Annotated in this window: 52 protein-coding genes (2 of these 52 cut by a window edge); 42 read left to right on the top strand and 10 right to left on the bottom strand. The window is 60.9% G+C overall.

The genetic code is table 11. The features are described from left to right. From RAH42_RS11390 to RAH42_RS11370, 5 genes are all read left to right on the top strand, one after another. Positions 1-591 carry the 3' portion of a DpnI domain-containing protein gene (locus RAH42_RS11390; protein WP_317539549.1) on the top strand. The gene continues 180 nt to the left of window position 1, outside the view, so 591 of the gene's 771 nt are visible here — the last part of the coding sequence; the start codon falls outside the window, past its left edge; it ends in the stop codon at positions 589-591. 155 nt (positions 592-746) lie between these two features. After that, on the top strand, positions 747-2276 hold the full coding sequence (guaA, locus tag RAH42_RS11385; RefSeq protein ID WP_317539548.1) for a glutamine-hydrolyzing GMP synthase: 1530 nt from the start codon (positions 747-749) through the stop codon (positions 2274-2276). A gap of 172 nt (positions 2277-2448) precedes the next feature. Next, a complete protein-coding gene (locus RAH42_RS11380) occupies positions 2449-3204 on the top strand; it encodes an IS5 family transposase (protein WP_317539547.1) in 756 nt (251 codons plus the stop codon). A gap of 229 nt (positions 3205-3433) precedes the next feature. After that, positions 3434-4224 (top strand): IS5 family transposase gene (locus tag RAH42_RS11375; RefSeq protein WP_317539161.1). Its coding sequence is split into 2 segments (ribosomal slippage): positions 3434-3802 and positions 3805-4224, totalling 789 coding nucleotides; the frame shifts between segments, so codons are not numbered across the junction. 84 nt (positions 4225-4308) lie between these two features. Then, positions 4309-6228 carry an AAA family ATPase gene (locus RAH42_RS11370; RefSeq protein ID WP_317539546.1) on the top strand — a complete coding sequence of 640 codons (1920 nt, stop codon included), beginning with the start codon at positions 4309-4311 and terminating at the stop codon, positions 6226-6228. 295 nt (positions 6229-6523) lie between these two features. Here the strand turns inward: RAH42_RS11370 and RAH42_RS11365 are convergent, their stop codons facing one another. The 9 genes from RAH42_RS11365 to RAH42_RS11325 all read right to left on the bottom strand — a co-directional run bounded on the left by RAH42_RS11365 (position 6524) and on the right by RAH42_RS11325 (position 14463). Next, entirely contained in the window at positions 6524-6886 is a 363-nt protein-coding gene (locus RAH42_RS11365) for a DUF4143 domain-containing protein (protein ID WP_317539545.1), read from the bottom strand. Positions 6887-6923: 37 nt separating this feature from the next. Continuing rightward, entirely contained in the window at positions 6924-7781 is an 858-nt protein-coding gene (locus tag RAH42_RS11360; protein WP_317539544.1) for an AAA family ATPase, read from the bottom strand. A 489-nt stretch (positions 7782-8270) separates the two neighbouring features. After that, positions 8271-9017 (bottom strand): ABC transporter ATP-binding protein, encoded by a 747-nt coding sequence (locus tag RAH42_RS11355; protein WP_317539543.1) that lies wholly within the window; start codon positions 9015-9017, stop codon positions 8271-8273. Beyond that, positions 9014-9790: a CbiQ family ECF transporter T component gene (locus tag RAH42_RS11350; protein WP_317539542.1), complete on the bottom strand. Its 777-nt coding sequence runs from the start codon at positions 9788-9790 to the stop codon at positions 9014-9016. Before RAH42_RS11350 ends, RAH42_RS11355 begins: the two co-directional genes overlap by 4 nt. A 16-nt stretch (positions 9791-9806) precedes the next feature. Further along, positions 9807-10415: a cobalt transporter CbiM gene (cbiM, locus tag RAH42_RS11345; protein WP_317539541.1), complete on the bottom strand. Its 609-nt coding sequence runs from the start codon at positions 10413-10415 to the stop codon at positions 9807-9809. A 2-nt stretch (positions 10416-10417) separates the two neighbouring features. Next, positions 10418-10918: a hypothetical protein gene (locus RAH42_RS11340; RefSeq protein ID WP_317539540.1), complete on the bottom strand. Its 501-nt coding sequence runs from the start codon at positions 10916-10918 to the stop codon at positions 10418-10420. Between the two features lie 5 nt (positions 10919-10923). Next, a complete protein-coding gene (locus RAH42_RS11335; protein ID WP_317539539.1) occupies positions 10924-11715 on the bottom strand; it encodes a DUF4198 domain-containing protein in 792 nt (263 codons plus the stop codon). 506 nt (positions 11716-12221) lie between these two features. Next, the gene (locus RAH42_RS11330; RefSeq protein WP_317539538.1) at positions 12222-14105 is read right to left on the bottom strand and encodes a heavy metal translocating P-type ATPase; all 1884 of its coding nucleotides are present in this window, start codon (positions 14103-14105) and stop codon (positions 12222-12224) included. A gap of 139 nt (positions 14106-14244) precedes the next feature. Next, positions 14245-14463: a cation transporter gene (locus RAH42_RS11325; RefSeq protein ID WP_078015820.1), complete on the bottom strand. Its 219-nt coding sequence runs from the start codon at positions 14461-14463 to the stop codon at positions 14245-14247. Positions 14464-14651: 188 nt separating this feature from the next. Between RAH42_RS11325 and RAH42_RS11320 the strand changes: the two genes are divergently transcribed. From RAH42_RS11320 to RAH42_RS11310, 3 genes are all read left to right on the top strand, one after another. Then, positions 14652-15035, top strand: a complete 384-nt coding sequence (locus tag RAH42_RS11320; RefSeq protein ID WP_317539537.1) for a metalloregulator ArsR/SmtB family transcription factor — start codon at positions 14652-14654, stop codon at positions 15033-15035. A 146-nt stretch (positions 15036-15181) separates the two neighbouring features. After that, positions 15182-15907, top strand: a complete 726-nt coding sequence (locus tag RAH42_RS11315) for an HAD family phosphatase (protein ID WP_317539536.1) — start codon at positions 15182-15184, stop codon at positions 15905-15907. A 98-nt stretch (positions 15908-16005) separates the two neighbouring features. Further along, the gene (locus RAH42_RS11310) at positions 16006-16506 is read left to right on the top strand and encodes an arsenic metallochaperone ArsD family protein (protein ID WP_317539535.1); all 501 of its coding nucleotides are present in this window, start codon (positions 16006-16008) and stop codon (positions 16504-16506) included. Between the two features lie 152 nt (positions 16507-16658). Here the strand turns inward: RAH42_RS11310 and RAH42_RS11305 are convergent, their stop codons facing one another. Continuing rightward, positions 16659-17834 carry an alanyl-tRNA editing protein gene (locus tag RAH42_RS11305; protein ID WP_317539534.1) on the bottom strand — a complete coding sequence of 392 codons (1176 nt, stop codon included), beginning with the start codon at positions 17832-17834 and terminating at the stop codon, positions 16659-16661. Positions 17835-18046: 212 nt separating this feature from the next. Here RAH42_RS11305 and RAH42_RS11300 point away from each other — a divergent pair, with 212 nt between their 5' ends. From RAH42_RS11300 to RAH42_RS11135, 34 genes are all read left to right on the top strand, one after another. Further along, positions 18047-18601: a biotin transporter BioY gene (locus RAH42_RS11300; RefSeq protein ID WP_317539533.1), complete on the top strand. Its 555-nt coding sequence runs from the start codon at positions 18047-18049 to the stop codon at positions 18599-18601. A gap of 197 nt (positions 18602-18798) precedes the next feature. Then, complete coding sequence (locus RAH42_RS11295; protein ID WP_205948263.1) at positions 18799-19074, top strand: GNAT family N-acetyltransferase; 276 nt, start codon at positions 18799-18801, stop codon at positions 19072-19074. Between the two features lie 87 nt (positions 19075-19161). Next, on the top strand, positions 19162-20238 hold the full coding sequence (locus tag RAH42_RS11290; protein ID WP_078015815.1) for a Xaa-Pro peptidase family protein: 1077 nt from the start codon (positions 19162-19164) through the stop codon (positions 20236-20238). Between the two features lie 172 nt (positions 20239-20410). Further along, positions 20411-22489 carry a sodium-translocating pyrophosphatase gene (locus tag RAH42_RS11285; RefSeq protein WP_078015814.1) on the top strand — a complete coding sequence of 693 codons (2079 nt, stop codon included), beginning with the start codon at positions 20411-20413 and terminating at the stop codon, positions 22487-22489. A 110-nt stretch (positions 22490-22599) separates the two neighbouring features. Continuing rightward, entirely contained in the window at positions 22600-24339 is a 1740-nt protein-coding gene (dnaG, locus tag RAH42_RS11280) for a DNA primase (RefSeq protein WP_317539532.1), read from the top strand. A gap of 88 nt (positions 24340-24427) precedes the next feature. Beyond that, positions 24428-24724 (top strand): S4 domain-containing protein, encoded by a 297-nt coding sequence (locus RAH42_RS11275; RefSeq protein WP_317540262.1) that lies wholly within the window; start codon positions 24428-24430, stop codon positions 24722-24724. A 207-nt stretch (positions 24725-24931) separates the two neighbouring features. Next, entirely contained in the window at positions 24932-26212 is a 1281-nt protein-coding gene (gene eno, locus RAH42_RS11270) for a phosphopyruvate hydratase (protein WP_078015812.1), read from the top strand. A gap of 16 nt (positions 26213-26228) precedes the next feature. Then, positions 26229-26900, top strand: coding sequence for a redox-sensing transcriptional repressor Rex (locus RAH42_RS11265; protein WP_199674637.1), 672 nt, complete (start codon positions 26229-26231; stop codon positions 26898-26900). Positions 26901-26997: 97 nt separating this feature from the next. Next, on the top strand, positions 26998-27447 hold the full coding sequence (gene yajC, locus RAH42_RS11260; RefSeq protein WP_078015810.1) for a preprotein translocase subunit YajC: 450 nt from the start codon (positions 26998-27000) through the stop codon (positions 27445-27447). Between the two features lie 86 nt (positions 27448-27533). Then, positions 27534-28937 (top strand): protein translocase subunit SecD, encoded by a 1404-nt coding sequence (gene secD, locus RAH42_RS11255; protein WP_078015809.1) that lies wholly within the window; start codon positions 27534-27536, stop codon positions 28935-28937. Between the two features lie 15 nt (positions 28938-28952). Then, positions 28953-29831 (top strand): protein translocase subunit SecF, encoded by an 879-nt coding sequence (gene secF, locus RAH42_RS11250; protein WP_317539531.1) that lies wholly within the window; start codon positions 28953-28955, stop codon positions 29829-29831. Positions 29832-30116: 285 nt separating this feature from the next. Then, positions 30117-30458: a LapA family protein gene (locus RAH42_RS11245; RefSeq protein WP_317539530.1), complete on the top strand. Its 342-nt coding sequence runs from the start codon at positions 30117-30119 to the stop codon at positions 30456-30458. Positions 30459-30526: 68 nt separating this feature from the next. Next, positions 30527-32185, top strand: a complete 1659-nt coding sequence (locus RAH42_RS11240) for a DHH family phosphoesterase (protein WP_317539529.1) — start codon at positions 30527-30529, stop codon at positions 32183-32185. A 73-nt stretch (positions 32186-32258) separates the two neighbouring features. Continuing rightward, a complete protein-coding gene (locus RAH42_RS11235; RefSeq protein ID WP_120372718.1) occupies positions 32259-34712 on the top strand; it encodes a bifunctional (p)ppGpp synthetase/guanosine-3',5'-bis(diphosphate) 3'-pyrophosphohydrolase in 2454 nt (817 codons plus the stop codon). A gap of 3 nt (positions 34713-34715) precedes the next feature. Continuing rightward, a complete protein-coding gene (gene dtd / locus RAH42_RS11230) occupies positions 34716-35174 on the top strand; it encodes a D-aminoacyl-tRNA deacylase (RefSeq protein WP_078015805.1) in 459 nt (152 codons plus the stop codon). After that, a complete protein-coding gene (locus tag RAH42_RS11225) occupies positions 35171-35800 on the top strand; it encodes an MBL fold metallo-hydrolase (RefSeq protein WP_120372717.1) in 630 nt (209 codons plus the stop codon). The genes dtd and RAH42_RS11225 overlap by 4 nt, the downstream gene beginning before the upstream one ends. Before the next feature lie 4 nt (positions 35801-35804). Then, positions 35805-36524, top strand: coding sequence for a JAB domain-containing protein (locus RAH42_RS11220; RefSeq protein WP_078015803.1), 720 nt, complete (start codon positions 35805-35807; stop codon positions 36522-36524). Positions 36525-36571: 47 nt separating this feature from the next. Beyond that, positions 36572-37621 (top strand): rod shape-determining protein, encoded by a 1050-nt coding sequence (locus tag RAH42_RS11215; protein ID WP_078015802.1) that lies wholly within the window; start codon positions 36572-36574, stop codon positions 37619-37621. Between the two features lie 12 nt (positions 37622-37633). After that, the gene (gene mreC, locus RAH42_RS11210; RefSeq protein WP_078015801.1) at positions 37634-38410 is read left to right on the top strand and encodes a rod shape-determining protein MreC; all 777 of its coding nucleotides are present in this window, start codon (positions 37634-37636) and stop codon (positions 38408-38410) included. Continuing rightward, a complete protein-coding gene (locus RAH42_RS11205; protein WP_317539528.1) occupies positions 38407-38889 on the top strand; it encodes a hypothetical protein in 483 nt (160 codons plus the stop codon). The genes mreC and RAH42_RS11205 overlap by 4 nt, the downstream gene beginning before the upstream one ends. A gap of 34 nt (positions 38890-38923) precedes the next feature. Next, positions 38924-40648: a penicillin-binding protein 2 gene (gene mrdA, locus RAH42_RS11200; RefSeq protein ID WP_317539527.1), complete on the top strand. Its 1725-nt coding sequence runs from the start codon at positions 38924-38926 to the stop codon at positions 40646-40648. A gap of 185 nt (positions 40649-40833) precedes the next feature. After that, complete coding sequence (locus RAH42_RS11195) at positions 40834-41502, top strand: septum site-determining protein MinC (protein ID WP_078015798.1); 669 nt, start codon at positions 40834-40836, stop codon at positions 41500-41502. A gap of 349 nt (positions 41503-41851) precedes the next feature. Then, positions 41852-42652 (top strand): septum site-determining protein MinD, encoded by an 801-nt coding sequence (gene minD, locus RAH42_RS11190; protein ID WP_078015797.1) that lies wholly within the window; start codon positions 41852-41854, stop codon positions 42650-42652. Positions 42653-42661: 9 nt separating this feature from the next. Then, positions 42662-42967, top strand: coding sequence for a cell division topological specificity factor MinE (minE, locus tag RAH42_RS11185; protein WP_078015796.1), 306 nt, complete (start codon positions 42662-42664; stop codon positions 42965-42967). Beyond that, on the top strand, positions 42967-44121 hold the full coding sequence (gene rodA, locus RAH42_RS11180; protein ID WP_317539526.1) for a rod shape-determining protein RodA: 1155 nt from the start codon (positions 42967-42969) through the stop codon (positions 44119-44121). Before minE ends, rodA begins: the two co-directional genes overlap by 1 nt. A gap of 87 nt (positions 44122-44208) precedes the next feature. Continuing rightward, positions 44209-46026 carry a TIGR03960 family B12-binding radical SAM protein gene (locus RAH42_RS11175; RefSeq protein ID WP_317539525.1) on the top strand — a complete coding sequence of 606 codons (1818 nt, stop codon included), beginning with the start codon at positions 44209-44211 and terminating at the stop codon, positions 46024-46026. Then, positions 46005-46634 (top strand): TIGR03936 family radical SAM-associated protein, encoded by a 630-nt coding sequence (locus tag RAH42_RS11170; RefSeq protein ID WP_317539524.1) that lies wholly within the window; start codon positions 46005-46007, stop codon positions 46632-46634. The genes RAH42_RS11175 and RAH42_RS11170 overlap by 22 nt, the downstream gene beginning before the upstream one ends. A gap of 105 nt (positions 46635-46739) precedes the next feature. Continuing rightward, positions 46740-48242, top strand: coding sequence for an Rne/Rng family ribonuclease (locus RAH42_RS11165; RefSeq protein ID WP_078015793.1), 1503 nt, complete (start codon positions 46740-46742; stop codon positions 48240-48242). After that, entirely contained in the window at positions 48217-51618 is a 3402-nt protein-coding gene (gene smc / locus RAH42_RS11160; RefSeq protein ID WP_317539523.1) for a chromosome segregation protein SMC, read from the top strand. The genes RAH42_RS11165 and smc overlap by 26 nt, the downstream gene beginning before the upstream one ends. Continuing rightward, positions 51609-52370 (top strand): methyltransferase domain-containing protein, encoded by a 762-nt coding sequence (locus RAH42_RS11155; RefSeq protein WP_120372709.1) that lies wholly within the window; start codon positions 51609-51611, stop codon positions 52368-52370. Before smc ends, RAH42_RS11155 begins: the two co-directional genes overlap by 10 nt. Positions 52371-52470: 100 nt before the next feature. Then, on the top strand, positions 52471-53289 hold the full coding sequence (gene rsmI, locus RAH42_RS11150; RefSeq protein ID WP_120372708.1) for a 16S rRNA (cytidine(1402)-2'-O)-methyltransferase: 819 nt from the start codon (positions 52471-52473) through the stop codon (positions 53287-53289). 117 nt (positions 53290-53406) lie between these two features. After that, positions 53407-55362, top strand: coding sequence for a methionine--tRNA ligase (gene metG / locus RAH42_RS11145; RefSeq protein ID WP_343228911.1), 1956 nt, complete (start codon positions 53407-53409; stop codon positions 55360-55362). Positions 55363-55582: 220 nt separating this feature from the next. Further along, complete coding sequence (locus RAH42_RS11140) at positions 55583-56413, top strand: pyridoxamine kinase (RefSeq protein ID WP_317539522.1); 831 nt, start codon at positions 55583-55585, stop codon at positions 56411-56413. Positions 56414-56866: 453 nt separating this feature from the next. Next, positions 56867-57671, top strand: the 5' portion of a protein-coding gene (locus RAH42_RS11135; protein WP_317539521.1) for a DMT family transporter. The gene runs 107 nt beyond the window's last position; only the first 805 of its 912 coding nucleotides appear in the window; it begins with the start codon at positions 56867-56869; its stop codon lies beyond the right edge, outside the window.

Below are 57671 nucleotides of genomic sequence, written 5' to 3'. Positions count from 1 at the left end.
GAGATCTTTGAGCTGAAAAGCAAAGCGGGACGCCTTGGCAAGAAAATTGCGGCGGGCGCTTACGGCGCAATGATCGAGAGGATCCAAAGCAATAGCAATCCTCATCTGCTGATCCTGCAATATGCGCTGAATCTCGCCGTGACCGCCCTGACGCTGGTGCCGAAATTTTTTTTCGCGCCGGCGGCGATCGAGAAACGCCGGCCTCTGGCCGCTACGGCCCGCCGCGCCGGTTGGACGGGCTGCAATATCCTCTACGAGCGGATTCCGCCGCAGGGGAAAATCCCCGTTGTCCTCGACGGCCGGTTTCGGACGGCGGCCGAAGTGCGTGCCAGTTATGTGCAGGCCGCCCGCCTGACGAGCGAAAATATCGACGACCGCGGCTGGCTGTTTGACGTGCTGAACTGCGTGAACGAGATCGCGGAGGACGAATTCGCTCTCGAAGACCTGTACCGCTTCGAAGCGCGCCTGCAACGGCTGCACGCGAACAACCGCAACGTCCGCGCCAAGATCCGACAGCAGCTGCAGTCCCTCAGGGATCGCGGCGTGGTAGAGTTCCTGGAGCGAGGGCATTACAGAAAATCAGCTTTGTGATATCTCGCTTGAAAAAGGACATGGAGCGGAGAAGCTTACCCTCTTTTCGAATTAAACGAAACGGGGCTTCCGCGTTTATGCAAACGCCGGAGAACCCGTCCCTTGATATAATAAATCGAACGCCAACTTTTCCCGATTCGCGAAAGGAGTTCTTCATGGACAACATCGTCATTCTCGACTGCGGCTCGCAGTACACCCAGCTTATCGCCCGCCGCGTGCGCGAAATGAAAGTGCACAGCGAGATCCTGCCCTGGGACGCGACGATCGAACAGATCATGTCGCGCACGCCCACCGGCCTGATCGTCTCCGGCGGCCCGCGCAGCGTGCTCGAACCCGATTCGCCCCGTCTGGCCGAGGGCTTTTTCGACCTCAAGCTGCCTATCCTCGGCATCTGCTACGGCATGCAGCTGACCGCGCTCCAGTACGGCGGAACCGTGCGCCGCTCCGCCGCGCGCGAATACGGCCGCGCCACGCTCGTCGTCACAGACGGGAAATGCCCGTTCTTCGCCGGCATGCCCGAGCGCTCGCAGGTGTGGATGAGCCACGGCGACGACGTGGAAAAAGTCCCCGCCGGTTTTGTCCCCACCGCCGTATCCGAAGACGGCGTCGTCGCCGGCATACGCACGCCCGACGACCACATCACCGCCGTACAGTTCCATCCCGAAGTCTCGCACACCGAAAAAGGCGCGGAACTGCTCGGCAACTTCCTGTTCAAGATTTGCGGCTGCAAAGGCGACTGGGACCTCGGCGACTGGGCCGAGAAAATGAAAGAAGAGATCCGCGCCACAGTCGGCGAGGACAAAGTCATCTGCGGCCTCTCCGGCGGCGTCGATTCCTCCGTGGCCGCCGCGCTGACTGCCGCCGCCATCGGCGACTGCCTGCAGTGCATCTTCGTCAACAACGGCCTGCTCCGCGCCGGCGAGGCCGAAGAAGTGCTCGCCAGCTACCGGCAGATGAAACTCAACGTCGCCTACGTCGACGCCAGCGAGAAGTTCGTCAAAGGACTGGCCGGCGTCATCGACCCCGAGAAGAAGCGCAAGATCATCGGCGAGACCTTCATCCGCATCTTCGAGGAAGAAGCCCGAAAGATCAAAGGCGCCCGCTGGCTGCTGCAGGGCACGCTCTACCCCGACGTGATCGAGAGCGGCCAGCGCAAAGGCGCCGCCGTTATCAAGAGCCATCACAACGTCGGCGGCCTGCCCAAAGACATGAACCTGTCGCTGCTCGAACCCCTGCGCGAACTGTTCAAGGACGAAGGCCGCGCCGTCGGCCGCCTGCTCGGCGTGCCCGAAAACATCGTGCGTCGCCATCCCTTTCCCGGCCCCGGCCTGGCCGTGCGCTGCCTCGGCGATATTACCAGGGAAAAACTCGAGATCCTGCGCGCCGCCGACAAAATCTATCTGGAAGAGATCAACAGAGCCGGACTGTACGACGAGATCTGGCAGGCCTTCGCTGTGCTGCTGCCCGTCTACACCGTCGGCGTCATGGGCGACGAACGCACCTACGCCCGCGTCTGCGCCCTGCGCGCCATCACCAGCCGCGACGGCATGACCGCCGAATGGTACCGCATGCCCCACGAAGTGCTGGCCCGCGCCTCCACAAGAATCTGCAACGAAGTCCGCGGCGTCAACCGCGTCGTCTACGACGTCACCAGCAAACCGCCTGCGACGGTGGAGTGGGAGTAGTTTTGTAGAATGTAAAAACCTGCGATATTCATTAAGAAAGAGCTATCTGATTCCCGTTGAAGTCAGACAGCTCTTTTTTAGGATGGCAAATTATACTGATTCTTAAGGAACCACTAACTAGATCATGTTCACACTAATAGCCAATTACACAATAGAAATCTATAATGTGCATATGGAAATTACGAAAGGACAGTATGAGCGAATTGAAAAATACTTGCCCCGTCAGCGCGGGAATGTGAGTATGAGTAATCTCCAACTGATCAATGCGATACTGTATGCCACGGAAAACGGTTGCAAATGGAGGGCATTGCCGAAATCCTATGGAAACTGGCATACGATTTATGTACGCATGAACAGGTGGAGCAAAAACGGCGTTTTACAGCGCGTGTTTGAAGCGTTGCAAGTAGAGAACATTATTCGCATAAAGGTCGAGGCGATCTGCCTGGACAGCACATCGGTAAAGGTTCATCCCAACGGAACAGGCGCTTTAAAAAAAAGAGGGAAACAGGCCATTGGAAGATCAAGAGGCGGGCTCGCAACGAAGATTCATATGGTCACCGCAACTGACAGATCGGCTGTCAGCTTCGCGCTCTCCGGAGGAGAAGCCCATGACTCGCCGGAAGGGCTAGCTCTGCTTGACAAGATCATAAGAGTCCCAGAGCAAAAATACATCCTGATGGACAAAGCTTACGAGGGAGAGAATATGCGGAGAAAAGCGGTGGAGAAGGGGTATTCTCCGGTTGTTCCTCCAAAATCGAACCGCAAAGATCCATGGGAATATGATAAGGAAAGATATAAGCAACGCAATAAGATAGAGCGATATTTCTTGCGTCTTAAGCGATTTCGGGAAATATTTACCCGTTACGATAAACTTGACGTGCTGTTCTGTGGATTCATCTACTTCGCTATGATTGTAGATGCAATTTAGTGTGAACACGCTCTAGCCAGTCGAATAAGGAGTATTGGGCTCCGAAAATTGAAAAAACAAAGCAACGAGATCAAGAACATGTTCAAGCACTTAAAGCTGATGGATGGAAAGTCATAGTGCTGTGGAAATGTGAGATAAGAATAGATTTTGATGCAACAATGACCATGCTAGGGCTTGTTTAAAAAACGTCAAAGTTGCCTAAATCGATCCAATCGCTTAAACTTTTCTCATGGAAGAGAGAAGATATGAACTGACCTCCAGCGAGTGGAATCGAATCAAGAGAATGCTGCCGCCCGAACACCCGAAATCAGGTCAACGTGGACGCCCGGCAAAATACGATAACCGCAGGATCATCAATGGGATTCTGTGGCTTGCCAGAAGTGGAGCGCCATGGAGAGATCTTCCGGAGCGTTACGGCAAATGGCAGGCAGTTTACGCACGTTTCAGGCTGTGGAAACAGCGGGGAATATTCGAGGCGATCTTTGCCGCCCTAAGCGCTGATGCCGACATGGAAAATCTCTCTATCGACTCCACGTCCTGCAAAGTACATCAAAGTGCCAACGGGAGAGGGAAAACCCCGGAAGGGGGAAAAAAGGGGCTCAAGCGATTGGCATGTCCAGAGGCGGCAAGAATACGAAAATTCATGCGATAGTAGATGGTTTAGGCAATCCGCTGGCGCTCCTGCTCAGTCCCGGCAATGACCACGATTCCCGCCATGCCGTGTCCTTGCTCGGGCAAGCGGAAATCAGAGGGAGCAACGTCATCGGCGATAAGGCTTACGGTTCGCAAGCCATCAGAGAGTACATTACTTCTCGGGAGGGAAGTTACACTATCCCGCCGAAGAGCGATAATCCCGAACCGTGGTTTATAGATGAGCATGTTTACAAGGAACGACACTTGGTTGAATGTTTCTTTCAGAAAATCAAATGGTTCCGTAGAATTTTCACCCGCTATGACAAACTTGACGCTTCGTTTTTCGCTTTTGTTCTTGTTGCTGCCAGTGTTATTTTATTGAAATAATACAAGCTGAAATGTTTTTTAAACAAGCCCTAATTTCCAATATGTAAAAATCTAGATTACTGCAATATTCGGAGGGTAGGAACAATGATGATTACGTTGAAAAAAGCGACTGTTCACAAGTACAAGTGTGTTGAAAATGAGCAAACATTTGAAATAGAACCCGATGTCACTGTTCTTGTTGGCATGAACGAGTCCGGCAAGACAAGTTTGCTTGAAGCATTGGCGAAAGTCAATTATTTTGATAGCGACGATGCAGATTATCACTTTGATATGACTCATGACTACCCAAGAAAGCAAAAAAAGGCAGCAGAGAAAAGAGGACAAGCCATTGATGCAGTGACCTTGTTCTACGAAATGGATGACAGTTTACAAGCCAAAATAGAAAAGGATATTTGCATAAAATATAAGCAAAAGTCTTTTTCGTATACTAAAAAATACAATAATAAAGCCACTGTAGATACAAAGATGCTAGATACAGCGGCATTTGTAACTGCTAAGCTAAAAGAATTACATATTGTCGGAGAGAAGTATTCTGCTGCTTTTTCGGGTGTGAAAAATAAAGCCGAATTTGAGACTGCAATAGCAACGTTGACAGCAGATGGCGAAAGTGCAGCGCGTCTTGCAGAATTAAAGCAACTTGAGCCATATCTTTCAAATCCTAATAATTGGGATAGCCCTATTAGCGAATATATTTGGCGTATACACATAAAGCCCAATATTCCAAAGTTCATGTACTATGATGATTATTATATGCTGCCTTCTAGAATCTCCATCGATAAGATTAACGATAATCAAGCGCTTAATAATTCTGAAAAGACGGCACGGGCTTTACTCGAATTGGCAGATATTGATACAGCAAACTTGGTCAATGCAGATTCTTATGAGGATTTCAAAGCAGAGTTGGAAGCAACTCAAGCTATAATTTCTGAAGAACTGTTTAAGTACTGGTCAACAAATCAAAATTTGCGGATTCAATTTGATATTGATAAGATTGAACGAACTGATGCGTCAAATAATCGCCGTATTGTCGATCATGTTTTAGATATTCGTGTCGAAAATCTCAGAAGTATGGTTTCTTTGCCGTTAGCAAATAGAAGCAAGGGTTTTAATTGGTTTTTCTCATTTTTAGTTTGGTTCAAGAAAATACAAGAAAATAAGGATTTCCCTTATATTCTCTTGCTTGATGAGCCCGGATTGAATCTACATGCTATGGCACAACATGACTTGCTTCGATTTATCGAAGATCTTTCTCATGAGTATCAGATTATATATACCACGCACTCTCCATTTATGATTGAATCTGACAAACTACAACGAGTGCGAACTGTGTTGGAAAAGCAGTCTGGCACTCATGTTTCCGATTGCTTACAGGAAAAAGACCCCAATACGATATTCCCGTTGCAGGCAGCCCTTGGATATACAATAGCTCAAAACCTATTTGTATCAGAAAAGAATTTACTAGTTGAAGGTATTGCGGACTTGGTATATCTCAATATACTGTCAAATACCTTATGTGAGTCGGGTCGAGAGGGATTAAAGAGCAATATTACTATTGTTCCCGTTGGCGGGGCAGATAAGGTTGCAACATTCGTCTCTCTTCTTAGAGGAAATGACCTAAAAATGCTGTGTCTTCTCGACACTTTTACTGACCAATCGGCAAAGGCACGTTTGGATAATCTAATTGCACAAAATATCATTAAAGACAAGAGAATTATGTTTTATCATGATGTTCTCAAAGTTGCTCATGCGGATGTTGAGGATTTGTTTGCGGATGCAGATTATCTGACATTATTTAATGGAGCTTTTTCAAAAAAAGTCTTGCAAAAGGAAATCGTTTCTGGTAAACCAATCATGCAACAACTCAAGAAGGAAAACGGAGGAAAAGAGTTTAATCATTATTCTCCCGCAAATTATTTGGCTAAAAATATTACGACAATCACCCTATCCGAGGAGACGTTGAATAATTTTGAGTTGTTGTTTAAAGCAGTAAATAAGCTATTCTAATCTATTATATACTCTCGCATAGTAGTAGCTACGGGCTTTGAGGTGAATCTGCCTGTGGCTACAAAATGGCTACAAAAAAGTTGTAGACGCTCTGGATAGTCTGAAATGCGTGGACTATGTGGACGAAAAGCGAACTGAAAGTGCATTTTATCACCCTATATCAAAACCTGAGACTAGAGTAGGAATAGTTTGGTAAAACGTAAATGCCTGCGACATTCATTAAGAAAGAGCTACCTGATTTCCGTTGAAGTCAGATAGCTCTTTTTTGTTTAAAGCCCCCCGGCGCGGCGCAACGCTAGATATACCAGACGGGGAGCTGCAGGATGTTTTCGCGCAGGAGGTTGGGCTGGGGGCAGGTGCAGATGAGGGCGCCGGCGCCGCGCTTTTTGTCCGGCACTTTGTCCAGTACCGTGAAGGCGCTTGTCTGATCCGCTGCGACCGTCGCGCTTTGTTTGATCTCGACGGGATAAAGAACGCCGTTTTCTTCGATGATCAGGTCGATCTCGCTTTCGGTCTCGTATGTTTGTCCGTCGCGTCGGACTTTCTTCTTGTCTCGTCCCCGGTAATAGGAAACGCAGTAACGATAATCGATGCCTCGGTTGGAGTAGGATTTCAGGATCTCCGAGATCACGAAGGTCTCGAACATGGCTCCGCTCATGGCCCGTAAGCCAGGGCTTCCGGCGTGAGCCAGCGGGTCAGGTATGCCGCCAGCCCGGTGTCGCGGAAATAGACTTTGGGCGTTCTGATGGCTTTTTCAGCACGGATGGCGTATAGGGCTCCAGCAGGAAAATGATCCCGGAAGCTTCCAGAATGGAGAGCCATTTTTTGACGGTTGCCGCGTCTCTGCCGATCTCGTCGGCGATGTTGGCGCAGTTGAGCATCTGCCCCGTCCGGGCGGCGACCGCGACCATAAACCGCCGGAAATCGTTGAGGTCTTGCACGGCGGAGAGTTTGCGTACGTCGCGCTCCAGATAGGTTTTCACGTAGCTGGAAAAAAAGACCGACCAGTCCATGTCGGGAGCCTGAAGCGCCGGATAGCCGCCCTGGTGGATGAGTTTCCAGATATTTTCCGGCGCTTGGGCGGAACTGCTGCGCTTGCGCACGTACTCCATCGTGGGGACGAAGGGCTCGTTGAAGGCGCAGCCCTGGATCTCCCGCAAGGACAGTCCGGACATCTCGATGATGCCGACGCGGCCGGAAAGGGATTCCGACGCGCTCTCCATCAGTTCCAGCGGTTGAGAGCCGGACAGGCAGAACAGGCCTCGTCCGTCGCTCGCGTCGCACGCGATCTTGATGAAGCGGAACAGGCCGGGCGCCCGTTGCACTTCGTCGTAAAATGCCGGCGGCGGATTGAGCATCATGAACATGTTGGGATTTTCATTGGCCTGCTCTTCAATAAAGGGGTCGTCGATGGGAACGTACTTTTTATCGGGAAACAGGGCTTTGAGCATGGTGGACTTTCCCGTCTGCCGCGCCCCCGTCACGAGAACACATTTGAAGGTGTTGTCCGAGGCTCTGACCAGCTCTTCAATGCTGCGTTTAATATACTCCATAAGTGCGCCTCCATACAATATCGACAAATCATGAATTTGTTTCTTGATTTGTCGATATTGTAAAATATACCCGCGTAGAAATCAAGAGTGATGGAATCTCTCATGCTTTCCCGCCCGTTGTTTGCAGAATCACTGATGAAGCGCAACTTGTTATTGCGCGGTATAACAATAAGTGGGAAAATAAATAACACTGGATATATGGCGTAACTTATTGACGAATATGCAGTATCTCTTTCCTGCGTTTTTTGTTCTTTCACGATTACGATGGCACAGAAAATTTTATAAATAAAGAAAAAATATCGGCCATTGAACTTCCGTTATTTAATATAGAAGAGGCTATTTGCAAAGAGCAGGAAGAGGAGCTCGCAGAATAAAACAGGATGGAAAAGGAGCGATAGCAGAATCATGCCGCTATCGCTCCTTTATTTTTTTGATGCCGAGAAAATTGTGGGCGTACATTGAGATATTTGATCAAGAAATCGTATCACATTAAGTAGCGGAATACCGCAACGGCAGTTCGAGGCCGTTGCGTTCCAGCAGCCCTTTGTCGCGGAACAGGTCGGGCAGAGGCCCTTCCGCGGCGACGGCTCCGTCGTAGAGCAGCGCGGCGCGGCTGCACACGTCGAGCGCCATGTCGAGGTCGTGCGTGGTGAGGATCATCGGCTGGGACAACATGCGCAGCGTTTCGATGACGCGCCGCCGCGCGCGCGGGTCGAGCGCCGCCGTCGGTTCGTCGAGAACGATCACCTGCGGCGTCATGACGAGGATCCCAGCCAAAGCGGCCAGACGCTTTTCGCCGCCGGAAAGGCGGTGCGGCGGGCGTTCGGCCAGGTGCGCCGCGCCCAGCCGTTCGAGCATGGAGAGCGCTTTCAGCCGCGCCTCGCCGGCGGGCACGCCGCGGGCGACGAGGCCAAAGGCCACATCGTCGGCGACCTGCGGCATGAAGAGCTGGTCGTCCGGTTCCTGAAAGATCAGGCCGACGGCTTGGCGCAGCTCTCCCGTGCCGGCGGGCCGTCCGTACAGCCGGATCTCGCCCTGGCGGGCGGCGATGCCCCCGGCCAGATGAAGCAGCAGCGTCGACTTGCCGGAGCCGTTGGGGCCGACGAGCGCGAGCTTCTCGTTTTCGCGCAGGCCGAACGATACGCCGTTCAGCGCCTTGTGCCCGTCGGGGTAACTATAATGAAGCGCTCGCACTTCCAGCGGGCAGGTGGATTTTTCCGATTGAGCCGGATTCATTGAAAGCCTCCCGAAAAATCGAGCGCCTGCGCCGCTGCGAGCACGACCGCGCAGAAAACGGTCAGCGCCGTGTCGCGCGTTTTCCAGCGGAGCGGCTGCGCCGCGGCGAACCCCGCCAGACCGCCGCGGCAGTTCAGCGCCAGCATCATGCGTTCCGAACGGTCGGAACTCTGCAGCAGCGCGCTCGCCGCCATGAAAGCGAACACGCGCCAACGCAGCGTCCCCTTCAAGTACGGCGAGCGTCCTGCGCCGCGCGAGCCGCTGCGCAGGTTGACCGCCTGCAGGGCCGTGCCCATGCGTTCGGCCAGCAGATAAATGCCGCGCAGCGTGAGCAGCAGCAGAACGCGCAGCTTTTCCGGGCAGCCCAGACGGGCCAGCGCGGTTTCGCAGCGCGCCGGTCCCATGGCCGCGATCAGCCGCAGCAGCGCGATCGAGATTAGATTCAGCCTGGCCGTGATGAGAAGCCCCTGACGGATTCCTTCGCGCGAAAACGGCCCCCATAGCGTGCGCCCCGGCCAGGTCAGCGCCAGCAGGAACGTCATCGCCAGACTGATCAGATTGAGCTGGCGCAGCGAGCGCAGCAGGGGGCGAAGCGGGCCGCAGAAAAACAGCGCGCCCGGCAGCAGCGCCGCGAACGCCAGCGCTGCCGGCCGGTCCAGCGCCGATAGCGCCACCGCGTAAGCTGCGGCGCAGAGCATGCGCGCGCGCGGATCGAAAACGTCAAGCGGAGCGCGCGCGTTTTCCGCGAACAGTCTGCCCGTATCGAGACGCATAGCCGCCGTCCTTTCGTCAGCGGCCGACGCCCGACAGGAACTCCGGGGAAACTTTTTTCAGCCACGCCACCATGAAGGCCGTGATCGCGCCCTCGACGAACGCGACCGGCACGTGAGCGAGAAAGATCACCTTTGCCACGCCGAGAAAATTTTCGTCCGTGGCGCCGAGGAACAGCCCCACGCCGCCGGCGCACAGCAGCACCGCCAGCGTGCCGGCGGCGAAGGCCCAGACAGCGGCAACCGCGCCGTTCTGGCGCCGGATCGGCCGTGCGAAAATCAGATAGACCAGCAGCGCCGGCAGCGCCACGTCCACCGTGTTGGGGCCGAGCACCGCCAGCCCGCCGAAGTGGAACAGCAGCGCCTGCAGGAGCAGCGCTACCAGCACTGCGGGAAAAGCCGACCAGCCCAGCACCAGCCCCATCGGCGCGATGAGCGAAAGGTGCGTCGAGCTGGGACCGATTTTGACGTTGACCAGCGACGCGAGGAAGAACGCCGACGACAGCAACGCCACGCGCACGATGCGCTCGGGCTTGAGCTTTTTCAGGCCCACGGCCGTGCCGGCCGCGGTGATGGCCCAGCCGGCCGCCAGCGCGCCTGTGGAGAGCACGCCTTCGCTGATATGCATGCTCAGGCCGCCTTTCCGCGGCGTGCCAGCAGGACGAGCGCGGCGACGTTGAAGAGCAGGCTGACGCCGAGGGCGCAGCGGATCGCCAGATCCATGCCCTGAGGCACCGCGCTCTGTTCTTTGACGGCGAGGGCGGAGGACTTTTCGGAACCGCCGTCGAGGAATTCCTGCGTCACGCCGATTTCCGCCGTGCATTGGTGGCCTTCGTCGTCCTTGACGATCACGCGCCATGTGCCGGGCACATCGGGAACGAACGCGAAGCGCCCGGCGGCGTCGGTGCGCCCCGACTGGTTGGCGAACTTCTCGTCGGCGGGCGAGAAGACCTTCGTCTCGAGGTAACTCATGGTTTCGCCGGTGGAATAAAAGAACTCCAGCGGCACCGAGGGCAGATCTGACTGGCGGTATCCCACGCCATGGGCGGAAGCGCGCAAACAACCAATGGGACCCGTCAGCGCGAGCCCCATCAGCAAAGTCGCGGCCGCCCTTTTCAAAAGCGCCGTCATGATCGTTATTTGACTTCGAAGAGCAGGAAAGAACGCACCGTGCGGCTGTCGTAGGTCCCTTCGACGCCGGGCAGGCCGTCCTGACGGGCGCGGACGCCCCAGAGGCCGGGCGCGGTGATCTTGATGAAGGCCGTGCCGCTCTCCGCCTCGGTGTAGTAGGCATAGGTGTTCTCATGCTCGGTGACGAAGCCGTCGTAAGTTGCCCAGACGGGGCCCGTATAAGGCTGACCTTCGAGTACGACCTTCACCTCGAAGAACTCGCCCACCTTGGCGTCGGCCGGATTGGTCACGGGAATGACTTCCAGCGGATGGCCGACGGCGGTGGCGAAGTTCTTGTCGGCTTTGGAGGCGTTGAGGATCAGCTTGGCGTATTTGTCGTGCTTGACTGCCGATTTGACCTTCAGCCCCTGAGCTTCGAGATCCTTGCGCGCCCCCGATTTGCCGCCCTCGTTGGTGACGCTCCAGACGCCGCCGTCCTTTTCGGCGACGACGATCAACGACTCGCCGGCCTTGACTTCCGGCACCGTGAAGTCGATGCACAACCCCTTTTCGTTGCCGGTCAGCGGCTGGGCCATCAGCTTGCCGTCCACGAAGGGACCGGCCTTGACGCGTTCGAGACTTTCCACTTCTTCGGGGACGATGAACTTGTGTCCGGAATGCACCGACACGGCCAGAGGCGCGCCTTCCGTGACCTCGCCGTTGGCGCGCAGCACCAGTTCGTGAGCCATGGCCGCGCCGGAAAGAACCGAGATGAGAAGCGCCGCCGAGAACAGGGAGAACGTTTTGCGCTGAGACATGAAATGCTTCCTCCTTAGATTTTGAAAAGATTGTGTTGAGCCGCGGAGATTCCGCGGCCCGAAAGCGGAAAATCGCCGCTTGGAAATGGCGTTTCCGTCATCGTGCTACGACGCAATAATATCATAACGCCAATTTGTGTCAAGGTGAGTAAAGAGCGTGTCACGCCTTGCTCGGCGCTCGCGGCTTTTTGAGCGCGCGGCGGAAGGTTTTCCCGAAACGACGTCGGCGCCGGCGGACGAAGAACCTTTCGTGGGATGTGCCGGTCCTCGGCGGCGGAAATCGCTCCGCCCGACTTTTAGAGGCTAAAAGTCGGGAGAAATAGTTGTGAGGGCTTCGCGTCGAACGTTCGCCATGAAAAAAAGCGTCCGACAGCTCAGCGGCTGTCGGACGCTCCACGCCGCCCGGTTCTAGAAGAAATCGTGTTTTTTTGTTTTTCCCCGCGTCTTGTTATGGTACCTTTGCCGTGGAACAGGCCCTTTGAGGCGCGCCCGTTTTTGTTTCGCCTTCACAGTTTTTTGACGAGCAGCGCGCGGATCGCGTTGAGCACCGCCAGGACCATCACGCCGACGTCGGCGAAGACGGCCAGCCACATGTTGGCGAGTCCCAGCGCGCCGAGCGCCAGGCAGGCGAGCTTGACGCCGATGGCGAACCAGATGTTCTGGCGCACGATACCCAGACATTTGCGCGCGATCCTGATCGCTGTGACGATCTTGAGGGGATCGTCGTCCATCAGCACGACGTCGGCGGCCTCGATGGCGGCGTCGCTGCCCATCGCGCCCATGGCGATGCCGACGTCGGCGCGCGAGAGCACGGGCGCGTCGTTGAGCCCGTCGCCGACGAAGGCCAGCTTTGCGCCGATGGGCTGGCGTGACAGCAGCTCCTCCACCTTGGCGACTTTATCGGCGGGCAGCAGCCCGGCGTGGAACTCGTCGACGCCGAGTTCCCGGGCCGTCTGTTCGGCGGCGGGGCGGCGATCCCCCGTGAGCATGACGGTCTCTTTCACGCCGGCGGCGCGGAGGCGGACGATGGCCTCCCGAGCGTTGGGCTTGACCACGTCGGAGATGACGATGTGTCCCGCGTACTTGCCGTCGATGGCCATGTGCACGATCGAGCCGGCGCTGCGGCAGCGGATGCAGGGGATGCCGAGACGTTCCATGAGTTTGGCGTTGCCGGCGGCGACGGAGAATCCATCCACGACGGCGGTGACTCCTTCGCCGCTGATCTCGCGGATGTCGGCGACGCGGGTGCGGTCGATGGGGCTGCCGTAGGCGAGGCGCAGCGACGTGCTGATCGGATGCGGCGAGGCGCTTTCGGCCAGCGCGGCGAACTCGAGCAGGCGTTTGCGCTCGATGGGGCAGTGATGCACGTCGCTGACTTCGAAGACGCCCTGCGTGAGCGTGCCGGTCTTGTCGAAGACGACGCACTTCGTGTTCGCCAGCGTTTCCAGATAATTGGAGCCTTTGACGAGCACGCCTTCGCGGCTGGCGCCGCCCAGACCGGCGAAGAACGTGAGCGGGATGCTGACGACCAGCGCGCAGGGGCAGCTGATGACGAGAAAGGTGAGAGCGCGGTAGAGCCAATCGCCCCAGTCGGGGGAGAGTCCCGTCGCGAAAAGACGCGCCAGCGGCGGCAGCACGGCCAGCGCCAGAGCGCCGCCGCAGACGGCGGGGGTGTAGACGCGGGCAAACTTGCTGATGAACTCTTCGGATTTGGACTTGCGCGAACTGGCGTTCTCGACCAGGTCGAGGATTTTCGAAACGGTGGATTCGCCGAACTCGCGCGCGGTTTTCACCTTGAGCGGGGCGGTCATGTTGATGCAGCCGGAAAGGATCTCGTCGCCGGGGCCGGTCTCGCGCGGCACGCTCTCGCCGGTCAGGGCGGATGTATCGAGCGTCGAGCGTCCCTCGGCGACGACGCCGTCGATGGGGACTTTTTCGCCCGGTTGAACGACGATGACCGCACCGGGCGCGACTTCGTCGGGATTGACGCGCTCGAGGCGGCCGCCCCGCTCGACGTTGGCGTAGTCGGGGCGGATATCCATGAGGGCGCTGATGCTGCGGCGGCTTTTGCCGACGGCGTAGCTCTGGAACAGCTCGCCGGTCTGGTAGAAGAGCATGACGGCGATGGCCTCGGTGTAGTCGCCGTCCTCGTAAACGGCCAGCGCCATGGCGCCGAGCGTGGCGACGGCCATAAGGAAGTTCTCGTCGAAGATCTGGCGGTTTTTGACGCCCCTGAGCGATTTGCCGAGAATGTCGTAACCGACGGTCAGATACGGTACGAGATAAAGCAGAAAGCGCGCCGTGCCGGCGACGCGCGCGAAGTGCAGGGCGCCCATCATGGCCGCGGCGGCGAGGATGCGCAGCAGCATGCGAAGCTGTTTCCGGTTCATGGCATATTCCTCCACAAAACTTTCCGCCGCGAGACGGCGCGGGAAAGGCGATTCGATTTATATCGTGCGCTGAGGCGTGGCGCGGCCCCAAACGCCCTTTGCGGAAAATCGTTTTCGGCGTGAAGGGCGCGGCGGACGGTCAAAAGAAGATCTCGCAGTCGTCCTCGACTTTTTTGCAGCTTTTCAGCACTTCGGGCATGACGGCCCGGGGATCCTGGCCGTCCTCGAACTCCACGTTCATTTTCAGCAGCATGAAGTTGACGCTGGCGTCTTTGACGCCGGGCGTGCCCTTGGCGGCCTGCTCCATCTTGTTGGCGCAGTTGGCGCAGTCCACTTCGATCTTGTAGCTCTTTTTCATGGCCGGCAGCTCCTTTTCGATGAGGTGAGATAAACGATTAAACAAATGCTTATTCGTTAATGAGATTTTATCCCGACGCGGCGATCCTGTCAACCCTCAGCCGGAGACGCGGAAAAAAGATTCGCCGCGGGAGCTTTTCAGCGGCGAATTTTTATGGTAAATAGTAACGAAGAAAAGGAGGCGATTCCATGCCGCCAGTCCATCTGCCGCACCGGCACGGCCAGCCCGTCGAGGAGTTCTGCGCCGGAGCGCCGTCCGTAGAGGAATTTCAGACTGTCGCCGACGTGTTCAGACAGCTCGGCGACGCCACGCGCGTGCGCATCTTCTGGCTGCTGTGCCACGGCGAAGAGTGCGTGATCAACATTTCCGCGCTGATGGAGATGTCCAGCCCGGCGGTGTCTCACCATCTGCGCTCGCTCAAGAGCGCGGGGCTGATCATCAGCCGCCGCGAGGGCAAGGAAGTCTATTACAAAGCCGCCGCTTCCGAGACGGCGGCGATGCTGCACCGCGCCATCGAGGAGCTGATGTCCATGGCCTGCCCCTGCGCGCGGCGTCGCGGCGGGAACGGGTAAAAAACGGAGAGCCGCAGAGCGTTTCCGCTCCGCGGCTCTCCGTTTTTTTTCGCCGTCGTGCCGAAGCGCGAAGACGCGGGGGAACGCGGACGGTTTTTCTGGTACAATCGAAGCGGTTTCGGAAGAACTTCGGGGAGGCGGCAGGAATGTTCGACAGGAAAAAAGCGATCATCTTCGATCTGGACGGCACGCTGATCGACTCGGTGGGCGTGTGGAACGCCGTGGACGTCGAGCTGGTGAAGCAGATCGGCGGCGGCGAGCGGGACGGCGGCGATCTGCAGCGGCAGCGCGACGCCCTGCTGCGGGAGCGCGCTGCCAGTTCCGACCCGTACGGCGACTACTGCGCTTATTTGAAGGAAAAGTACGCTTCGCCGCTGACGGCGGACGAGATCCACAGCCGGCGCTACCGCATCGCCCGCGATTTCCTCGAAAACGTCGTCGATTACAAGCCGCGCGCCGACGAGTTCGTCAAGGCGCTGAAGGCGCGCGGCTTCCGGCTTGCCATCGCCACCGCGACGCGCCGCGGCACCGTCGATATTTACCGCACCGTCAACCGCAACATGCTCGCCAAAGCGCCGCTCGACGAGTATTTCAGCCCCGTCTACGCGCGCGAGGACGTGCGCGCGATGAAGCCCGACCCGGAAGTGTATTTCCGTATCCTCGGCGACCTCGGCGCGGCGCCTGACGAGTGCCTGATCTTCGAGGATTCGCTGGTCGGCGTCGAATCGGCCCGCAACGCCGGCATCGAAGCCGCCGCCGTCTACGACCGCTACGCCGACGGCGATCGCGCCCGCATCGACGCCCTCGCCGATTACCGCCTCCGCGACTACGGCGCGGCGATTGAGATTCTAAAACGGGAAACGGTGGAGTGATTCCTTGCCGTTCGTAAGAAACGCCGCTTTATGGTAAGATGCGGCTGTCAGCGCTAAACTTTTCCCGAATGATATTTCAGCAGAAGGAGGAACCAATCATGCGCAAACTGGCCATTTACGAAGCCGCGGCCGAGTGGGACGACGGACAGGAGCTGGCCGATCTGGCTCAGTCGCTGGACGTGCTGACGCATCAGGGCGTCGAATGGGAACGCCACGACCTGGCCGAAGAGCCGGAGGCGTTCGAGGCGAATCCCGCCGCCGCGCAGTACCTGAAAGTGTTCGGCGCGGAGCGCCTGCCCGTCGTGCTGGTGGACGGCGTCGTCGTCATCGCCGGGCGCTATCCCGACGACGTCGATCTGATCGACTGGCTCGAGCTGCCGCCCGAGGTGCTGGGGTATGAATGGGCCGACGTCGAGGACCTGAAAGAAACGCACGGCGGCGGGAACGGCAGCTGTCGCGAACACGAGCACGAACGCCGCCGCCATCACGACGGCTGCGGCTGTCACGGTCACGAACACTATGCCGAAGACGGCTGCTCGGACGGCGCCGAAGGGCGCGAGCATGGCCGCGGACATCATCACGGCTGCGGCCATCATTAGAAAGATCTGCTGTCCGTTCTTTTGAGCGGGCGGCGGAGATTTTTTGCGACAAACAGGGAGCGCCTCCGTCTTTTGGCTGGAGGCGCTCCCTGTTTGTTTTCACGCGCTGATTCTTTTTCGGAATGTTCTATGGAGATTCTTTCGGCACATGATCACCGGAAAGTCGCTTCGAGCGCGCGCTCGATCTCGGCGCGCCCGGCGAAGAACGTTCCCTGCACGAGCGTGGGGTCGCCGCCGCCGCGGCCGTTCAGCTCTTTGTTGAGCGTTTTGACGGCCTCGCGCAGCACAGGGGCGCCGGCGCAGATCACGTAGTTCCAGCCTTTTTTGCCGTTGTTCTCGGCGGGGGAGAGCACGGCCGCCGTTTTCGCCTTGCCGCCGGCAACGAGGGCGTCGCAGAATCTGCGCAGCTCGACGGGCTTGAAGCCTTCTTCGAAGTCGATCAGCAGCCCGCCGCCGGCGGGGAGCTGGGCGGCGCGCAGCTCGAAATAGCGGCGCGCCAGCTCGGAAGCGCGGGCTTCCGCCGCTTCGGCGGCGGCGACGTACTGGCGCACGGCCTCGACGGTCTCGTAGGGCTTGGCGGAGAAGATGCGGCCGATCTCGCGCTCCTGCTCGTTCTTGCGCGCGTAGTCCTGCATGGCGAGACGGCCGCAGAGCATTTCGATGCGGACGCCGCCTTTGTAATGAGCCATGGAGACGAACTTGATCAGGCCGATCTCGCCGCTGCGCTCCACGTGGGTGCCGCAGCAGGCGCAGCGGTCGACGCCGGGGAATTCGACGATGCGCACGGCGCCGCTCAGCTCCTTTTTGCTGCGGTAATCGAGCGCCGCCAGTTCTTCCGGCGAAGGAAACGCGACGCGCACGGGCAGGTTGTCGTAAACGCGGGCGTTGGCTTCGCGCTCCAGTTCGGCGAGCTGCTCTTCGCTGATCAGTCCGTTGAAATCGACCGTGACTTTGTCGGCGGCCATGTGGAATCCGACGTTGTCGTAGCCGAAGCGCCTGTGGATCAGGCCGGAGACGATGTGCTCGCCGGAATGGGCCTGCATGTGATCGAAGCGCTTCTGCCAGTCGATGCCGCAGTGCTGAGTGCTGCCGACTTGCAGCGCCCGGTCGGCGTAATGGATGATGTCGCCGCCGCGGCGGCGCGTGTCGCCGACGGACGCTTCGCCGATGAAGCCGCTGTCGGCGAGCTGGCCGCCGCCTTCGGGGTAAAAGGCGGTCTGCGAGAGCGTCACTTCGAAGCCGCTTTTGCCGGGCACGCAGCCGGTGACGACGGCGTCGAATTCCTTCACGTAGGGGAGCCGATAGTACAGTTCGTTCATCTCGTCCATGGAAAACCCTCTTCGATCAAAATGATTTCTTCCGCAGAGACAAATTATGCCACGTTTCGCGCCTTCGCTCAAGACGCTTCGTCCGTGCCGAAAGATCGGGGCTTGTTCATTAATTGTCACCATTTAATATATTTATGATTGACAATTGATCCGGCCGGACGTATGATCGGGGCGCTGCACATTTTCGCGGAGACGGAGTGAAGACAATAACAATGGAGAAGAATCATGTCAGAAACATGGCGGCGATCGCGGCGATGACGGCGCTGATGTGCGTGCTCGGGCCGCTGTCGGTGCCCGTCGGGCCGATCCCTTTTTCCTTTCAGGTGTTCGTGGTCTACCTTTCGGTGTATGCGCTCGGCGCGCGGCGCGGTACCTTGGCCGTCGTCCTCTACCTGTTGATCGGTTTTGTCGGGCTGCCCGTGTTTTCGGGATTTGCCGGCGGAGCGGGCAAACTGCTCGGGCCGACGGGCGGCTTCCTCGTCGGTTTCATCCCGCTGGCGGCGATCAGCGGCTGGTTCATCGACCGCTCGGAACGCGTCGCCGCGCAGTTCGCCGGCATGCTGCTGGGGCTGGCCGTGCTCTATCTGTTCGGCGCGGCGTGGCTGTCGAAAGTCGCCAATCTCGGTTTCGACCGGTGCATGGCCGCGGCGGTTTATCCGTTCATTCCCGTCGACGCGCTGAAGATCGTGTTGGCGATCCTGCTCGGCCGGGGGCTGCGCCGCCGTCTGCGCGCCGCCGGGACGGAGGAAAAGTCCGAGGAACGCTGAGATTCAGAATACCGCACAACGCCTGACGGCTCAACCGCCGTCAGGCGTTGTGCGGTATTGATGTTCCACGTGGAACATTGCCTGCCGGCCAACGGAAACGTTTCTTTTTGGAACAGGATCGCGGAATCGTCGCGCCTTTCCCGCAAAAAAACTTCATGATACAATGACATCATGCGCGATGGAAAGGGGGCCGCGCCGTGATCGAAATTGTCTTTGAAGAAACGAGAAAACGCACCGCCGCCTACGACGGCGAAAAGTGCGTAGGGCTGTGTGCCTATGCCGAAGACGGCGCAGTTTGGACCGCGTACCATACTGAAGTCGAGCCCGTCTATGGCGGGCAGGGCATCGCCGCGCGCCTGGTGGACGAACTGGTCCGGGCGGCCCGTGAGCGCGGCGTCAAAATCGTGCCGACCTGTTCGTATGCGCTCCGCCAGTTTGAGAAGACGACGGAGTACGACTCTGTCAGGGGATAAGGCGCGGCTTACGGACGACGCCCTGACGGCCGGGCGTGCGGAGAAGGTCTTTCGGGCCGGAGAGCCCCGAGGAGGTAAAGAGGAATCATGAATCAACGGCGAATCGACAAGATCATGGCCAGTCTGAAAGATGCGGGGCTCACGCAGGCCCTGTTGAGCGATCCTTTCTCGCTGACCTACGTGACCGGCGACGACTTCCGCCCCGGCGAGCGCTTTCTGGCGCTCCTGCTGCGCGAGGGGCAGAAACCGGCGCTGTTTTTGAACCGGCTGTTCTTCGCCCCCCACGTGGCGGCGGAAAACATCGTTCCCTACGACGATACCGAGCGCGGCGCGCTCAAGGCCCTGCCCCTGATCGACCGTTCCCGGCCGCTGGGCGTGGACAAAAAAATGCCCGCCGAGTTCTTGCTCGAACTTCAGCAGGCGGACGCCGCTGCCGGCTACGTGAACGCTTCCCCCTGCGTGGACCGCGTGCGCGCCTGCAAGGACGCCGAGGAGATCGCCCTGATGACGCGCGCCTCGCAGATGAACGATCAGGCCATGCTGGCCCTTCGCGAGCGCGTCCGCGAAGGCGTGACGGAGATCGAACTGGCCGACGAACTGGCCGGCATCTACCGCGAGCTGGGCGCCGACGGCCTGTCGTTCCCGTCGATCGTCAGCTTCGGCGCCAACGCCGCCGATCCGCACCATTCGCCCGACGGCACCGTGCTGAAGCCGGGACAGTGCGTGCTCTTCGACATCGGCTGCATCAAAGACGGCTATTGTTCCGACATGACGCGCACCTATTACTTCAAGACGGCGAGCGCCAAGGACCGCGAAATCTACGAGATCACGCGCCGCGCCAACGAGGCTGCGGAAGCGGCGATGAAACCCGGCGTGCGCTACTGCGACTTAGACGGCATCGCCCGCAAGATCATTGCCGACGCCGGATACGGACCGTACTTCACGCACCGTCTCGGGCATTCCATCGGCCAGCAGGGGCACGAATGGGGCGACGTGAGCAGCGCCAACACGGAACAGGTCAGACCGGGCAACGTCTTTTCCTGCGAGCCGGGCATCTATCTTCCCGGCGAGACGGGCGTGCGCATCGAAGATCTGTGTCTGATCACCGAAACGGGCGTGCGCATCCTCAATCAGGTTCCCAAGGAGCTTCAGATCATCGAATGACGCCGACGCCGCGCCGGGGGGCGAGAATAAAAATCGTTTCGCCCTCTCTGCTGTGCGGAAAAAGTTTTTATCGCTTGTATTTCGTCAGTGCGGCGCATATAATAATCAGGCTTTTATGGAAGATACAACGGCTCTAAAAAGAGTGGTTCTCAATTTCAAGGAGGTCTGCGTAATGGTATCGTTTCTGTTTTGGGTACTGCTGCTGGTCGTGCTCGGCAGCGCCGTGCTCGCTCTGGGGTACGCGTTCATTACCTACGGTTTCGTCAAGAACATCGCCGTCGACGAAGAGCACAAAAAGGTGTCTGAGCTTTCCGACATCATTCACGAGGGCGCGATGGCGTTTCTCAACAGCGAATACAAATGGCTCGCGCCGTTTGTCGTCGTCGTCGGCGCTCTGCTGTGCACGTTCCTGAGCATTCCCTCGGGCGTGTGCTTCGTCTTCGGCGCGCTGTGCAGCGCTCTGACCGGCTACTGCGGCATGATCGTCGCTACCCGTTCCAACGGCCGCACGACCTTCATGGCGACCAAGAGCATGAACGACGCGCTGGGCGTCGCCTTCCGCGGCGGTTCCGTCATGGGCATGACCGTGGTCGGCGTCGGTCTGGCCGGTGTGGTGCTTTCCTACGTGTTGTTCCGCGATGCGAACGTCATCACCAGCTTCGGCCTTGGCGCTTCGTCCATCGCGCTGTTTGCCCGCGTCGGCGGCGGTATCTACACCAAGGCCGCCGATGTCGGCGCCGACCTTGTGGGTAAGGTTGAAGCCGGTATCCCCGAGGACGATCCCCGCAACCCAGCGACCATCGCCGACAACGTCGGCGACAACGTCGGCGACATCGCCGGCATGGGGGCCGACCTGTTCGAGTCCTACGTCAACTCCATCATCGCCGCTATGGCCGTCGGCTTTGTGACCACGATGGCCGGCGACAGCGCCCCGCTTGGCCTGATGGGCGTGCTCTATCCTCTGGCGCTGGCGGCTCTGGGCATCGCCGCGGCGATCTTCGGTTCGGCCTGCGTCACCGGCAGCCTGGCCGAGGAGAACGACAGCAAGATGGGGCAGTTCGCCAGCAAGTATCTGTTCAAGTTCATGCAGACGGGCAACGCGACGGATCCCGCCAAGGCTCTGAGTCTGGGCACCTACATCACCGGCATCATCGAGATCGTCGGCGCGTTGATCCTCTCGCTGGTCCTGCTTCAGGACATCAAGATCTTCTTCGCCGTGGTTTCCGGCGTTGTGGCCGGCGTGGCCATCGGCATGATCACCGAGTATTACACCTCTGCCGATTACAAACCGGTGCAGAAGCTGGCCGGCACGACCGAGACCGGCCCTGCGACCGTTATCCTCGGCGGCATTTCTCTGGGCATGACCTCCACGGTGATTCCCGTGCTCCTGATCTGCGCCGCGACGCTGATCAGCTATTTCTTCAGCGGACTGTACGGCGTGGCCTGCTCCGCCGTGGGCATGCTTTCCATCACCGGCATGAGCCTCAGCGTCGACGCTTACGGCCCCATCTCCGACAACGCCGGCGGCATCGCCGAGATGTCCGAGTTGCCCGAAGGCGTCCGCAATATCACCGACAAACTTGACGCCGTGGGCAACACCACCGCCGCCATGGGCAAGGGACTGGCGATCGGTTCCGCCGCCCTCACCGCGCTGTCGCTGTTCTCCGCCTACGCTCAGGCGGCCGGCCTGAGGTCGATCGATCTGAACAATCCTCACGTCATGGTCGGCCTGTTCCTCGGCGGCATGCTGCCCTTCCTGTTCAGCGCTCAGACCATTGCTGCCGTGCAGGAAGCCGCCGGCAAGATGGTCGAGGAAGTGCGCCGTCAGTTCAGGGAGCACCCCGGCATCATGGATTACAGCGAGAAGCCCGACTACAAGAAGTGCGTCGCCATTTCCACCGACGCTTCGCTGCATAAGATGATCGTGCCCGGCCTGCTGGCTATCGTCGTTCCCGTCGTCGTGGGCTTCGCTCTTGACGCGGAGGCTCTGGGCGGTCTGCTCGGCGGCGCCATCGTCACCGGCGTCATGCTCGCCGTTTACATGTCCAATGCCGGCGGCGCCTGGGACAACGCCAAGAAGTACATCGAATCGGGCGTGCACGGCGGCAAGGGTTCCGCCAACCACAAGGCGGCCGTCGTCGGCGACACCGTGGGCGATCCTTTCAAGGATACCGCCGGCCCCAGCCTGAACATTCTCATCAAGCTGATGACCGTCGTGGCTCTCGTCATCGCTCCTCTGATCATGAAGTAAGGGCGCGTTCTCGACAGGACGAAAAGAAAAAGCTAAAATAAAAGCGGGGAGGGCGCGAAAGCTCTCTCCGCTTTTTCTGTCGGATTTCAAAATCTGAGAGGTGAACGCTCATGGCCGACGAAATCGTCGCGAAAATAAAGGACGCCGTCGACATCGTGGAACTGGTGGGCGATTCGGTGCGGCTCGTGAAAAAGGGACGTAATTACAGCGGCCTTTGCCCTTTTCACGACGAGAAGACGCCGTCGTTCATCGTCTCGCCCGATCGCGGCACCTGGCATTGTTTCGGCTGCGGCAAGGGCGGCGACGTTTTCAGTTTCGTCATGGAGAAGGAAGGACTGAGCTTTCCCGAAGCGCTCGAATATCTTGGGCGGCGTGCCGGCATCGAGATCCCGCGGCGGAAAAACCGCGGGCAGACGACGGATCTCTATGCGGTCATGGAAATGGCCGTCGACTTTTACCGTGCCGAATTGAAAGGCGCGGCCGGCGCCGTCGGCAAAGGCTATCTGAGCCGCCGCAACCTGTCCGCGAAGGATGCCGACGCCTTCGAACTGGGGTGGTCGCCGTCGGCGTGGCGGGCTCTGAACGACGCCCTGCGCCGCGAAGGCGTCACGCAGGAACAGCTGCTCAAGTGCGGGCTCGTGATCCAGGGCGAAAAGGGCTGCTACGACCGCTTCCGCGGACGCGTGATCTTTCCTATCCGCAACGTGTCCGGACGCGCCATCGCTTTGGGCGGCCGCATCGTCGACGGCGAGGGCGCCAAATACCTGAACAGCCCGGAAGGGCCGCTCTACAACAAAAAGGAAAATCTCTATCTGCTGGACAAGGCCAAGAGCGCGATCCGCGAAAAAGGTCGTTCGATCCTCGTCGAAGGTTACATGGACGCCATCCGCCTGCACATGCACGGTCACAGGGAGACCGTCGCTTCGCTGGGCACGTCGCTGACGGAAGAACAGGCGTCGTTGTTGAAACGATTTGCCGACACATGTTATATCTGCTACGACTCCGACACGGCCGGGCAGAACGCGACGCTGCGCGGCATGTACATTCTGCAGCGCGCTGGGCTTCAGGTGTTCGTGGTGCTGTTCCCCGGCGGCAAGGATCCCGACGAGATGCTGCAGAGCGAAGGCGGCGAGGAACTCTTCGACAAGGCGGTGGAAGACGCCAAGCCGCTGGTGCTCCATCACATCGGCCTTTTCAAGGCGGCGGCCGAAAAAGAAGGTCAGGCCAAAGCGGCAGAAGAGCTGCTGGAGGGCATGGCGCAGCTGACGGCCGTGGAGCTGGCGCCTTATATGCAGGAGATCGGCCACGCTGTGGGGCTGCCCGATTATCAGCTGGCATCGGAACTGAACCGGCTGCGCCGCGGCCGCCGCCTCAGCCCTCGTACGGAAGAAAGCCTGGGCGGCGACATACAGCCGCTCGAGCCCGAAACGGCCGATTCGGAAACGCCGTCAAACTGCGACCCGGCGGAGACGGGGCTGCTTTACCTGCTCTGGATCAGCCGCGAGCTGCGTATGTCGGCATCTGTGGCGGAAGTGATCCGCATGTTTCAGGATCCCCGTCTCAAAGGCATCGCCGGTGCGCTGCTGACGGGCGAACAGCCGGAAAGCCTTGAGCATCGCTGGCTGGAGATGGGAGATCATTTTCCCATGTCGGCTATCTCCGGCGGCGCTTCGTTCTGCGACACGTTGTCCGGCACTGACATGGAAAAATGGCAGAAACTGAGTTCCGATCAGGGACGCCGAGTCAAACAGGCCCGCTACATTCAACTTAAAGCCATGATGTTCCGCGGCGAAGCCTCGCCGGAGGAACTGACCGAGTACTGGACTCTGGCCGCGGAGCTGAAACGTTAATAGCTTCCTCATGAAAGATGAACACTTTGTGAAAAAACTGCTATAATAAAACATCGTTGTAATCTTCGGAAATGAGGCGATGCGCGTGATTCGACTGGACAAGTTCCTGAAGTTTTCGCAGCTGGTGAAGCGCCGCACCGCGGCGCAGGAAATGATTGAGGTCGGCGCGGTGCGCGTCAACGGCCGGAAGGTCAAACCGGCCAGCGACGTCAAAGCGGGGGACCTGATCGAGGTGGCTTTCCCCCGGCGCGTCATTATGGCCGCCGTCCTTGTGGACGATGAAGCGGCGCTTCGCCGCCGCGGTACGGTCGCCTGCGAGATGCGCGGCGAGCGGAGAGTCGAACCCGACGAGAATCCTTGGGAAGGAAGCGCAGGCGGGCATTAAGATGCCGCGGCTCGCGTGAACGGTCGGCCGCTCTTTTTTGTTTTGCGCGGAGCATTGTATCCGAAAGTAAACCGCCGGGCGTTTCCGTGTCAGACGCTGTTTTTTTCCTGTTTGTCCTTTCTTCCTGACAGTTGACAATCCCGCCTCTTTGCGGCGATGTTTTTGTTTTCGGTACACGAAAAAATTCTGAGAGGAGTTTGAATTAAGATGAGCGCAATCGTAGGCGTACATGCAAGAGAAATCCTGGATTCCCGCGGCAATCCTACGGTCGAGGTCGAAGTCGGCCTCGAGACCGGCGAGATCGCGCGCGCCGGCGTTCCTTCCGGCGCCTCCACGGGAACGTTCGAAGCCGTGGAACTGCGCGACGGCGGCAGCCGTTACGGCGGCAAGGGCGTTCAGAACGCCGTCAAAAACGTCAACGACGTGATCGCTCCCGAGATCTGCGGCATGGACGCCGACGATCTTCGCGCCGTGGACCGCGTCATGCTCGATCTCGACGGCACGCCCAACAAGGGGCGTCTCGGCGCGAACGCCATCCTCGGCGTTTCCATGGCGGTGACCCGCGCTGCGGCCATGGACCACGACATGCCCCTGTGGGACTATGTCGGCGGCCTGAACGCCAAGACGCTGCCTGCGCCGATGATGAACGTCATCAACGGCGGCGCGCACGCCGACAACAACCTCGACATTCAGGAGTTCATGATCGTCCCCCACGGCGCCGAATCGTTCCGCGAGGCCCTGCGCATGGGCGCGGAAACGTATCACGCCCTGAAAAAGATCCTCGTCAAAGAAGGCTTCAGCACCGGGCTGGGAGACGAGGGCGGCTTCGCCCCGAACTTTTCCAGCAACCGCATGGGTTTCGAATATCTTGTCAAGGCGATCGAAGCGGCCGGCTACGAACCGGGCACGCAGATCTCGATCGCCTGCGACGTGGCCATCTCCGAACTGTACTCCGGGGGCACGTATCACTTCAAGGGCGAAGGGCGCGACTTCACGGCCGCCGAACTGGCCGATTACTACGCGCAGCTCTGCGCCGACTTCCCGATCGTTTCCATCGAGGACGGCATGAACGAGGAGGACTGGGAGGGGTGGAAGCTGCTCACCGAAAAGCTGGGCGGCAAAGTGCAGCTCGTCGGCGACGATCTTTTCGTCACCAATCCCGAACGTCTCGCCAAAGGAATCGAGAGCGGCGCGGGCAACTCGATCCTGATCAAGCTGAATCAGATCGGCTCCGTCTCCGAGACGCTCGACGTCATCGGCATGGCTCGTGATGCGGGTTACAGCTGGGTCGTGTCGCACCGTTCCGGGGAGACCGACGACAGCTTCATCGCCGATCTGGCGGTGGCGACCGCGGCCGGACAGATCAAGACGGGGGCCCCCGCCCGCATGGACCGCATCGCCAAATACAATCAGCTGCTTCGCATCGAGGAGGCGCTGGAAGGCGAAGCCCCCTACGCCGGGCTGTCCACCTTCCGCTGCGCCAGATGAAACGGGCGTGAACGAAATGGGATTCCTGATCCCGTCGAAAAAAGAACGGATCACCGATCCGACCGTCGGTCGTCTTGTCGCGTACCGGCGCCTGCTGATGCGCCTTGTGGACGACGGCGTGCCGGTGGTCTCTTCCAAGGAGATCGGCGAAATGCTGCGCCTGAAGTCCAGCCAGGTCCGCAAGGATCTGTCCTATCTGGGCGAGTTCGGCAAACGAGGCGTCGGTTACGACGTCGGCCGTCTTCTGGAAGATCTGGCCGGCATCCTGGCGCCGTTCGAAATGTGGCGCATCGGTCTGGTAGGCATCGGTCGTCTGGGCGAAGCCCTGCTGAATCACCGCTCGTTCCTCAGCGAGAACTACGAGGTGACGGCCGTTTTCGACTCCAACCCCGACAAAGTCGGGCGCAGCTACGCCGGGAAACTCTGCTATCATATCGACGACCTGCCGCGGGTGATCGCGGAAAAGAACATCACCGTGCTGATCCTGACCGTCCCGCCGCAGGCGGCTCAGGCAGTGCTCGACATAGCGGTCGGCACTGGGAAGATCGAGGGCGTGCTCAACTTTTCGGCCGTGGTCTTGCAGGCGCCTCCCGGCGTTCAGGTCAAAGACGTGGATATTTTCATCGAGCTGGAGAAGCTGCTTTTCAAGCTGAAAGCCTCTGAACAGAAGAAAAAGCAGAGCTTTTGAGCTCCGGCCTCGCCATTTGTAAAAACGTGTCTTCGCATGTTAAAATGTGGCTCGTGTTTTTAGTTGAAGAGAAAAAACTTTTAGGAGGTTTCAGTACATGAAAAAGACTCTGTTCGCTTCGCTTTTCGCCCTTCTCTTGGCCGGTGCGGCCTTTGCGGCCGACGCTCCTGCGGCGGCTCCAGCTGCTCAGGGCGGCAGCGCGTTGCAGGCGTTTTTCCCGCTGATCATTTTCGTGGTGATCTTCTATTTCTTCATCCTTCGTCCTCAGAAGAAACGTCAGAAGACCCACGACAGCCTCGTCAACAGCTTGCAGCGCGGCGACCGCGTCATTACCGCCGGGGGCTTCTTCGGCATCGTCCGCGAAGTGAAGGATGACAGCGTCATCATCGAGATCGCCGAAGGCCTTGTGGCGCGTGTGCTGAAGAGCTCCATCTCCACGAAGATCAACCCCGAAGCGCCCAAGGCGGCTCCCAAGGCCGAAGAAGCCGCAAAAGCCGACGTACCTGCCACGCCCGAAGAAGCGCCCGCGGCCGAGGACAAACAATAAGGCATTTTTGCTTGGGGCGGATGGATTACCTCGTCCGCCTCTTTTTTTGCTTATTGCAGGAATGACTTCTTCTGGGAGGTATAAAAATGTTGAGAAAGGATCGTTGGCGGCTGATTTTCATGGCGGCCGTCATCGCAATTTCGGCTGTGGTGGTTCTGCGCGGCAAAGTGAATTTGGGCCTGGACCTTCGCGGCGGCGCTCATATCGTGCTTCAGGCCAGCGGCACCAAGGACGTGCCGTTGACGCCCGACAGTCTTGACCGTCTGCGCACGGTGCTCGAGAAGCGAGTGAATCAGTACGGCCTGACTGAGCCGACGCTGCAGAAGCAGGGCGCCGACCGCATGATCGTCGATCTTCCCGGCGTGGAAGACCCTCAGGCGGCTCTGAAACTGATCGGCAGCACCGCTTTGCTGGAATTCCGCGAAGTGGTGCAGACGCTTTACAGCGCCGCGCCCCTGCCGCCGCAGGCGGAGCGCAAGAACTACGACAGCGACGAAGAGTTCAACGCCGCCGTCAAACGCTGGAACGATTACAAGGTTCAGCTCGAAGCGAGCCAGGCCAAGGCCATGGAGCAGGCCAAGGACTTCAAGGGCGAAGAAGGACAGATCGTCGCCAGCGACGACAGCGGTTCCATTTATCTGCTCGGCAGGCCGATGCTGACGGGCAACGAGCTGAGCAACGCCACGTCCGGCTTCGACCAGCTGGGACGTCCCGACGTTTCCCTCGAGTTCAACAGCACTGGCTCGGAGCTTTTTGAAAAGGCGACGGAGGCGACCGTCGGCCGTCAATTGGCCATGGTGCTCGACGGCTCGGTCATCTCGGCCCCCCGCGTCAACGAGCGTATTTCCGGCGGCAAAGCGCAGATCACGGGGCATTTCTCCGTGGAAGAGGCCAAGGGGTTGGCGGTCATGCTCCGCGCCGGCGCTCTGCCCGTGAACGTGTCGATTCTCGAAAACCGTTCCGTGGGCCCGTCGCTGGGTTCCGATTCGATCAAAGCCGGCGCTTATGCGGGCATGATCGGCCTGGCGGCCGTGTTCCTTTTCATGCTCGTTTACTACCGTCTGTGGGGCGTCACGGCCGATCTGTCGCTGTGCACGACGCTGCTGGTGCTCTTCGCCCTGCTGATGGCGTTCAAGGCCACGCTGACGTTGCCCGGCATCGCCGGCATCATCCTCACCATCGGCATGGCCGTAGACAGCAACATCCTGATCTTCGAGCGCATCAAGGAAGAAATGCGCGCCGGCAAAACGCCCAACGCGGCGCTGACTTCGGGGTTCAGCAACGCGCTGACGACCATCCTCGACTCCAACATCACCACGGTCATCGCCGCCGCCGTTCTGTATTACTACGGCAGCGGCCCTCTGCGCGGCTTCGCCATGACGCTGACGCTCGGCATCATCGCCAGCCTTTTCAGCGCGCTGGTGGTCAACCGCGTGATGCTGCAGCTCATGGTGAACTACGGAAGCAAGACCTTTCAGGCGCGCAAGTAAGGAGCGGAGCGAAAAATGAGATCGAATATCCCTTTTATGCGTTATCGTAAGGTCTGGCTGACGATCGCGGCGTTCTTCGTGCTGGGCAGTCTGGGGCTGGTGGCGTTCCGCGGCTTCAACCTCGGCATCGACTTCACGGGCGGCAATCTGCTCCAGATCGAATTCCCCGAAGCGGTCGAGGTCGGCCAGGTGCGCGAAGCCATGACGAAAGTCGGCTACGGCAGCGCCGTGATCCAGTCGTACAGCGACAAGGGCGTGATGATCCGTCTGCAGGGCAGCAGCGAGCTGACGCCGGCTGAACTGCGCGACAAGATCATCAAGGCGGTGGACGCGCTCCATACGGGCAGCGTCAAGTTGGTCAACTTCGAAATGGTCGGCCCCACGGTCGGATCGGAACTGCGCAACCAAGCCATTTTGGCCTCGACGATCGCGCTGGCGGGCATTTTGCTGTACATCACGCTCCGCTTTCGCTTCCGCTTCGCGCTGGTCAGCGTGCTGGCGCTGATCCACGACACGCTGCTGACGCTGGGCCTGTTCAGCCTGCTGCGCGTGGAGCTGGGCATGACGTTCATCGCCGCCATTCTGACGACGATCGGCTATTCGCTGAACAACACCATCGTCATTTTGGACCGCGTGCGCGAAAACTGGCACAGCCTGTCCAAGGTGGGAATGCCGCAGCTGCTGGACAATTCCATCAACCAGACGCTGGCCCGCACGATCAACACGTCGCTGACCACGTTCTTCCCAGTGCTGGCGTTCTACGTCTGGGGCGGTCCGGTCCTGGCCGGTTTTTCGCTGGCCATCATGGCGGGCATCGTCGTCGGCGGCTTCAGCTCCGTCTGCGTGACGACGTCGATCCTGTGCCTGTGGCATGAGCTCTCTCCCGAAAAATAACATAGACAACGAAACCCGTTCGGAAAGATCCGGACGGGTTTTTTCGTTTGAAAATTTCGGGGACGGCGGATTTCGTTCGGCGCTTTTTGCTGCTGCAGAAAATGCGATGCGAAAGAGAATTCCCGTACGGGCGGGAAAAATTGGTTCGCCGTGAAGAAAACTTGATGTTACTGCGGTTTTGTGAGCGCAAATCTGGTAAAATGTTCCTGGTATTGTCGGTCGTCGTTTTTGTCCGGCGCAAAATTTCAACGCGCATGAAAAGGCGCGGCGGAGGAGGAGTGCCTGATGAGAAGTTACGGGCTGGGGCTTGGCTTCGTCGCCATCTGGGCGGCGACTTATGCGGTGCAGAATCAGGATATTCTGGCGGTGCGCTTTTTGCCCTGGGACTTCGCGCTGCCTCAGGGACTCTGGGAGGTCTTTTTGTTTTTCTTCGGCATCGTCGTGATGTGGCTGATCTCGCTGGCCGCTTCATGGGAAGGCCGGTTCCGCAGCCGTCGTGAGATCGAGCGCGCCCGCCGCCGCATCGCCGCGCTGGAGAAGGAGCGCGGCGCGCTGCTGGCGGCGATGAAGGCCGCCGGCGCGTCTCAGGAAGAGATCACTTTCATCGAAAACGGCACGTCGCTGTAAATCAAAAAACGGTCGCCGCCGGGTTCGCCGGCGGCTTCGTCGAGGAAGGACTGTTTGCGTTGATCCCTGTGTGTTCGTTCAATGATTTGGATATTTACCAGCCCGGCGAGAAGACCCGCGATCTCGCCCGCCGGCTGGAATGTTCCGAGCTGGCCGCCGCGGTGCTGGACAGCCGCGCGGCGGGCGAGGAACAATTCCGGCAGCTGCTGAACGTCCCCGATCTTCGCCGGCAGTTGGACGAGCTTTTTCTCGGACGCGCGGCCCCGGCGGCGCGGGAGCTGTGGCTGAAGGCGGTGCCCGGAAAAAGAGTTTTCGTTTACGGAGACTACGACGTGGACGGCGTCTCGTCCACGGTGATCGCGCTTGAACTGGCGCAGCAGAGCGGCGCGTCCGAGGCGGTCTATTACATCCCCGACCGCCGTTCCGAAGGTTACGGCCTGCATCCTGCGAACATGCGCCGCATCATCGCCGACGGTTTCGACACGCTGATCGTGACGGACTGCGGTTCGAAGGACGTGGAAGCCGTAGAGATGGCGCGCACCGCCGGGATGAACGTGTTGATCTTCGACCACCATGCCGTGGAAGGCGACATCGTCCGGCTCGAATCATTGGTCAATCCCCAGATGGACGGCGACGCCGAAGCCAAACGGCTTTGCGCGACAGCCGTTTTGTGGTGTTGGGCCTGGCAGGCGCATATTTTGCCCGAAAGCCGCCTGGCCGGCATGCTTCAGCTGGCCGCGCTGGCTACGGTGTCCGACTGCATGCCGCTGGGGCCGCTGAACCGCTCGCTGACGCGCGAAGGCATCAAGATGATGCGCCGCGCTCCGCGCCGCGGGCTGCGCGAACTGCTCCGCTCCCTGTGCCCGAACGAACCCGACTCGATGATCGACGAAAATCGTCTGTCCATGAAGGTGATCCCCTGCCTCAACGCCGCCGGGCGCGTGCAGGTGGCCGACGTCGCGGTCAACGTGCTCTCCGGATTGGGAACGCCGCTGGAACTGCAGCGCAGCGTCGATCAGCTGCTGGATCTCAACCGCCGCCGCCGCGATATTTCCGCGGCGATCTGCTCGAGCATCAACGCCGGTCTGGAGCAGGGCGAGCGGTCGCAGGTCCTGTTCAACGGCAGCTGGCCGGTGGGGATCTTGAGCGCGATCGCCAGCCGTCTGTGCAGCGAACACAACAAGGCCTTCGCGCTGGCCGCGCCGTCGGGCGGCGGCATCCGCGGCACCCTGCGCGTGCCCAGCGGCGCCAACGCGGTGGAACTGCTGAAAAGCCTCGACGATCTGCTCGACGCCTGGGGCGGGCACAAAAGCGCCGCGGGGTTCTCCGTCGATCAGCTCAAGTGGCCCCGCCTGGAGCGGGAGCTGAACAGTCTGCTTCAGAATATCAAAGTTGAAAAAACGCCCGAAGAGGTGATCGAGTTCGAACCCGATCGGATCACCGGCGCGGCATGGGACGAGGTGCAGCGCATCGGGCCCTTTGGCAACGGCAACCCTCTGCCGGCCTTTTTCGTGCCGCTGGATTCCCGCACGACATATGCGCCGTTGGGCAAGCGCGGCCTGCATACCCGCGTGCTTTTTGGCGGCAACGCGCTGATCGCCTTCAACGGCGCCGAGCAGATCGAACGCACGGAAGATATCCGCGGTTGGCTCTACCGTCCCCGTCCGAATCTCTGGCAGGGGCGCGTCAGCCTGCAGTACATCGTTGAAGGCATTGTCGTGGCCTGATCTCATGAGAAAGCAGCGGAAGCGCCCGCCGGCGTTTCGCGGGGAAAAATAAAAGCGCGAGGGAGTGAGGAGCATGGCGTTGACGGAAGATACGGTTGCCGCCGCGGCCGCACGCAACCGGAAAAAGAATACGGAAGAACTCGGCGCGCCCGTCGCGCAGGGAGGCGCGGAAGCGCCGCGCCGTCCCGAGACGGAAACTTTCAAGTTCGCCGTTTCCCGCGTCAATCCCTTGGCTTCCGCTGGCAAAGGGATCGGCACTGCCGTTGCGGCGCGGGAAGATCCCGGTGCGGCGCTCAAAAAAGAGCTGAATATGCTGCGCGACAGTTACATGGGACGCCTGCCGGTGCCTCAGCGTTCAGTGACCGTCAGCTTCGCCTGGCAGGAACTGTGGGGCAAGGCGTCGCGCTACCTGTCGCATGACGATCTCAAGCAGCTCGGCGAGGCGTTGGTGTTTGCCGCGCAGGCACACGGCGATCAGATGCGCGCCTCCGGCGAGCCCTACGTCATTCACCCTGTGTACGTCACGTCCATCCTCGCCGACATGCGCATGGACCTGCCGACATTGCAGGCCGGCCTGCTGCACGACGTGCTTGAAGACACGCCCGTGACCGCCGACGAGATGAAAAATCGTTTTGGACCGACCGTGGAGATGCTCGTGGACGGCGTCACCAAGCTGGGCAAGCTGCCGTTCAAGACTTTCGAGGACTATCAGGCGGAAAACCTGCGCAAGATGTTCCTCGTTATGGCCAAGGACATCCGCGTCGTCCTCATCAAGCTGGCCGACCGCACGCACAACATGCGCAGCCTCGGCGCTCTGCGCCGCGACAAACAGCAGCGCATCGCCAAGGAGACGCTGGAGATCTACGCGCCGCTGGCGCACCGGCTCGGCATCTATCAGGTCAAGCGCACGCTCGAGGATCTTGCCTTCAAGTATTATGATCCGACCATGTATTACGACATCAAGCGGCGCGTCAAAAAACGCCTGCCGGAGCGCGAAGCCATTGTCAACCAAGCCATGGAGACCCTGGGCGAACGGCTCAAGAGCATGAGCATCGAGGCTCACATCAAGGGGCGGGCCAAACACTTCTACAGCATCTTCGAGAAGATGAACCGCAAGAAACTGTCGGTGGAGCAACTTTACGATCTTCTGGCTCTGAGAGTCATCGTGAACGACGTGACGACCTGCTACACCGTCCTCGGCATCGTCCACACGCTGTGGAAACCGATCCCCGGACAGTTTGACGATTACATCGCCAACCCCAAGAACAACATGTACCGTTCCCTCCACACCACGGTCATGGGGCCGCAGGGCGAGCCGCTGGAAGTGCAGATCCGCACGTGGGAGATGCACTGGCTGGCCGAGTACGGCGTGGCCGCTCACTGGCGCTATAAGGAAGGTCAGGGGCACATCGACGAGCTGGATCAGAAGCTCGAATGGATCCGCAAGACCCTCGAGAACGGGCCGGAGACCAACAGCCAGGAGTTTATGGAACGCCTGCGCGACGATGTGCTGACGTCGGACGTGTTCGTCTTCACGCCCGAGGGCGACGTGAAGAGCCTGCCCCGCGGCAGCTGTCCCGTGGACTTCGCTTATGCCGTGCACAGCCGCATCGGCGAACAGTACGTGGGCGCCATGGTCAACAACCGCATCGTCGCCGCCGACTACGTACTGCACAACGGCGACATCGTCAAGATCATGACTTCGCCGCAGGGAAAGCCTTCGCGCGACTGGGCCAATTTCGTCAAGAGCAGCAAGGCGAAAAGCCGTATCCGCAGCTACTTCAAGCGCCTCGATTCGCAGGAGAAAAACGAGAACATCCAGCGCGGCCGCGAACTGCTGGAGCGGGAATTGAAGACGCGCCTCGGCGAGAATTTCAAACCCGTGGACGAAGTCATCCCCTGCATCAGCCGCATCGCTCACGACGTAAGCTGCAATAACGCCGACGACGTACTGGCGGCGATCGGTTCCGGCGCGATTGGGCCGGCGGGCATCGCCCAGAGAGTCTGCGTGGCGCTGAACACGCCCGTCTCCGAGGCGATACCGCAGGTCCCGGAAGCGGTGGGGCAGAAGCCTCACAGCTTCGCTCAAAAAGGGGCCGACGTGATCGTCGAAGGCGCATCCGGTATCGTTGTGACGCTGGCTCACTGCTGTCAGCCTGTGCCCGGCGACGCCATCGTGGGATTTTCCACGAAGGTGCGCGGCATCATGGTCCATCGCGAAAATTGCCCGCGCCTCGAAAAAGCCGCGCCCGAGCGCCTGATCCCCGTCACATGGGGCAACACCGACCGGAAAAAGTACGACGCGCGCATCATCATCGACGCGCTCGACCGCCCCGGACTTTTCGGCGACATCGCCCAGGTCTGCGGCAACGGCGGCATCAACATCACGTCGGTGATGGCCAGCCAGATGGGCAGCGGCAATTCTCGCATGAAAATGGATATCGCCGTGCAGGATCTGGAACAGCTGTATTCCATCATCGCGCGGCTGAACGGCATCCGCGACGTGATCGACGTATACAGGGGGTAGAACATGAGAGCTGTGGTGCAGAGGGTGACCTCGTCCTCCGTCGATTCCGAAGGCGCTCGCGTCGGCGCCATCGGCAGAGGCTTCTGCGTGCTGCTGGGCGTGACGCACGGCGACACCGAAGCCGACGCCCGCTGGCTGGCCGACAAAATTGCGGGACTGCGCGTGTTCGAAGACGAAAACGGCAAATTGAATCGATCGCTGGCCGACGTGGGCGGAGCGATGCTGATCGTTTCCCAGTTTACGCTGTACGGCGACTGCCGCCGCGGCCGCCGCCCGTCCTTTTCGGAGGCGGCGCGGCCCGAGCAGGCCGACGCGCTTTACGAGAAATTCGTCGCCTGCGTCCGTTCTCGGGGCATTCCCGCCGAGACGGGCGTGTTTCAGACCATGATGACGGTGAATATCGTCAACGACGGACCCGTCACGCTGATTATCGATACTCCGGAGAGAGAGAAAGAGTCATGAATTACAAACGCATTCCTCTTGGCCCGCTGTGGACCAATTCCTACGTGATCGACGACGGCCGCGGCACGGCTTTCTGCATCGACGCCGGCGGCGATCCCGCCGACGTGTTGGGTTACCTGCGCAACGAGCGGCTGAAGCTGGCGGCGATCGTCCTGACCCACGGCCACATGGATCACATCCTTGGCTGCGCGGCGCTGAAGGAAGCGACCGGCGCCGCGTTGTACGTGCCGGCGGACGACGAACCGCTGCTCGCGGATCCCAACCGGAATCTGGCCAGCGAGTTCGGCTGCGAGATCGAAGCGGTGCAGCCCGACCGCCTTGTGCGCGACGGCGACGTTTTTTCCGTCGGCGGTATCTCGCTGACGGCGCTGCACACGCCGGGGCACACAAAAGGCAGCACCTGCTACATCGCCGAGCAGGGCGGGGAAAAACTGCTCGTTTCCGGCGACACGCTTTTTGCCCGCAGCATCGGCCGCACCGATCTGAGCGGCGGCGACAGCGAGGCCATGTCCCGCTCGCTGGCCCGTCTCAACGCCATTGCAGGCGACATGCCCGTGCTTCCCGGCCATGGGCCCGAGACGACGCTCCAGAAAGAGCGCGAGTGGAACCCCTTTTTGAAGGGCTGAACCGATGGCACTCGAGATGAACGCCAGCGAACGCCCGCGCGAACGGCTCGTGGCCCGCGGCCCCGAAGCGCTGAAGACGGAGGAACTGCTGGCGATCCTTTTCGGTACGGGGCGCGAGGGCTGCAATGTGATCGAAATGTCGCGGGAGTTGCTGAACAAATACGGCTCGCTGAAAAATCTGTCCCGCGCTCACGCCTTGGAGCTGGCGGGGCGAAGCCGCCCCTGCGACAGCGTCAAAGGAGTCGGCCTCGCCAAGGCGGTGACGCTGCTGGCGGCGCTTGAACTGGGGCGGCGGGCAGCGGACGAAGAGGAGCGCCGCGACGACCTGAAAAGCCGTCTTGAATTTTGGGCCCGGCAGCTGTCGGCGGACGAACGCGAATTCATCATCGCCATCTATCTGGATCGTAAAGATGTTCCTATCGCGGACGAACGTCTCTCGTACGGCGGCGTCGACGGCGCGGTGCTGGACGCCCCCTATCTGATGCGCCGCGCCGTGCGGCTGAACTGCGCGGCGCTGGCGCTTGTGCATAACCATCCCGACGGCGGCCTGACGCCGAGCGACGACGATCTTTTTCTGTCGCGCTCGGTGGCAAAAATGCTTCAGGTGCTTCAGATCGGTTATTATGGACATTACATTGCCGGCGGCGGCGGGATCCGCCGCATTCCTGGCGACGGCAGCACGGGCAAAGACGTGGTGTTGAATGCTGCCGCGGTAAAACAGTGAAATCGTTCTTTTCCGCGCGGAAAAAGAACTGTTGAGGAGGAACAATCGTGGCTCTTTTCGGAAGATCCGGCGGCGTTGGCGTAGGCGTCGATCTTGGCACCGCCAATGTGGTCGTTTTTCAGAGCGACCGGGGAATCGTTTTCGACGAACCTTCCTGCGTGGCGGTGCGCAAACTGCCGCGCGGCGGCGGCGTGGAAGTGATCGCTTACGGCCGCGAGGCGAAGGCGATGATCGGCAAAACGCCTATGGGCGTCTCGGTGATCCGGCCGTTGCGCGACGGCGTCATCGCCAATTTCGACATGACCGAGGCCGTGCTGCGCCATTTTATCTCCAAAGCCTGCGCGGCCGGACATTTTTCCAATCCGCAAGTCGTCGTTTCCGTGCCCGCGCGGGTCACCGAGGTCGAACGCCGCGCGGTCGTCGACGCCGCTCTGGGCGCCGGCGCGCGCGAAGCGTACATTCTCGACGAGCCGCTGGCGGCGGCGCTCGGCGCCGGGCTGCCGATCAACGCGCCGGAGGGCAGCATGGTGCTCGACATCGGTTCCGGCACCAGCGAAGTGGCCGTCATTTCCTTGGGCGGCCTGGTGGTGAGCAATTCGCTGCGCATCGCCGGCGACAGCATGGACGAGGCGATCATCGGGCTGTTCCGGCAGAAGCACGCGCTGCTGATCGGCGAAAGCACGGCCGAAAACGTAAAAAACGAGATCGGTTCGGTGCTGCCGCTCAAGGAAGAGCTTGAGATGGAAGTGAAAGGGCGGGACCTGGCCGACGGCCTGCCCAAGGTGAGCCGCGTCAGTTCGGTGGAAGTCCGCGAGGTGCTGCTGCCGATCGTCTCCCGCATCGAGGACATGGTGAAAGTGGCTCTCGAACAGACGCCGCCGGAGCTCTCCCGCGACATCGTGGACAACGGCATCGTGTTGACCGGAGGCGCTTCGCAGCTGCGCGGCCTGCCGGAAAAACTGACGCGGGTGCTGAACGCTCCCGTAATCCTTTCCGAGGAGCCTATTCACGCGGTCGCCAACGGCGTGGGACTGACGCTGCAGAATTTGGGAGAAATGAAAAGGATCCTCACGACCGTCCACAAGAGCCAGCTCTAACGAGTCCCGATCATGGCAGAGCGCTGGAACTTTGAACGGGAGTTGGTTATCGGCCTGATCTGTGTCGTCGCCTGCGTGTTTCTCGCCTTGGGAGCGACTGGAAGCGGGCGGACGCGCCATGCCATGGATGTAACCGCATCGGTGCTGGCCCCGCTTGAGAAACCGGCCGTTTTTGTGATCGATCGCGTCGAGCGATTCCGTCGTTGGACCACGGAACGTCGGGATCTGCTGATGGAGCTGGAGGAGCTGCGCGAAGAGAATCGCGCGTTGCGCCTGCAATCGGGAGAGGAAATCTCGGCGGAGTTTAAGCGGCGTGCCCGTCCCGGCAATCGTTTCCCGATCATTTTTCGCGACCCCAGTATGTGGTGGGAAGAACTACGCATCGGCACCGGCGACGAGAGGTATGATCCCGGTTGCGCCGTGCTCGACGGCTCCGATCTGGTCGGCGTGATCACCTCGCAGAGCGGCGGTAGCGCCTGGGTACGTTTGGTCACCAGCGCCGGCTTTTACGTTCCCGTGGTCGTGGAAGAGACGCGCGAGATCGGCGTCGTCACGGGGGACAACGAAGGCGGCGTGTGGGTCAGGTATCTGCCTTCCGACGGCGATTACAAGCCGGGAATGAAGATCCTGACCGTTTTGGGCAGCCGGCTGCCGGTCGGACTGCCGGTAGGCGAGCTGACTTCGGAACGACGGACGGTGACCGCGGGTGTCGATGAGTTCCGCGTCAAGACAGGCGCCGATCTGTTCAGACTTCAATACGTGTCCGTGCTGGGAGGTTTGCAGCCATGAAAAATTTTCTGGCGCTGATTTTCGGCTGGTACGCTCAGGACATTGTGCAGATCATGATGACTCAGACCTTTCTGGCGCCGGAAATCTATCTGATGATGCTGATCTGGTGCGTGACCCGGGAGAAGCAGCTGAGCGTGCCTTGGCGATGGTTCGCCGCGGCGCTGTGTGGCGGCCTGCTGATGGACCTGCGCTGGATCGGAGTGCCGGGGCTGTATGGCGCTCTTTATACGGCGGCGGTTCTGGCTGCGCATTGGGCATGGTTCCAGATTCCCGCGGCCAACCGCCGAACGCTGCCCTATGTGGTCATCACGACATTGCTCTGCGCCGTGATGACGCTGTCGCGACTGCTCTTTTGGGATGCCGGCGTCCTGGCCGGTCGGATCGGGCTCGTCATCGGCGTGCAATGGATCGCGAACGCCGCGGTGCTGATCTTTTTGGCGCTCGTGAGGTCTCGCCTTCATGACGAAAAATCTTTCTGAACAACCGACCCAGCGCCTGCTGTCTGATACGCGCTTGAATTTCTGGCGTGCCGTCGTGGCCGGATCCTTTGTGGTTTTGGCGGTCGCGCTGGCGCTTTTTCAGGTGCTCTGGTCCGACCGCTACGTAGGGCTGGCGCTGAAGAACCGCCTTCGGCTGATCCGCATGCCGCCGGCTCGCGGGCAGATCTATGACCGCAAGGGACTGCCGCTGGCTCTGAACGTGATGACGTTCGATATCATGGGCTATCCGCTGGACCTGCAGCGCGACGAGGTCAAACAAAAACTGCTTGGCGCTTTACAGCGTGCCCGCCTGCCTCACGATCCGGAGAAGCTCGAACAGCGCGTCAAAAATCTTTACTGGGCTCCGTATCGGGCTATTTCGCTGGTCTCGAATCTGACGCTGCTGCAGATGACCAGCCTGATGGAAGATCCTGAATTTCCCGAAGTGCTGTTCCCGCTGCCGGTGTGGCGCCGCACTTATCCCGCCGGTCCCTTGGCGTCCCACGTGGTGGGATACGTGGGCGAAATTTCCGAACAGGAACTGCGCAGCGTTGAAACTGATGAAAACAAAAGCTACATCGGCGGCGACGTGATCGGTAAATCCGGCGTAGAGAAATATTATGAAGACGTTTTGCGCGGCTCCATCGGCGAACGGGCGGTAGAAGTGGACGCCCGCGGCCGTCAGCGCCGCACGCTGAATGAAACGATGCCGGGCATCGGACAGGATCTGACGCTGACGATCGATCTGAGCGCACAGAGTTATGCCTCGGATCTCATGAAGGATTACAATGGCGTGATGGTGGCTCTCGACGTGAACAACGGCGAAGTGATCGTGATGTGGTCGAATCCTTCTTATGATCCGAATCCGCTGGCTTGGGGGGTGTCCGGGACTGAATGGGCCGGCCTGAATCTCGACAGCTCCCGCCCCTTGTTGAATCGGGCCATCAGCGGGCAGTACTCGCCCGGTTCCATATTTAAAGCGGTGACCGGCTACGCGGCGCTTGAATCCGGTGTGGTAGACAAAAACACGTCGGTTCACTGCTCCGGAGTTTTTCGCCTGGGCGGGAATTTGTATCATTGCTGGCGGCGCGGCGGACACGGTCGGGAGACTTTCGTGCGGGCGCTGCGCGATTCGTGCGACGTCTATTTTTACGAGACCAGCCAGATGGTCGGCGTGAAAAGGTACGATGACGTGGGAGAACGCTTCGCTCTCGGCCGCCCGCTGGGCATCGATCTTCCCGGCGAAGCCGCGGGCATCCTGCCGGGGCCCGAGTGGAAGAAAAAAACGATGCGCCAGAGCTGGTTCAAGGGCGATTCGGTCAACATGTCGATCGGGCAGGGCTTTGTGCTGCTCACGCCGCTGCAGATGGCCAGCGTCTACGCGACTATCGCCAACGGCGGCGTTTTCTATCGTCCGCACGTGTTGAAAACGGCGGAAGTAGAGGGACAACCTACCGGGCTTCGTCAGGAGTATCTGCAACTGGTCAAGGCCGGGCTGCGGGCGGTGGTTGCCAAAGGCGGCACCGGTCATCGCGCCGCAGTGTCCGGTGTGGAAATTGCGGGCAAAACCGGTACGGTCCAGCACGATCACGGCAAGGATCACGCCGTGTTTGCCGGTTACGCACCGGCGTCAAAGCCTCGTTATGCCGTCGTCTGCTTCATCGAAGGCGGCGAGAGCGGCGGCCGCGTGGCCGGCCCTTTGGTTGGGCAGCTGCTGAGCTTTTTGCTGAATGAAAATGGCAGCGCGAAAGAAAAATAATACTTTCTTGATAAAAGCGTTAACATGGTTCGCCGGGCGTCGCAACGGAGTTCTTCATTCGCTCGGGAACGTTTCGACTGCTGCGCCGCTGGCGTTGTGGATCTCCCTTGCAGCGCTCTTGAGTTCGCCCTTTATAAAGAAATAGTATGAATCCGTATTTCAGTGAAAGGAATGGGGAAAAATAGATGGAACTTGCCTCACAGAAGAAGGAAATCAGCTTCAAAGGACGCGGCACATCGGTGTGCGTGGCCTTCGAAGGCGCGATCCTGCCGGGCATTTCGGACGTGCTGCGAGAGCTGCGCGATGCCGGGAGCATGGTGACCGGCCATCAGATCGTCTTTGATTTCAAGAAACTTCAGGTGCCAAGAAACTGGCTGCTTGATCTGCTGCGCGACGTGATTTTCCCGATGAATCTTTCCGTCTCGCTGTGGAACGCTGAAGAGCCGTCGACGAAAGAAAATCTGGCGTCGCTGGGATTTAAAGTCGATGGTTCGGAACGTCCCATGGTGACGCAGGGGACTCTCAAGATCGTCTCGATCCCTCTGCGCGGCGGACAGGCGCTGCAGCATGACGGCGATGTGCTGATGCTGGGCGACCTGCATCACGGCGCCGAGATCAATGCCACCGGCTCGATCATCGTTCTTGGCGCCATCCAGGGGCAAGTGCATGCCGGCTGTAACGGCGATAACAGCGCTTCGGTGATCACGCTGAGCTACCAGACCAATCAGCTGCGTATCGGTTCCATGATCAGCAACGCCATGGAGCCTGGCGCTTCGCCCTGGTGGGGCAAGCCCGTGCGAATTGTCGTGGAGGGCGGTGTCTTTGTAGCCAGCGATATCTCTTGGGAAAAGTAGAAAGGCAGTCCTGATGAGCAGAAAAGACAGACAGAAGAAGCAGAATAAGTTGGAAAAGAGGCAGGCTTTGATCGCCGCGGCAAGAAAGAATCAAACCGTGACACGGCCTGCGGAGAACGAAAAGCAATCGGAACTTTCCGGAACGGCGCGGCTCGCGAACGAGGCGGGGCAGTCGATCGTTTCCTTCGCTGAGGAAAACGTAAAGGAAGCACGGCAGCCCGACGTCCCCAAAGCGGCGCCCGCCGAAAAGAAACCGGAACAGCCCGACGTCTTCGGAGCGTCACGATCTGTAGCGGAGACAAGGGAAAATGCGGCATTGACGGAAAGAACTCAAAGGAGGAGATCCCCCATGGCGGGACGCGTGATCGTAGTGACCTCAGGAAAAGGCGGCGTCGGCAAGACGACGACGACGGCCAACATCTCCATGGCTTTGGCGAAGCTGGGCAAGAAAGTCGTGGTCGTCGACGGCGATACGGGACTTCGTAACCTCGACATCATCCTCGGATTGGAAAACCGCATCGTCTATACGCTGGTCGACGTCGTCGAAGGCAGCTGTGAACTGAAAAAGGCCCTGATCCGCGACAAGCGCGTCGATGGACTCTATCTGCTGCCCACGGCTCAGACCCGTCAGAAGGACTGCGTCAGCGAAGAGCAGATGAAAGCCCTCAGCGACGAGCTGAAGAAGGACTTCGATTTTGTCCTCTTCGACTGCCCCGCCGGTATCGAGTCAGGGTTCAAGAACGCTTCCGCCGGCGCCTCCGAAGCCCTCGTGGTGACTACGCCCGACGTGGCTCCCGTGCGCGACGCCGATCGTATCATCGGCATGCTCGAGGCTCAGGGCAAGGAGCAGATCCATCTGATTATCAACCGCCTGGTGCCGAAGATGATGCGCAAAGGCGACATGCTCGGCGTCAGCGACGTGCTCGACATCCTTTCCGTCCCCCTGATCGGCGTGGTGCCCGAGGACGATCTGGTGCTGCGCTCGTCCAACAACGGGGAGCCTCTGACGCTTTCGCCCAACTCTCCGGCGGCCACGGCTTTCACCAATATCGCGCGCCGTCTTTTGGACGAAGAAGTTCCTTTCCTCGACGTGGAGAACATGGACAAAGGATTCCTTGCCAGTCTCCGCCATTTCTTTGGCCGTAAGTAGGTGACCGCGATGGCATCGATGACTGATTTTCTGAACCGGATCTTCAAAAGGACCAAATCCAAGGACAACGCCAAAAAGCGCCTGCAGATCGTGCTCATGCACGACCGCAAGGATATTTCTCCCGAGGTCATGGCGGCGATCCGCGAGGACATTCTCAAAGTGATCAGCAAGTACATGGACGTTGACAACACAGGCATCGACATCGACCTGAACGATGACGAGAACATGGTGGCGCTCGAAGTTTCCGTGCCGGTGAAGGGCATGAAGCGGGCCTCTTCGGCCATAGGCAGGGTGGCCGATAAAAACAACGCGTGATGAACGATCGTGGTTCCTGGCGGGATACGCTGCGTGCGCTGGATTATCCGTTGCTGATCGCCGTCTTCCTGATGTACCTGACGGGCGTAGCGACGATTTACAGCGCCGGCGGCGGCCCCGCGGGGCTGGGTCGGTTTTATGCCGGTCGTCAGCTGATCTGGGGCGTCGCGGCGCTCGTGATGCTGGCGGTCGTGCTGCGACTGGATTATGAGTTTTTCCTCGACGCGTCCTACTGGCTCTACGGCGGCTGCTGTCTGATACTGGTGCTGCTGTTTGTGATGGGACATCGGGCCAAGGGCGCTCAGTCGTGGATCAACTTGGGATTCTTCAAGGTCCAGCCGGCGGAATTCGTCAAATTGGGATTGGCCTTTGTGATGGCGCATCATGTGACGCTTTTTCCGCCGTACAATTTGAAAAATTTCGCCGGCGCGCTGGCGCTCGGCGGCGTTTCCGCGCTGCTGGTGCTCGTGCAGCCCGATCTCGGCAGCACGCTGGTCTACGGCGTCATGATCTTCGTGGCGCTGCTGGTGGCGGGCGCTCCGAAGCGCTATCTGCTCTCGCTGATGGGCGGCGCGGCGGCGCTGCTGCCGTTGGGCTGGATGTTGCTCAGAGAATATCAGAAAAAACGCATCCTCGTGTTCATCAATCCGGAGCTGGATCCTCTCGGCGCCGGATACAACGTGATCCAGTCGCGCATCGCCGTGGGCTCGGGGCGCTTTTTCGGCAAAGGGTTCATGCAGGGGGCTCAAAGCAAGTTGCGTTTTTTACCCGAACCGCACACCGATTTCATCTTCAGCGTTTTCGCCGAGGAGTTCGGGCTGGTGGGCGGGCTTTTTGTGTTGGCGCTGCTGTCGTTCATCCTCTGGCGCATGATCCGCATCGCCCTGAGGGCGCGCAGCGTGACGGTCAAGGTCCTTGTGGCGTCGCTGTCGGCGTCGTTGTGGTTTCACAGCTTTGAATCCATCGGCATGAGCATGGGGCTGCTGCCCGTGACGGGGCTGCCCCTGCCGCTGATGAGCTACGGCGGCAGTTCGCTGCTGGCGACGGTGCTGGCGATCGGCGTGACGGTGAAGCTGGGTGCTCGAAGCGAGATCAGCCGCCGTGAAAACTCGGTGCCGGATTCGCGGACGCCGTATTCGGTGCGTCGTTCCTGACGCGCTTATGAGCTTGCGATTGAGGGCGCGGCGATTTTTTTCGCCGCCGCGCCGTGAGCTTCTTTACTCGATTGAGGATGATTGATTTTGCGATTTGAAGAATTTGACGATCCGCGCTGGCCATTGATCGCCGGGGCGAAATGGCCGTCGCGGTACGCCTGCTCCGAATGGGGGCGCACGAAGCCGAAGGAAAACGCCGATTTTCGCCTGTGCTTCTGTTTCCCCGACGTGTACGAGGTGGGCATGAGCTATCTCGGATTTCAGCTGCTCTATCCCCGTACGAAAAACATGGACGGCGTCGACGCGGAACGCGCCTACTGTCCGTGGATCGACATGGAGCAGTCGCTGCGCGAAGCGCGGCTGCCTCTGGGGTCGGTGGAGTCGGGGCGGGCGCTGAAAGATTTCGACGGGCTGGGCTTTACGCTCCAGCACGAAATGAGCTTTACGAACATCCTCACCATGCTCGATCTGGGCGGCGTGCCGCTGCTGGCATCCCGCCGGGCGGACGGCGATCCGATCGTCATGGCCGGCGGACCGGCGGCGCTGGTGCCGGAGCCTTTGGCGGATTTCATCGACATTTTCTGCCTCGGCGACGGCGAAGTCGTCAATCCGCCGCTGTTCGATCTGCTGAAAAAGACGAAAGGACGGCCGCGGATCGAGCGGTTGCGCGCCGCGGCCGAATTGGACGGCACGTATGTGCCGGCGCTGGTGTCGTGTACTTACGACGAGGCGGGGACGCACTTCGCCTCGGAGTTTCCGTTGCCGCGGAAGCGCCTGATCTGCCGCGACATGGACGCGATCGCGCCGCGGGACATGATCGTTCCCGCGTCGGGCATCATCCATGACCGCGTGGCGGTGGAACTGTTCCGCGGCTGTTCGCGCGGCTGCCGTTTCTGCCAGGCGGGCATGATCTACCGGCCCATCCGCGAGCGCAGCCCGCAGGTCGTCGACGAGTGCATCCGCGCGCTGATCCGTCAGACGGGTTGGGAAGAGTGTAGTCTGGTCTCGCTGGCCAGCTGCGATTATCCGCAGATCGGAACGCTGCTCCAGTCGCTGGCGAACCTTCACGACGATGGCATCAAGGTCAGCCTGCCGAGTTTGCGCGTCGATAATTTTTCCGTCGGCCTGGCGGCCGGGCTGGAAGCGATGAAGAAGGGCGGTCTGACGCTGGCGCCCGAAGCCGGTTCGCAGCGCATGCGCGACGTGATCAACAAGGGCGTGACCGAGGCCGATCTCGACGCGGCGCTGAACGCGGCGTTCGAACACGGCTGGCAGAAGATCAAGCTCTACTTCATGATGGGGCTGCCGACGGAGACCGACGACGATCTGCGGGGCATCGTCGAACTGTCCGAGCGCGCCGCGTCGATCGGCCGGCGCTACAGCAAGCGTGCGGCGATCAACGTGTCCGTGGCCGGCTTCGTGCCGAAGGGACACACGCCGTTCCAGTGGGTGGCGCAGAACACGCGCGAGGAACTGGCGCGCAAGGGCGCTTTCATGAAGAAACAGATCAGGTCGCGGGCGATCAGCTTCAAATATCACGAGTCGGAACAGTCTTTCATCGAGGGCGTGCTGGCCCGCGGCGACCGCCGCGTCGGCCGCGCGATCCTCGAAGCGTGGCGGCTGGGCGAGCGCTTCGACAGCTGGAGCGAGACGTTCAGTCTCGAACGCTGGATGGAAGCGTTCGCCCGGGCCGGCGTCGATCCGGCGTGGTACGCCCAGCGTACGCGCGCCGAAGACGAGGCGTTCCCGTGGGACCATATCGACACCGGCGTGTCCAAATCGTTTTTGCTGCGCGAATACCGCCGCGCGCGGGAAGCGAAGGTCACCCGCGACTGCCGGTCTTTCGGCTGCAACGCCTGCGGCTGGGAGCGGCGCGGCTGTGAGTGGAGCGCGGCGAACGCATGAGCCGCCTCCGCATGATCTTCGAGAAGCGGGACTTCGCCTGCTTCGTGCGCCACGTGGAACTGCCGCAGCTTTTCGGGCGTATCGCCCGCCGCGCCGGACTGAAAGTCGCCCTGACGCAGGGCATGTCGCCCCATCCGCACATCGTCATGGGACCGGCGCTGCCGGTGGGCGTGATTTCGCTCTGCGAAGCGGCGGAGATCTGGTTCGATGAGAACGTCCCGCCCGAGGAAGCGCTGGAAAAAATGAACGCCCAGGCGCCGACGGGGTTCCGTTTCCTCAGGGCCGCCCGCATCGCGCCCGACGCCATGTCGCTGAACAAGTGTTTTGACGCTGCTTCGTACTGGCTCTGCCCGCGCGATATGGACAAGCTGGCGGAGGTGAAGCGCGTCCTCTCGGAGGAGTTCGGCGCGGAGACGCTGCTGGCGCTGCGCGAATGCGGCGACGGTCTTGAACTGGTCATGCACGATCCGTCGCAGACCGGTCCCGGCGCGCTCGTCAAGGCGCTGATCGCCCGCGAAGCGATTTCCGGCTGGCCGGAGGTCTGTATCGCCCGGCTCCGTCTGGGACGCTGGCGCGCCGACAAGGGCGAGATCGCGCCGCTGCTGTAGACGACGGGAAACAAGGGCTGCCGCGAAGAAACGGGAAAAATCCGACGGCGACCGTTGTCTCGAGCGATTTTTCGATAGAAATCAAATGTTTTCGGAGGCGTGGACATGAACCAGCCGGATATACTCATCCTGGCGAACACCATCGACCCGGAAGAAGCCCGCGTCGCGATCGTGGAAAACGGTCGTTTGAGCGAGCTCTTCGTCGAACGGATGTGGGAATGCCAGAAGAGCGGGGAAATATACAAAGCGCGCGTGGAAAGCGTTCTGCCCGGCATGAACGCCGCCTTCGTCGGCCTCGGCGACGGGCGGAACGGCTTCCTTTATCTGAACGACGCGCGCGGCGTGAAAGTGCAGCAAAACGGCGAAGTGCTGGTGCAGGTTGTCAAGACGGCGCGCAAGAACAAAGGGGCCCGCGTGACCGCGCGCATTTCGCTGCCCGGGCGCTATCTCGTGCTCGTGCCCGGCGGCCGCGACGTGGGCGTGTCCAAACGTATCGTCAAGGAAGAGGAGCGGGCCCGTCTCAAGGAGACGATCCGCGCCTTGGACACGGCCGGTTACGGCGTGATCCTGCGCACGGCTTCGGAAGGCGTGGACGCCGACGCTCTGGCCGACGATTTCGAGCGGCTCAAGACGCTCTGGCACGACATCGAGGACAACGCCGCCAAGCAGACGGCGCCCTGCCTGCTGTACAAGGACATGGGGCTGGTCGGGCGCGTGCTGCGTGACGAGCTGAGCTCCGAAGTGTCGCAGATCGTCGTCGACAATCAGGAGGAGTACGACCGCGTCGCCGATTACCTGCAGCGCTACAGCGCCGCGGAGAAAACGCCGGCGCTGGGCTTCCACCGCAGCAACATCCCGCTGTTCGAGTACTACGACGTCGAAAAGGAAATCGACGCGCTGCTGGACAATAAAGTCTGGCTCAAGTCCGGCGCCTATCTCGTCGTCGATCAGACGGAAGCGTTGACGGTGATCGACGTGAACACGGGCAAGTACACCGGCGGGCACAATTTGCGCGAGACGGTGCTGGCCACCAACCTCGAAGCGGCCGAAGAGATCGCCTGGCAGCTGAAGCTGCGCGCCATCGGCGGCATCGTCGTCGTCGACTTCATCGACATGGAGCCGGAAGGGGACAGAAAAGCGCTGCTGGCGAAGCTGGACGAAGTTTTCGCGGCGGATCGCTGCCGCGTGCGCGTCTACGGGATCTCGCAGCTTGGCCTGGTGGAGATGACGCGCAAGCGCGCGCGGGCCGATCTGAGATCGGTGCTGACGCGTCCCTGCCCGCTCTGCGGCTCCGGCTCGCGGGTGCTGAAGGAGGATTCGCTGGCGCTGATGCTGAAGCGCTTCATCCGCAAGGTCTTCCTTTCCGGCCGCGCCGAGGCCGTGCTCGTGGACGTCAACGAATCGGTGGCGGCTTACGCGGCGCAGGTCTATCTGAGTCTGTGGGAGGAGACGTTCGGCCGGAAAATTTTCCTGCGCGGGCGGCCGGGCATGCCGCTGGAGAAATTCCGTCTCGACCTGCAGGGCTCGCTGAGCAGCGTAGAATCGCGCGTCGAACTGATGCGCAGCAGAGGAGATACCAGCGTTGTTTATCGAACGACTGACCCTTAAAAATTTCAAGAGCTTTGGCGGCACGCACGAGCTTCCTTTCGCGCCGGGCTTCACGGCCATCGTGGGGCCGAACGGCAGCGGCAAGAGCAATATTTTGGACGGCCTGCGCTGGGTCCTCGGCGAGAGCGGCGCGGCCCGTTTGCGCATCACCCGCCAGAGCGACCTGATCTTTCAGGGATCGGCCGGCCTTTCCGAGGCGGCCGAGACCGACGTGACGCTGGATCTCAACGACGGCGGCGCCCATGGCAGCCTGCGCCGCCATCTCGACGCCTCGGGCGGCACGCTTTACGTGAACGGCGCCCGCATGCGCATCCAGGATTTGACGCAGTTCAAACAGCAGTGGCGCCTCGAGGGCGACCGTTCGGCCTTCATCGGCCAGGGCGAAGTGGGCGCGGCCGTCCTGCAGAAGCCGTTCCAGCGCCGCCTGCAGCTGGAAGAGCTTTTCGGCATCGACCTGTATCGTAAAAAGCGCGACGGCGCTCTTGACGAGCTGAAGCAGTCCGGCGACGAGCTGCTGCGTCTGCACACGCTGATGGGCGAGCTGCGGGCGCGCCGCGAAGAGATCGCGCCGGATCTCCAGAACGCGCGCAAGGCCAAAGACTATCAGGAGCGTCTCGAAGACCTGCGCCGCGTTTTGTACCATTACCGGCGCTGCAGCGAAGAAACGCGTCTTGAAACGCTCGATCGAAAGCACGAAGAGACCGGTTCGCGCCTCGAGTCGGCGGAACGCTGGGCGTCGTTGTGGAAAAACGCCCTCGAACGCCTCCGCGCGCAGGGCAGCGAGTACGCGCGGCGCCGCGGCGAGCTGAACGACGAGTTGGAAGAGCTGACGCCGCGCCTCGACGACGCGCTGCGCCGCGAGATGGCGCTGAACGCGGAAAAGAGCGAGAGCGAATTCGCCGCGCGCCGTGCCAGCGAAGAGCGCGACCGTCTTGAAGGACAGCTGAAAAAAGAAGAAACTCTGCGCAGCGAGCTGGCCGTCCAGGCTGGCCGGTTGACGCAGGAAGCATCGTCGCTCGACGTGCAGATCCACGATCTGGAAGACCGACTCTCTTCCCGCGACGCCGCGCTGGAAGAGACGCGCCGCAAACGGCAGGAGCTTTTGGAACGCGAAGCCGGTCTGCTGGAAGAAGCGCGGCAGATGGACGCCCGCGCCGAAACGCTCGGCCTGCAAAGCCGCGAGCGCTCCGCCGTGCTCGACGACCTGCGCGCCAAACGCGACGGAATGGTCTCGAAGATGACCGAGTCCGACGAAGCGCTGGAAGCGCTCGAAGACGCGCTCGAACAGCTGGAGAAAAAACGCGGCGAAGCGGCGGCTCGGAGCCAGGAGATGGCGATCCGCGCCCAAAGCGTGCGCCGCTCCATCGCCAAGGGCGAGGCCGAACTCGACAGTCTGCTGCAGCGCGCCGAGGCGGGGCTTTATCCGCGCCCCGTGCAGATGGTGCTCTCGGCCGTCAAGCTCGGGCGCCTGAAGATCGAGACGATCCCCGCCGTCGAAGGTTTTTCCTGCGACGGCTCGCTGGCCCCCTGCCTCGAAGCCTATCTGGGCGGCCGCCAGTACTGGCTGCTCGTCGACACGATGGCGCAGGCCCGCGTCGGCATCGACCTGCTGAAAGAGCGCAGCGGCGGGCGCGCCACGTTTTTGCCGCTGGAGCGCTGCCGCAGCCCCCGCCCCGGCAAAGCCCCCGCGGGAAGCGGCGTGCTGGGCTGGGCTATCGATCTGGTCGCGCCCGATCCGCGCTGGCTGCCCGCCATGGAGCATCTGCTCGGCGACCTGCTGGTCGTCAAGGATTACGACACCGGCGCGCGCCTGGCGGCGACGGCCCGTTATCCGATCGTCACGGTCGACGGCGAAGTCTTTTCGCCCTCCGGCACCGTCAGCGGCGGCAAGAACGCCCGTTCCGCGGGCGCGATCACGCTGCGCAACATGATCGACGAGACGGAAAAACGGATCGTCGCCGACAAGAAAGCGCAGGCGGAGATCGCCAAAGCCCTCGAAGCGGCCGAGCGCGCCGAGGCGAAAGCCGGCGAAGCGCTGGAAAAACAGCGCGCCGCCGCTTCCGAACAGAAATCGCAGACCGAAGCGCTGCGCCGCGCCCTGCGCGAGCAGACCGAAGAGCTGAACGCCCTGCTTCAGGAAGACAGCAATTCGGCGCAGCGCATCGACCACTGCCGCGCCGAGGCGAAGAAAATGCGCGAGAGCGCCGCCCGGGCCCGCGCCGAGATCGACGCCCTGCCGCTGTCCGTCGGCGACGACGCCGAAAGCGCCCGCCTCGCCGAGCTGCGCACGCAGGGACTGCTGGTCGGCGAACGCCTGACGGCCAAAAAGGGCGAGCTCGAAAAGAGCGTGCGCGCCGTGAGCGACCTGCGCCGCGCGCTCAGCGCCAATACCGAGGAGTCCCGCCGCATCGTGCAGAAGCTGGCCGAGCTGGCCGGACGGCAGGAAGCGGTCCTGAAAGAAAAAGGCGCGCGCGAGGCCGAAAAACGAGCCGTGCAGGACCAGATCTCCGAGCTGGACAAGCACAACGCCGACGCGGCGCGGCGCATGGAGCGCCAGCTGCTGCGCAGCCAGCGCGCCCAGACCGCGTTCGACTCGCTGACCCGCGACGAGCTGATGGCCCGCAACGAGATCGAAAAGGTTCGCGAGCGCCTCGACAGCCTGATCGCCGACAACGAGGAGAAATATCCCTATCCGGCGGATTTCGTCCCCGGCGACGAGAGCGCCGACAAGCTCGAAAACAGTTGCCGCTACGTGGAGCGCTCGCTCAAGGATCTCGGCGACGTGAACATGGGCGCGCTGTCGGAAGATCAGTCGCTGTCCGAGCGTCTCGAATTCCTCGACGGCCAGCTCAAAGACGTGCAGCACGGCATGGACGAACTGCGCGCCCTGATCGCCAATACCGACAAACAGGCGGGGACGATGTTCAACGGCGCGCTCGTGAAGATCGATCGCCGCTTCGACGAACTGTTCCAGCGCCTTTTCGGCGGCGGCGAAGCCCATCTGAAAGCGCAGGAGGACATGGATCTCTGGGAAGCCGGCGTGGAGATCGTCGCCCGCCCTCCCGGAAAGAAGCCGCTGTTCCTCGCTCAGCTTTCCGGCGGCGAACAGTCGCTGACGGCGCTGTCGCTGCTGTTCGCCTCCATGGAAGTGGCCAAGGTGCCGCTGGCCGTGCTCGACGAAGTTGACGCGGCGCTCGACGAGGCCAATCTGACGCGCTTCGCGCAGATGGTGGCCGATTACTCGAAGAACCTGCAGGTCATCGCCATGACCCACCGCCGCCAGACCATGGAACACGCCGAAGTGATGTACGGCGTCACCATGTCCGAACCCGGGCTGTCGCAGATCGTTTCCGTCAAGGTCGACCAATGGAACTAGAGCGCGGAAAAGATATCCCGCCGGTGGACGGCGAGGCGATCCTGTACGGATTTCTGCGCCTGCGCCAGCCCGACGTAGGGCCGCGCGTCAACATGGACACGGTGCTGCTGGCCGGCTTCGCCCGGCCGCGCGCCGGAGAGCGCGTGCTCGAACTGGGCTGCGCCCACGGCGGCGTTTCGCTGATCCTGGCCAAACGCTTCCCGCAAAGCCGTTTCGAGGGGCTCGACGTTCAGCCGCGGCTGATCGAACTGGCGCGGGAAAACGCCGCGCGCAACGGCCTGACGGCCAACGCGCTCTTTCAGACGGGCGACCTGCGCGAGCACCGACGCCTCTACGGACACCAGAGCTTCGACGCGGTCGTCGTCAATCCGCCCTACGAAGATTCCGGCTTCGGCCGCCGCGCCGAGGCGGCGACGAACCGGCTGGCCCGCCAGGGCGAGATGTGCTCGCTCGCCGACGTGTGCGACGCGGCGCGCTTCCTGCTGAAAAACGGCGGCCGCCTGTACATGGTCATGCGCGCGCTGCGCCTGGCCGAGACGCTGGCGCTGCTGCGGGCGCGCAGCCTCGAACCGCGCGAACTGCTGATGGTCCACCCCGCGCCGGGCAAAAACGCCTCCGTGTTCCTCGTCGAAGCGCGGCGCAGCGGCGGAACGGCCGTGACCGTGCCGCCGCCGCTGTTCATTTACGACGAAAAGGGCGAGTACACGCCCGAGCTGATGCGCTTTTACGCCCCCGAACCGCCGCTGCCGTAAAACGGAACCCGCCGCGGGGAAGTACGGTCTTTTGTTTTCCCCGCTTCTCCGTGTTTCCGTGGTCGCTTTTGTCTTACGAGAAAGAAAGGACGCTGGAACGATGCCGCTGATCCTGATCCCCACGCCCATCGGCAATATGGGCGACATCACGCTGCGCGCGCTGGAAGAACTGAAATCCGCCGACCTGATCGCCTGCGAGGACACGCGCCACAGCGGCCTGCTGCTGAGCCGCTACGGCGTCAAGCGGCCGCTGCTGAGCTATCAGAAGTTCAACGAGCAGGCGCGCGTGGACGAGCTGCTGGCGCGCCTCGCCAAGGGCGAGAAAGTCGCCGTGATCAGCGACGCCGGCACGCCCGGCATGTCCGACCCCGGCTCCGTTATTTTGAAAGCCGCCGTCGAGGCCGGACTGCCCGTCGACGTTCTGCCCGGCGCCACGGCGTTCGTGCCCGCCGTGCTGCTGTCGGGGCTGACGCCGCAGCCGTTCTCGTTCGTCGGTTTCCTTTCCGATCAAAAGGGCGAGCGCGTCGCCGCGCTGCAAAAACTGCAAGGCCATCCCTACACGATGGTCTTTTACCTTTCACCGCACAAGGCCGCGAAACAGCTCGAAGACTTCCTCGCCGTGCTCGGCGATCGCCGCGCCGCGCTGGTGCGCGAAATCAGCAAAGTCTATCAGGAAGCGCGCCGCGGCGCGCTCTCCGAGATCCTCGCTTCGGTGGCCGAGGGCGTGAAGGGCGAGCTGGTCCTCGTCGTCGAGGGGCGCGCCGCGGAAGAAGCGCCGTCCGACGGCGACTGGCAGCCGGAGGCGCTGCGGTTGCGCGCCGAAGGGCTTCCCGTGAAGCGGATCGCCGCAGAGCTTGCGGAGCGTTTCGGCGCGCCGAAGAACAAAATCAAATCGTGGTTGCTCGAGCAGAAGAGCTGAAAATCTGTTACAATAACAAAATATTCCGCCGCGTACGGAATCGCGGCGGGATTTTTTTATCGCGGGACGAAGCGGCCCCGGCGGCCGCATTTTTTAAAGGCACTGGAGGCATTACGAATGACTGAGAAAAATTTCTACATCACCACGCCGATCTACTACGTCAACGACGTGCCCCACATCGGGCACGCCTACACGACCATCGCCGCCGACGTCATGGCGCGCTACAAGCGCATGGACGGCTGCGACGTGTTCTTTCTGACCGGCACCGACGAGCACGGCCAGAAAGTCAGCGAGAGCGCCGCCAAGAAGGGCATGACGCCGCAGCAGCTCACCGACGAGCTGGCGCAGAACTTCCGCGACCTGCTGCCGCTCATCGACGCCAGCAACGACGACTTCATCCGCACCACCGAAGCGCGCCACGTCAAAGTCGTGCAGCAGATCTTCAAAAAACTGCTCGACCAGGGCGACATCTACAAGGGAACGTACAAAGGCTGGTACTGCGTGCCCTGCGAGACCTACGTGCCCGAAGCCAGTCAGGGCGAGAACCACACCTGCCCCGACTGCCACCGCCCGCTCAAGGAGATGGAGGAGGAGAGCTACTTCCTGCGCACCTCGGCCTACGCCGACCGGCTGCTCAAGTTCTACGAGGAGCATCCCGACGCCATCAAGCCGAAAGTCCGCTACAACGAAGTGGTCAGCTTCCTGCGCATGGGCATGAAAGACCAGTCCATCTCGCGCACCAGCGTGCCGTGGGGCATCCCCGTGCCCGGCGACGAGAAGCACACTATTTACGTCTGGTTCGACGCCCTCGTCAACTATCTGACCGCCTGCGGCTACGGCAGCGACGAGGCGAAGATGAAAAAGTTCTGGCCCGTCGTTAACCACCTCGTCGGCAAGGACATCATCCGTTTCCACTGCATCGTCTGGCCCATCATGCTGCTCGCCCTCGGCCTGACGCCGCCCGCCTGCGTGTACTCGCACGGCTGGTGGACCCGCGACGGCGAGAAGATGTCCAAGTCCAAGGGCAACGTCGTCGATCCGCACGAGATGGTCGCCCTCTACGGCTCCGACGTGTTCCGCTACTTCCTGCTGCGCCAGGTCACCTTCGGCCTCGACGGCGATTTCTCCGAACTCGCTCTCGTGCAGCGCGTCAATTCCGACCTGGCCAACGACCTCGGCAACCTGCTCAGCCGCACCGTCACCATGATCGAAAAGTACCGCGGCGGCACAGTGCCCGCGCCCGCGGCGCTCGAACCGCTCGACGCGGAAGTGCGCGATCAGGCTTTGAACGCCTTCGCCGAGTACCGCGCCTTCATGGACAACTATCAGTTCGACGACGCTCTCAAGGCCCTGTGGAGCATGATCGGCCGCGCCAACAAATACATCGACGAAACCATGCCGTGGAAGCTCGGCAAGGACGAGTCGCTGGCCGCCCGCCTCGACACCGTGCTGGCCACGCTGGCCGAAGAGCTCAAGCTGGCCGCGCTGATGCTGGCCCCCGTGATGCCCAAGACCGCCGTCAAGATCTGGGCGCAGCTCGGCCTGAACGGCGACGTGAAAGACCAGCGCTTCGGCGACTACCGCTGGGGCGGCATGGGCGAAGAACGCCCGACCGTCCGCCGCGGCGAAGGCGTGCTCTATCCCCGCATCGACCTCGACGAGTGGAAGAAACAGGCCGAAGCGCGCGCCAACGCCAAAAAAGGCCTTGCCGCCGACCCCGGCGAACACGAGCCGGAGATCTCCATCGACGACTTCGCCAAGATCGAGCTGCGCGTCGCGCAGATCGTCCGCGCCGAGCCCGTCCCCAAGTCGCGCTCGCTCTACAAGCTCGATCTCGACCTCGGCTACGAGAAGCGCGTGATCGTATCCAGCATCAAGGATTTCTACACGCCCGAGGAGCTGGAAGGCCGCCGCATCGTCGTCGTCGCCAACCTCAAGCCCGCCAAGATGTGCGGCGTCATGAGCAACGGCATGCTGCTCGCCGCCGGTTCCGGCGCGCCCCACACGCCTGAGGAAAAACTCTCGCTGCTCGCCCCCGTGGAGGACATCCCGCTGGGCAGCCGCGTGCATTGAATCTGATCGATCTCAATGAAAAAGAGCGTCCCGAAAATCCTGCGCAGGATTTTCGGGACGCTCTTTTTTATTGACGCCGCGCGGCGAAAACAAAAGCGATCGACATACAATTTTGTTATTGCATGGCGATTTTGCATGTTCTATAATGTGATTCACGTAAGCAGATCGTTTTTGCGCTTCCCCGGCGGAAAAACAAAAAAACGGAGAAGGAGAGCGGAACATGTCGTACAAAAGGATTCTGACGGTGCAGGACATTTCCTGCGTCGGGCAGTGCTCGCTGACGGTGGCTCTGCCCATTTTGTCCGCCTGCGGGCTGGAGACGGCGATCCTGCCGTCGGCCGTGCTTTCCACGCACACGGGCGGTTTTACGGGGTACACGTTCCACGACCTGACGGCGGAGATGCCGCGCATCGTCGAGCACTGGAAACGCGAACAGATCCGTTTCGACGCGGTGTACAGCGGCTATCTGGGCAGCGCCTCGCAGACCGAATACCTCAAGGAAATTTACGGCGCGCTGCTTCAGCCCGGCGGACTGCGCATCGCCGATCCGGCCATGGCCGACAACGGACGGCTCTATCCCGGCTTCGACGCGGCCTACGTGGAAGCGATGCGCCGCTTCGTCTTCGCCGCCGATCTGATCCTGCCCAACGTCACCGAGGCGGCGCTGCTCACCGGCAGGGAATACCGCGAGCGGTACGACGAAAGCTACGTCGACGCTCTGCTCGCCGCGCTGCGCGAAGCCGGCGCCAAAACCGTGGTGCTGACGGGCGTCAGTTACGACGACGCGACGACGGGCGTCGTGGTGGACGACGGCACGGAAAAACGCTATTACCGTCACGAAAAAATGCCGAAAGGCTGCCACGGTACGGGCGACGTCTTCGCGTCCGTGTTCGCCGGCATGCTGACGGGCGGAAAATCCGCCTACGACGCGGCGGTCGCCGCCGCCGACTTCACGCTGCACTGCATTCGCTTCACCTCGCAGGACCCCTCGCACTGGTACGGCGTCAAGTTCGAGCCGCTCCTGCACGAGCTGACCGAACGGTGCAAGTAGCGCCGGAACGCCCCGGCGAAGTTTTATGGGCCGCGCGGCAAAAACGCCGTCCGCTTCGAAGCGGGCGGCGTTTTTGCCGCGCGTTTTCTGCAGAACCTTTTTCCGAAGCGATGCCCTTGTTTTTCGTAGAAATACTAATCCTTGATAGAAAGTATTAACGCGGTTTTCTGGGTGCTGCGGGGGAGTCCAGTCGCTCAGAAGGGGCTCGACCGCTGCGCGGTCTGCGCAGCTTGCTTTGTGAATCTCCCCCGCAGCGCCTCTGTATTCGGCATTCTCATTGAGAAACAGTATAAGCGCGGAACGTCGCCGTGCCGGAAAACGGCGAGGCCCCGCCGCGCGCAAACTTGAAAAAGGTTGATTTTGTCCCTGCCCTGCGTTACAGTAGGCGAATCGAGGGCGGGAACGCCGCGCCGGCAGGGATCTGCCGAAAAGATACGGGGAAGTGACATTCCAGTGAAAGAAAACAGCGAACGCGCCGGAGCGTTGTGCGTGATCGCCTCGGCCGTGCTCTTCGGCCTGATGCCGCTGCTTGCCAAGATCGCCTACGCGGACGGCGCCAACGCTTCTACGGCGGCGTTCGGCCGATTCCTCACGGGCAGCGCCATGGCTTTCGCGTACCTCAAATACAAAGGCGTGCCGCTGCGCCTCGGCCGCCGCCGGATGGGCGAGATCGCCTTTCTGTCCGTCTTTTACGCCCTCACGCCGGTGCTGCTTTACCTGTCTTACGGCTTTATCGGCTCCGGTCTGGCGACGACGCTGCACTTCACCTATCCCGTCGCGGTGATGTGCCTGATGGGCCTGTTCTTCCGCGCTCGTTTCACGCTCCGCCAGGTGATCTGCGTGGCGCTGTGCGCGGCGGGGATCTTTCTGCTCTATCGCCCCGGGCGGAACGCCGACGGCTTCGGCATGGCGCTCGCCGCCGCGTCCGGCCTGTTCTACGCGGGCTACATCATCGCGCTGGGACGCAGCCATCTGCGTGAGGTCGAGATATTCGTGATCACGTTCTGGATCTCCCTGTTCTCGGCGCTCATGATCGGCGCGTTCGCGGCCCTGACGGGCGGCCTGGCCTGGAGCCAGAGCGCGGCCGCCTGGGCGGCCGAAGCCGGGCTGGGACTGCTGGCGACCGTGCTGGCGCTGGCTTTTTTCCAGAAGGGGCTGTTTCTCTGCGGCGAGGTGAAAGCGTCGCTGCTCAGCACCTTCGAGCCGCTGACCAGCATCGCCGTCGGCCTGGCCGTTTACGGCGAACCGATGACGCCGC

The sequence above is a fragment of the Pyramidobacter sp. YE332 genome, from assembly GCF_033060595.1.
GTDB lineage: Bacteria > Synergistota > Synergistia > Synergistales > Dethiosulfovibrionaceae > Pyramidobacter.
Note: the sequence above shows the minus strand (reverse complement) of the source record. Positions and strands in the feature narration are given on the sequence as shown.

What these genes read in the sequence shown, in the direction of transcription:
- RAH42_RS11380 (WP_317539547.1), top strand. Translation starts at nt 2,449, where the DNA reads ATGGAAATTACGAAAGGACAGTATGAGCGAATTGAAAAATACTTGCCC.
- RAH42_RS11335 (WP_317539539.1), bottom strand. Translation starts at nt 11,715, where the DNA reads ATGTCTCAGCGCAAAACGTTCTCCCTGTTCTCGGCGGCGCTTCTCATC.
- RAH42_RS11360 (WP_317539544.1), bottom strand. Translation starts at nt 7,781, where the DNA reads ATGGAGTATATTAAACGCAGCATTGAAGAGCTGGTCAGAGCCTCGGAC.
- RAH42_RS11330 (WP_317539538.1), bottom strand. Translation starts at nt 14,105, where the DNA reads ATGAACCGGAAACAGCTTCGCATGCTGCTGCGCATCCTCGCCGCCGCG.
- minE (WP_078015796.1), top strand. Translation starts at nt 42,662, where the DNA reads ATGGCATCGATGACTGATTTTCTGAACCGGATCTTCAAAAGGACCAAA.
- dnaG (WP_317539532.1), top strand. Translation starts at nt 22,600, where the DNA reads ATGGCCGACGAAATCGTCGCGAAAATAAAGGACGCCGTCGACATCGTG.
- RAH42_RS11365 (WP_317539545.1), bottom strand. Translation starts at nt 6,886, where the DNA reads ATGAGCGGAGCCATGTTCGAGACCTTCGTGATCTCGGAGATCCTGAAA.
- RAH42_RS11225 (WP_120372717.1), top strand. Translation starts at nt 35,171, where the DNA reads ATGAATTACAAACGCATTCCTCTTGGCCCGCTGTGGACCAATTCCTAC.
- RAH42_RS11315 (WP_317539536.1), top strand. Translation starts at nt 15,182, where the DNA reads ATGTTCGACAGGAAAAAAGCGATCATCTTCGATCTGGACGGCACGCTG.
- RAH42_RS11140 (WP_317539522.1), top strand. Translation starts at nt 55,583, where the DNA reads ATGTCGTACAAAAGGATTCTGACGGTGCAGGACATTTCCTGCGTCGGG.
- RAH42_RS11320 (WP_317539537.1), top strand. Translation starts at nt 14,652, where the DNA reads ATGCCGCCAGTCCATCTGCCGCACCGGCACGGCCAGCCCGTCGAGGAG.
- cbiM (WP_317539541.1), bottom strand. Translation starts at nt 10,415, where the DNA reads ATGCATATCAGCGAAGGCGTGCTCTCCACAGGCGCGCTGGCGGCCGGC.
- RAH42_RS11155 (WP_120372709.1), top strand. Translation starts at nt 51,609, where the DNA reads ATGGAACTAGAGCGCGGAAAAGATATCCCGCCGGTGGACGGCGAGGCG.
- RAH42_RS11305 (WP_317539534.1), bottom strand. Translation starts at nt 17,834, where the DNA reads ATGGACGAGATGAACGAACTGTACTATCGGCTCCCCTACGTGAAGGAA.
- yajC (WP_078015810.1), top strand. Translation starts at nt 26,998, where the DNA reads ATGAAAAAGACTCTGTTCGCTTCGCTTTTCGCCCTTCTCTTGGCCGGT.
- RAH42_RS11245 (WP_317539530.1), top strand. Translation starts at nt 30,117, where the DNA reads ATGAGAAGTTACGGGCTGGGGCTTGGCTTCGTCGCCATCTGGGCGGCG.
- RAH42_RS11195 (WP_078015798.1), top strand. Translation starts at nt 40,834, where the DNA reads ATGGAACTTGCCTCACAGAAGAAGGAAATCAGCTTCAAAGGACGCGGC.
- secF (WP_317539531.1), top strand. Translation starts at nt 28,953, where the DNA reads ATGAGATCGAATATCCCTTTTATGCGTTATCGTAAGGTCTGGCTGACG.
- rodA (WP_317539526.1), top strand. Translation starts at nt 42,967, where the DNA reads ATGAACGATCGTGGTTCCTGGCGGGATACGCTGCGTGCGCTGGATTAT.
- RAH42_RS11325 (WP_078015820.1), bottom strand. Translation starts at nt 14,463, where the DNA reads ATGAAAAAGAGCTACAAGATCGAAGTGGACTGCGCCAACTGCGCCAAC.
- minD (WP_078015797.1), top strand. Translation starts at nt 41,852, where the DNA reads ATGGCGGGACGCGTGATCGTAGTGACCTCAGGAAAAGGCGGCGTCGGC.
- RAH42_RS11350 (WP_317539542.1), bottom strand. Translation starts at nt 9,790, where the DNA reads ATGCGTCTCGATACGGGCAGACTGTTCGCGGAAAACGCGCGCGCTCCG.
- RAH42_RS11370 (WP_317539546.1), top strand. Translation starts at nt 4,309, where the DNA reads ATGATGATTACGTTGAAAAAAGCGACTGTTCACAAGTACAAGTGTGTT.
- RAH42_RS11165 (WP_078015793.1), top strand. Translation starts at nt 46,740, where the DNA reads ATGAACCAGCCGGATATACTCATCCTGGCGAACACCATCGACCCGGAA.
- rsmI (WP_120372708.1), top strand. Translation starts at nt 52,471, where the DNA reads ATGCCGCTGATCCTGATCCCCACGCCCATCGGCAATATGGGCGACATC.
- RAH42_RS11285 (WP_078015814.1), top strand. Translation starts at nt 20,411, where the DNA reads ATGGTATCGTTTCTGTTTTGGGTACTGCTGCTGGTCGTGCTCGGCAGC.
- RAH42_RS11355 (WP_317539543.1), bottom strand. Translation starts at nt 9,017, where the DNA reads ATGAATCCGGCTCAATCGGAAAAATCCACCTGCCCGCTGGAAGTGCGA.
- RAH42_RS11220 (WP_078015803.1), top strand. Translation starts at nt 35,805, where the DNA reads ATGGCACTCGAGATGAACGCCAGCGAACGCCCGCGCGAACGGCTCGTG.
- RAH42_RS11340 (WP_317539540.1), bottom strand. Translation starts at nt 10,918, where the DNA reads ATGACGGCGCTTTTGAAAAGGGCGGCCGCGACTTTGCTGATGGGGCTC.
- eno (WP_078015812.1), top strand. Translation starts at nt 24,932, where the DNA reads ATGAGCGCAATCGTAGGCGTACATGCAAGAGAAATCCTGGATTCCCGC.
- guaA (WP_317539548.1), top strand. Translation starts at nt 747, where the DNA reads ATGGACAACATCGTCATTCTCGACTGCGGCTCGCAGTACACCCAGCTT.
- dtd (WP_078015805.1), top strand. Translation starts at nt 34,716, where the DNA reads ATGAGAGCTGTGGTGCAGAGGGTGACCTCGTCCTCCGTCGATTCCGAA.
- RAH42_RS11265 (WP_199674637.1), top strand. Translation starts at nt 26,229, where the DNA reads ATGGGATTCCTGATCCCGTCGAAAAAAGAACGGATCACCGATCCGACC.
- RAH42_RS11300 (WP_317539533.1), top strand. Translation starts at nt 18,047, where the DNA reads ATGGAGAAGAATCATGTCAGAAACATGGCGGCGATCGCGGCGATGACG.
- RAH42_RS11205 (WP_317539528.1), top strand. Translation starts at nt 38,407, where the DNA reads ATGAAAAATTTTCTGGCGCTGATTTTCGGCTGGTACGCTCAGGACATT.
- secD (WP_078015809.1), top strand. Translation starts at nt 27,534, where the DNA reads ATGTTGAGAAAGGATCGTTGGCGGCTGATTTTCATGGCGGCCGTCATC.
- RAH42_RS11310 (WP_317539535.1), top strand. Translation starts at nt 16,006, where the DNA reads ATGCGCAAACTGGCCATTTACGAAGCCGCGGCCGAGTGGGACGACGGA.
- mreC (WP_078015801.1), top strand. Translation starts at nt 37,634, where the DNA reads ATGGCAGAGCGCTGGAACTTTGAACGGGAGTTGGTTATCGGCCTGATC.
- RAH42_RS11290 (WP_078015815.1), top strand. Translation starts at nt 19,162, where the DNA reads ATGAATCAACGGCGAATCGACAAGATCATGGCCAGTCTGAAAGATGCG.
- RAH42_RS11235 (WP_120372718.1), top strand. Translation starts at nt 32,259, where the DNA reads ATGGCGTTGACGGAAGATACGGTTGCCGCCGCGGCCGCACGCAACCGG.
- metG (WP_343228911.1), top strand. Translation starts at nt 53,407, where the DNA reads ATGACTGAGAAAAATTTCTACATCACCACGCCGATCTACTACGTCAAC.